The organism is Nitrospira sp. T9, assembly GCF_052156535.1.
GTDB lineage: Bacteria > Nitrospirota > Nitrospiria > Nitrospirales > UBA8639 > Nitrospira_E.
This window is the reverse complement of record NZ_JBQKUP010000042.1, coordinates 1-57,671: the sequence shown is the minus strand read 5'-3', so window position 1 is coordinate 57,671 and position 57,671 is coordinate 1. Positions and strand designations below refer to the sequence as shown.

The following is a 57,671-nucleotide window of genomic DNA, read 5'->3' as shown; positions in this document are numbered from 1 at the left end:
GAAAGCCCCGTGCCCAGAATATTCCCCATTGGCGCGTCAAGGTCAGATAGGGAATCACCCCCACCAGCGGAATGATAATGCCCACAGGCCCCTTGACCAACATGCCAAATCCCATAGCCAGATAAAAGATGGCGAAAAGCCAGCGCTTGGTCTGTTCATGGTGGAGCGCGTGCCAAAAGCTATAGCCGGCCAATGTGGTGAACACGACCAGTTCCGGATCGGTCAGCACCATGCGATTGATACCCAAAAACTCCAAATTCAGCAGCAACATGCAGGAAGCGAACAGGGCCACCATGGGGCCGGCCCACCTTCGAACAAACACATATTGAAGGAACAGGAGGCAGAGACCTGATAAAGCCGAAGGCAACCGCGCGGCAAATTCATTAATGCCAAACAGGGAATACGACCCGCTGATGAGCCAATACACAAAAGCCGGTTTGGCATAGCGTGGTTCATAGTTAAGAGTGGGAGAAATCCAATCACCGGTCTCCAGCATTTCCCGGGCCGCTTCCGCATTGCTCCCCTCATCCCGATCCGTCAACCCCAGTGCGCCGAGATCCGGGCCAAAGAGCCATCCACCCTCTACGCCCAAGAGCCAGGCAGCCAGGAGCAGCACACACACCAACAGAAAAAGAGGCGATTGCGTTATTGAAGAGCGGAAAGATGACGGAAAGAGTGCTTGAGGGGGAGGGCTATCCACTCATGACTCGCTTATTGGCCTGATGGAGCAGCATAATATTGCGGACATACACCACGGTTCCGACGCTTTGGCCGGCCATGAATACCAGATCGGCGATGTGAATGGCATAGGTAAGCACAATTACACTCCCAACCAGGCTCATGTACCAGAACGACATGGGAATTTGGCTTTCCTCGTTGCGTTCCGACACCACCCATTGCACCAACCAGCGTGAGAAAAAAATGCCTTGCCCCAAAAAACCAAAGCCGATCCAGAGGAGTTCCTCAGACGACATGGCCAGGAAAGAGTGCGTGAGGGATTCGAACATCGTTAGTAACAGGGAATGAATCGTTAAAAGGGGTCCATCGATTCAGATCCCAGCCGGTGCATAAAAGAGTTGTTGTACGTTAATTGTTTCCAGCAGGTGGTCAATTCAAGAATGCTACAGTTCGGATTTTTCGGGATGGCTACCCTTCATGGTGTAGTTCAAACAGCGTTTTTGCATCCATCTGACGGCGAAGAGATCATACAGACCGGCAAAAAGCCTGTTGCCAATTCCATATTTTGATGTCCCATGGGCTCTGGGAAAATGCTGGACGGGTATTTCAGTCACCGTAAACCCATACATTTGGGCCAGCGCCGGGAAAAACCGGTGCATGTTTTTAAATGGAGGAAGTCGTTTGACCACGGCCTGCTTAAAGACCTTCAAGGAACAGCCGGTATCCGAAATGCCGTCATGCACAGCCCAATTTCGAACCTGGTTGGCAATTTTTGACGACCATCGACGGACCAGATTGTCATGTCTGGCTTGCCGTCGCCCACACACTAAATCATACCGTTCCACGAATGGAAGAAGTTTAGCAAAGTCATTCGGATCATACTGCAGATCACCGTCCATGGTGGCAACGAGTTCTCCTCTGGCCTCCCGAAAGCCGGCATCGAATGCCGCCGTTTGCCCGTGATTCCGGTCTAAATGAATCACCCGTATCGCAGGAAACTGTTTGGATAACTCATCCAGCAACGGCCCACTCCCGTCCACACTCCCATCATCCACAAAGACAAGTTCAAATGCCGCAGAGCCACTTTCAGGCCTTGACTCAAAAAACTTGAGTAATTGGCTCGCTAATAGCGGGATGTTTTCCCGCTCATCTTTAATAGGAATGACAACGGAAATCCAATGGCGCGGCGGGTGGAGACTCATGGATTGCGCGGACTACGCTACAGATTTCAAAATAATGACAAAACACACGTTGCGGACCCTCCTACCCGGTCACCATTTTACTGAATAACTAAAAAATCGGTCAAACCGCCATATATCACGAAATGCTCTCCCCGAGTTTCCGTGACCATCATGCTACACTCCACACCGACGGTCACAATAAGTTGACCCTGGAAACAGCCTTTTGTAAGGTGGAGGACATTATGAAGGAGGAACATTCATGCAAGAAGACATTCTTCAAGCCTATTTGGAAATAGAGCAAGCGATGCAGCGCTATTCCATGTTATTACAGGAGCATGTGAGCCGGCTCGAAACACAGACCGATGCGGAATCAAAAAACCGATTCCATAGAATGAAAGCCGGCTCAAAGGCCATGAGAGATAGCAGCCAGATTTATCTCTCCTATGCGAAATATGTGGCGTATGGAATGCCCGAGGGTGAGGAGCTGGCTGAAGAGGAGGACTTACAAGCCTAGCGAGCCTTCGTACTGCCCAATCGACTCTCCCCTAACTGATCGAGGAGACGAAGAAAACCTTTCTGCTGAAAAGAAAATATGGTCGGGGCGAGAGGATTTGAACCTCCGACCTCTCGCACCCCAAGCGAGTGCGCTACCGGGCTGCGCTACGCCCCGACATTAACCTGACCAGTCGTATTCCCATCCGTCGTCATTGGTCGAAACCTATACCGTCGTTCGCCGCAAAATTTTCAGAATACCTTGCAGTTCCACCTTCGCTTTTTCCACTCGGTCTTTCGGGACTTGCACGGCTTTTTCTGACCGTTTTTTGCGATACCAATATCGCTTCAGGCCCGCAATCGTATACCCTTCATCATAGAGCATTCGTTTAATTTCAAAGACCGTTTCAATGTCGGCTTTCGAATAAACCCGGTGTTTGCCCTGACTTTTCTTGGGTTTGAGAAAAATGAACTCCGACTCCCAAAACCGCAGGACATACGCGGGGAGATTCGTCAAATCGGCGACTTCCCCTATTTTATAAAAGGCCTTATCCTCGTATTTGGTTCCACCTCCCATAGCTGCAATCACCCCACGGTGTATCTAGCAAGAGAGTGAAAGAGACCGATTGCGAGATTCTCGCCCGTCAAGAATTGACATATTTCTTAAAGAGTTGGCTTGGTCGGAAGGTCACCACGCGTCTGGGCGTAATGGCAATTTCTTCTCCGGTCCTAGGGTTCCTGCCTTTCCGCTCTCCCTTATTCCGAACAACAAAGTTCCCAAATCCGGCAATTTTAACGACTTCCCCTTGTTGAAGCATGGACTTGATCAAATCCAAGACATGCTCCACCATTTCCATGGAGTCGGTTTTTTGGATAGCTGCCGTCTCTGTGATGATTTCGGCAATGTCAGCCTTGCGCATAAATCAAAACCCCCTCACCAGTGATCTTGAAGACCGTACATACGGATTGTGAATTCACGCCTTTGACCCTTCTTGCTGGCAGCAACGTAACGGGCAACGCAGATGATGTCAAGAACCGGGCTCTTCAGAGGATTCGCCTTTGTCAGCCTATACGGAGGGACCGCTATCACTTTTACGGCTTCTCCTTCATGAGCTTATACTCAATACTGTCGGCCAGGGCCTGCCAACTGGCTTCAATGATGTTCTCCGATACCCCGACCGTGCCCCATTTTTCCTTGTGATCCCCCGACTCAATCAGGACTCGCACACGAGAACCCGTTCCATGTCGCCCGGTCAACACACGGACCTTATAATCCAGAAGTTTGACTTCCTTTAACTGCGGATAGAAATGCTCCAGTGCTTTCCGAAGGGCATGATCGAGCGCATTCACCGGCCCATCACCGACCGCCGCGGTATGTTCAATCACCTCCCCGACTTTGACCATAATCGTGGCTTCAGAAATAGGGTCTTCATTCGTTTTCCGTTTTTCCACAATGATCCGGCACCCCAGGAATTCGAAGGATGGGGTATAGGTCCCCATGGCTTTCCGCACTAACAATTCAAAAGACCCTTCTGCGCCTTCAAATTGGTAGCCTTCATATTCCAACGTTTTAAGGGAATCCAGCAATTCAAGGACCTTGGGATTATCCTGAGGAAGATCCAGTCCGAAGGTTTCCATCTTTCCAAACACGGCACTTCTTCCACTGCTATCGGAAATTAAGACGCGACGATGGTTGCCGACGATATCGGGATTCACATGTTCATAGGTGAGCGGGTTTTTTTGCACCGCATGAATATGCACCCCCCCCTTATGAGCAAACGCGGTATCTCCCACATACGGCTGCCGTTTGTTGGGAGTCAGATTGGCCATCTCGGCCACATAATGAGAAATGGTGCGAAGGTGTGCCAAACGTCCATCCCCCAGGGCTGTTCGCTCCATTTTTAATTCCAAATTGGCCATAACGGAACACAGGTTGGCGTTCCCGCACCGCTCTCCAATGCCATTGATCGTTCCCTGGACCTGGATCGCTCCCGCTTGCACGGCGATCAAGGAATTGGCAACCCCCATTTCCGCATCATTGTGTGCATGGATGCCTAACGGCACAGAACAGTTCTTGCGGATCTTTGCAAAAATCTCCCCAATATCCCATGGCATCGTTCCCCCATTCGTATCGCACAACACGATCCGTTCCGCTCCGGCTTCTGCCGCAACTTGAATGGTTTTCATGGCATAGGCGGGATCCGTCTTATAGCCATCAAAAAAATGTTCGGCATCGTAAAAAACCTGCCGTCCCCTCGACCGGAGATAGGAGATGGAATCGGCAATCAGTTCTAAATTGATGGCCAAGGTCGTTTCCAAGGCTTCCGTCACATGGAGGGTCCAACTTTTCCCAAAGATGGTCACAATATCCGTCTCAGCGGATAAAAGGGCTTCCAGCGTCGGATCGGCCTTTGCCGTATTTTTGGCTTTTCGCGTCGAACCAAATGCCACGATTTTGGCATGCTGCAATGGAGTCGATTTCATGACTTGGAAAAACGCAATGTCCTTCGGGTTGGCTCCCGGCCACCCTCCTTCTATAAAATGGACCCCTAGCTCATCTAATTTAAGAGCGATACGAACCTTATCCTCCACCGAAAAGCTGACATCTTCGGCCTGAGCTCCATCCCGGAGGGTCGTATCGTAGATTTCGATGACTGGAAATTGAGAATTCATATCACGCATTCGCACTACCGGTGGCGACACACAATCCCACGCTAAGCCTTTCTGCTCCCCGGAGGTACTTCTAATTCAAACTCCTGGTGCAAGGCCCGAACAGCTAACTCCATATATTTTTCTTCTACCACACAAGAGATTTTTATCTCCGAGGTACTGATCATCATGATATTAATACCTTCACGTGAGAGTGTCTGAAACATTCTGGCTGCGACACCGGAATGCGAACGCATTCCCACTCCCACTAACGAAACTTTGGCAATGGATTCGTTCACCTCGACCGTCCGCGCTTCCACTGATTTGGCAATATCTCTGATGAGACCCATGCCTCGAGGAAGGTCAGCTCTCGGCACGGTAAAGGAAATATCCGTCAGGGAATCCTGACTCACATTTTGTATAATCATATCCACATTGATGGCCGCATCGGCAATGGAGCAGAACAATGTGGCCGCAATTCCAGGGTGATCGGGGACCCCGACCACCGTGACTTTGGCTTGATTCCGGTCACCCGTGACCCCCGAGACTAAGACTTCTTCCATATCGACATCCTCTTTTACCACGCAGGTTCCAGGCCCGTCTTGAAAACTGGATCGCACTTCCACAGGGACCTGATATTTCGCCGCTAACTCCACCGAACGAGACTGTAGAACTTTCGCACCCAGACTCGCTAACTCTAACATTTCTTCATAGGAGATTTTATCCAATCTTCTCGCGCCCGGCACAATATTGGGATCGGCCGTGTACACCCCATCCACATCGGTATAAATAAAGCAGGTATCGGCCTTGAGCGCCGCCGCCAATACCACGGCCGTCAAATCCGAGCCGCCGCGCCCTAATGTGGTCACATCGGATGCGGCGTTGATACCTTGGAACCCGGCCACGATGGGAACAATCCCGTCACTCAAGGCTCCCAGCACCCGGTCCGTATCGACACGGGAGACTCGGGCTTTGGTATGTGTGCTATCGGTCACAATCCCAACCTGACGTCCCGTAAAGGATTGCGCCCTGATCCCAAGACTCTTGAGGGTCATCGCCATCAACGCAATTGTGACCCGTTCTCCAGAAGAAAGTAACACATCCAGCTCCCGATCATCTGGATCAACGCTCAAGGTTTTGGCCATTTTCATGAGGCGATCCGTTTCCCCGCTCATCGCGGACAACACGACCACCAGTTGATGCCCCTCACGGAAAGTGTGCTGAATAAGCCGGGCCACGTTTTGAATTCGTTCCAGGCTCCCCACTGATGTACCGCCGAATTTTTGAATATACAGGGCCATGGTTTTATTGAGTGGCCATAAATCGCTCAAACAGTTTGGTAGCATCACGGAGGGGTCGATTGGCTACCTCACGTTCATTCATTGGTCCCGCATGATTTTCAGATTTTTCCCCTGGCCCTTCAAACACCAGATAAGGCGATATGAAAGACCCTCCATCCTTCTGCCAATTCGGACATGACGTCACCATGACGACGATGCGGATGGAGTTGGTGCTTCCAACAGACGCATGAATGGCATTAATGACCTGTTCGTCCACTTGCCCAAGATATTCCACTAATTGTGCGGGTGGGACCGCCTGTCCATCCTTCAAGCCCCACTCGTAAAAGGGAATGTGCAGACAGACCAGGTCATGCCTGTCCAAGGCCGTCGAAGCCTGATTAGCTACCGCCTGCAACCATTCGATATCTCCCCCTCCCACATGTTCGACCTTGACCGTCTGAAGTCCAGCGGCCATTCCAACACCGATATACGGCCCATCGGACGAAATCACGAGACCGTTGACTGGCCACCGTTCATGTAAATGAGGCAATTCCACAGGCTTTCCTGACCCCCACAACCACAAACAATTGGCCGGTTTTAAGCCGGCACTCAGGCGCTCGTGATTCACAGGATGATGGCAGAGGATCACCCGGGAAGCCGCCATGAGTTCACGTAGGATGTGCGATCCATCTCCGGTCGGCAGATACGCCTCGATCGACTGTCCTAAAGCCTCATATGGGTTGCGACAAGCCACTTTCCCGCTTGCGCCCACCCAGACCATAAGATGCCGATGATGGCTGCCCATGTAGAATTGAATATTTTCAGAAATCAATTGTTCATTAACGGCATCAATGAGTTCTCGGGCCTCCTCAGTCCCGATTCCTCCGCCATAGGGATCGGCCATGAATAGGTGAGGACCAAATTTTTTCTCATCCCCCCATCCATCCTGACCCCGGAGAGTCACCAAATGACAAAGATAGGCCACATCATGGGCGTCCAGAACAACCTCTAATCCCTCTGCCTCAAAGGCACCAGGACCGGTATACCACTTATGGGGATCGTATCCCAATAAAGCCAGCAGGGCCATTTCCCCGCAAAAGGGACGAGTTTCCCGGGGAACCCCTAAGCGCCCCAATTCGCCATGCTCCGCTAATTCATCCAGGTGCGGTGTCCGAGCCGATTGTAAGACGGTTTGGTCTCCTAATTCTTGATACGACTGTCCTGTCAATCCATCGACGTGAATCACGATCGTTTTTCGCACGACCTGAGCCTCACTGTGTTGAGTTCATGAGTAGTTGAACGAACAATCCTGGTTTTCAGAGGACCATGAGGGATTATTGATTCGTTAATTGCGCTCTGACCGCTTCATGTGTTGCAGGAACCGTCACCGGTCGATAGGAGACCGAGATGGCCGTATCCGGATCCTTTAACCCGTGTCCGGTTAGGGTACACACAATTGCCCCCTCCTTCGGCAACAACCCAGCGCGATTCATTTTGTCAATCCCAGCCAGAGACGCAGCGGAAGCGGGCTCGCAAAAGACCCCTTCTTCACTCGCCACCATTTGATACGCTCGAAGAATTTCTTCGTCCGATACCATGTCCAGATATCCGTGTGATTCCTCCACCGCTTCCAGAGCCAAACACCAACTGGCCGGATTGCCAATCCGAATGGCCGAAGCAATGGTTTTCGGCTCCTCCACGACATGACCCCTGACCAAGGGCGCGGCTCCTTCCGCTTGAAACCCGAACATACGAGGCGATCCTTGCGTTTGTCCGGCCTTGTGGTACTCCCGATATCCTCGCCAATACGCAGTTATATTGCCGGCGTTTCCTACCGGGAGGGCATGAATGACCGGGGCATACCCTAACTGATCACAGATTTCCATGGCCGCCGTTTTCTGGCCCTCCAAACGAAACGGGTTAATGGAATTGACCAATTCAATAGCGGTTTCCTCGCACAAATCTTTTACGATCGTTAAGGCCTGATCAAAGTTTCCTTCAATCTGAATGACTCGAGCCCCATGCATGAGCGCCTGCGTCAATTTACCCAATGCGATATTCCCTGCCGGCACGACGACATAGACCGGCAACCCTGCCTTCGCCCCATAGGCCGCTGCCGAAGCGGAAGTATTGCCTGTCGAGGCGCACATGAGTCCCCTGGCTTTACTTTCTACGGCCTTGGAAACCGCCATGGTCATCCCCCGGTCCTTAAATGAACCGGTTGGGTTGGCCCCTTCTATTTTTAGATACAGCCCCAGACCAGGACAAATTTTCCCGGCTAAGCGCTTTGCTGGAATAAGTGGGGTATTCCCCTCCAGTAGTGACACGATCGGAGTCTGCTCTCCCACCGGAAGGAATTTTCGATATTCCTCGATAATGCCACGCCAAGGAATCATAATGGCTTGTCCCCCTTCGTGACGCGATTTGGCCTCATGTCTTATTCCACCCCTTCCATCCGAAGTAGCGTCGTTGGCTCTGATATCATGGGAAGCGCATTAATTTCCTGGAGTGCGTCTTGAACCGCTCGCTCCACCGAGCGATGTGTCAAGATGACCAACGGCACCGTTTGTCCTTCCTTTCGCCCTTTTTGCAGGACAGATGAGATACTGATCCCACGCTGTCCAAGAATTCCCGATATGGCCGATAGAACGCCGGTTTGATCTTTAACCATGCACCGTAAATAATACCGGCTTTCAATCTCGTCCATCGGCCGTATGGCAATAGGCTCGCGCGATTCCCATTGGAATGAGGTCACAGGAACCCGTCCGGCAACCCCGGCGATACGATTGCGTGCCAGATCGATAATGTCTCCCACTACGGCACTGGCTGTGGGAAGCGATCCAGCCCCTTTGCCGTAGAGCACAACATCTCCAACCGCGTCACCAATCAGATGAATGGCATTATAGACCCCATTGACCTGTGCAATGGGAGATCCGGCCGGCACCAGGGCGGGATGCACTCGTGCCTCAATGGCATGCTCTTGAAGTTTTGCGATTCCCAGCAATTTAATGGTAAACCCGAGTTCACGGGCAAACTCGATATCCACCGTCGAAATACGGGAAATTCCCTCAGTGAAGATGGCTCCCATGGGCACGGGAGTCCCATACGCCAGATTCACCATAATAGCCAGTTTGTGAGCCGCATCCACGCCATCAACATCCAGTGATGGATCCGCTTCAGCATACCCTTCCCGTTTCGCTTCCTGTAATATTTCCTCAAAATCACGGTGCTCATTGGTCATCCGGGTCAGAATATAATTTGACGTGCCATTCATGATTCCCGTAATCGACAAGATCCGGTTTGCAGCTAAGCCTTCGGTAAGCGAGCGAATGATGGGAATGCCTCCCCCCACACTCGCTTCAAACCCGAGATCAACGCCTGCCTTAAATGCCGCCTCAAATATCTCTTCCCCGTGGTCGGCCAACAACGCTTTATTCGCCGTGACCACACACTTTTTTCGTTCAAGTGCCTGAAGAATAAACCGTTTGGCGGGTTCATGCCCGCCAATTAACTCCACCACAATATCAATAGCCGAATCATCCAGAATGTCCCTGACATCCGTCGTGAGTACCCCTTGAGGCACCGAAACCCCACGATCGGTTCTCACATCCAAGTCCGCAATTCGCACGAGTGCCACCGGAACTCCAACACGTTTCGTAATGAGGCTGACATTTTCCTGGAGAATCTTCACCACTCCTGTTCCCACCGTCCCAAACCCGATCAGCCCAACCTGGATCGTCTTTCGCATTAGACGTCTCCATCCAGCTTTAAGGCCTGACGGATTCCTCTAACGGCCTGGAAAATCCGGTGCTCATTTTCGACCAATGCAAAGCGAACATAGTCATCGCCGCCTTCGCCAAATCCTATTCCCGGTGACACCGCCACTTTGGCATCTCGTAGCAATAACTTGGAAAACTCCAAAGACCCCATTCCAAGGTACTGTTGTGGGATTTTTGCCCAGGCAAACATGGTGGCGCGAGGATAGTCGATCGGCCAACCAATGCGGTTGAGTCCACGGACCAAAGCATTGCGCCGTCGCTCATATCGGCCCACAATTTCTTTTACGCAATCCTGCGGACCGTTCAGGGCAATAATACTGGCAATTTGAATAGGCTGGAACATGCCATAATCCAGATAACTTTTGATCTTGGTCAACGCACCAATGACTTCACGATTCCCGACACAAAATCCAACCCGCCACCCCGGCATGTTATAGCTCTTCGAGAGGGAGTAAAATTCCACGCCAATTTGTTTGGCCTCAGGAATTTGAAGAAGGCTGGGGGCTTTGTACCCATCGAACACGATATCGGCATAGGCCAAATCATGAATGACCCAGACTTGATGTTCCAGTGCAAATTCCACCACCTTTTTAAAAAACTCCAGATCCACCACGCGAGTGGTGGGATTATGAGGAAAACTGATGATCAACGCCCGAGGAGCCGGTTGCGTCTGCTTAAAGGCCTTTTTCAGATTTTCGAAAAAATCCGAATCCGGGCCTAATTCAACCCCGCGGATTTCGCCACCCGCGATGATCACACTGTACATATGAATCGGATACGTGGGAGTCGGTGCCAGAACCACGTCACCCGGTCCCACCATGGCCAGGGCCAGATGCGCCAATCCTTCCTTCACCCCAAGGGTCACAATCGCTTCCGTCTCCGGATCGAGACTGACCTCGTAATTTCGTTGATACCAATCGCAAATCGCATGACGCAATTTCGTAATACCGCGTGAAGCGGAATAGCGATGATTGCGCCCGAGTCGCGCGGTCTCAATCAATTTGTCTACAATATGACGGGGTGTGGGCTGGTCAGGATTGCCCATACCTAAATCAATGATGTCTTCTCCCCGCTTCCGGGCTTGGAGTTTTAACTCTTGAACCTGAGAGAAGACGTATCCTGGCAAACGTTGAATTCGGTAAAAAGGTTCCATTGTTTGTGTAAAATGACGAATCGTCCTTGATGGTTTGGGAAGGAAATGGATAGATAATCGTACGATTTAATAGAGTTTTTATTCTAGTTGAGGTAACGCGACCAGTCAATTTCAGAGTAGGGGAATTTTCAGTCGATTTTTCACGATTCACTCCCCTGAACTGAAAATCCCTTTATTGCAGGAAGATTTTCCCTTTTGCCATAATGAGATCTCGTTGATTCATCATTCGCCCGGACTTTAAAGGACTTCCATGGCACGACTCGGCGTGAATATCGACCATGTGGCAACTCTTCGCCAGGCTCGTGGAGGACATGAACCAGACCCTATTATTGCGGCTTCGTTGGCTCATCTTGCCGGGGCCGATGGCATTGTCGTGCACCTCCGGGAGGACCGGCGGCATATTCAGGATCGGGATCTGACCATTTTGCGTGAAACCGTGCAGACGCATCTCAACTTAGAAATGGCCGCTGACGATGCGGTGGCCAAAATTGCCTTAAACATTAAACCCGATCTGGTGACCCTCGTGCCCGAACGACGCCAGGAACTCACCACAGAGGGTGGGTTGGACGTGCTCGAGCATCGGGACCGTATCCAGGCCATGGTGCAATTACTCCATGAAGGCGGCATTCCCGTCAGTCTGTTCATTGATCCTGATGTCAATCAACTTCGCGCCGCCCACAAGGTCCAAGCAGACTGCATAGAAATCCATACCGGTCGCTACGCCAATACCCGCCGTCAGCAGGAAGAAGATGTTGAACTTGACGCGTTGGTTCAAACGGCCAAACTTGCGTCGAAATTAGGATTGCGTGTGAGTGCGGGGCATGGGCTGAATTACCGGAATATCAGGCGGCTGACCGGCATTTCGGAAATTGAAGAATTCAACATCGGTCATAGCATTATTGCTCATGCCCTGTTTGTCGGACTTGAACGGGCGGTCCGTGACATGAAACACCTCCTGGGATAACGTCTACAAGAAGAAGCAGGTTCCATCAGTGTGAACGGTGAATGATCCGATGACACCCACGAGTCAATTCAAAAACCATATAGAACCCGAATGTCGTCCTAACCCGTCTACGCATGACTTGCTGTTCCTCATGCTTTAACCAACCATTTCTCCTTGTTCCTATGATTTGCCTATGTGGGTCGTGACCGTTGAACAGATGCAAACACTTGATCGGCGCACGATTCAAGAAACCAAGGTTCCCGGCATCACCTTAATGGAGCGGGCGGGAACCGGTGCGATGAGGCACCTTATCGAAGTCTATGGTTCCCCTAAAGGCAAAAAGGTCGTCATTCTTTGTGGCAAGGGGAATAATGGTGGAGACGGTTTGGTTGTTGCCAGGCTCGTGGCAAAAAAAGGTGCAAAGCTGAAGGTCGTCTTGATGGCTCCACTCAAGGCACTCAGTCCCGATGCGAAGATTATGTATCGACGACTTAGCAAAAGCATCAGACCATCTCTGGTAACCGTCAATCCCTCGGAGGAATCCCTGCATTCCCTCACCCAAGACGCGGATATTCTTGTCGATGCGCTCCTTGGTACGGGCCTCTCTTCCGCAGTTCGCCCACCCTACTCCTCCGCCATCGGAGCCATGAATGCCTCGCAGGGCTTTACCGTAGCCATAGATATTCCGTCCGGCTTGGATAGCAACACCGGGGCCATACTGGGAGCCGCTGTTCAGGCCGATCTCACCGTGACGTTCGGATGCCCGAAACTCGGCCTGTATCTTGGTTCAGCCATCGACAAAGTTGGAGCCATCCAAGTCGTCGATATTGGGATTCCCCAGGAATTTGTGGTGGATCTGAACCCCCAGGTTCATCTTCTGTCACAAAAGATGGTTCGCTCCCTTATTCCTCTTCGCCCCCTGTCCTCACATAAGGGGACCTTTGGACATGCAGGAATTGTTGGTGGTTCACAGGGAAAAACAGGGGCTCCGGCTATGGCTGGACTAGGGGCACTTCGTATTGGAGCCGGCCTGGCAACCGTGGCTACGCCTCACAGCATTTCCCCCATTTTGGAGTCAAAACTCCTGGAGGTGATGACTGAGTCCATGCCGGAATCGTCCCAACACCTCCTGGGAATGGAAGCCTATCCATGCCTTCTTGCTTTCGCCGCTAAAAAATCGGCTCTGGCTTTCGGACCCGGTCTGGGGACCTCTCCTGAAACAACCGAGGTCTTGCGTCATCTCCTTCCTCAACTGGAGGCACCCTGCGTTCTCGATGCCGATGCCCTCAACGGATTAGCTCAACATCACCAAATATTTTCACTCTTCAAGCGACCGCCAATCCTGACCCCACATCCAGGAGAGATGGCCAGGCTTCTTGGAGTCTCCTCCAAACAAGTCAATGAGGATCGCATCGGCGTCAGCAGACGGTTTGCCATGCAACATCAGGTCGTCCTGGTACTGAAAGGCGCTCGAACTATCATCAGCGAACCCCAGGGACAAGTGGCCATCTGCCCGACAGGGAATCCTGGAATGGCTTCCGCCGGAATGGGAGATGTTCTAACCGGAATCATTACGGGTTTATTGGCTCAGGGCTTGAGCAGTTGGGATGCGGCCCGGGCTGGCGTCTATCTGCATGGATTGGCAGGCGATCTGGCTGCCGCCAACATTGGTGAACCAGGACTGATCGCGGGGGATGTGTTGACCACTATCCCTCATGCATTGACCCATACCCTCTCTTATTCGTAGGCTCATGAATCTGAATCCCTCTCACCCCACACCTCATCAGACCTCAAACGGGAATGCTCTTCAACTACGGATGGCATCCGCCCAGGAAACCATCCGATTCGGTGAACGGTTAGGGCAACAGTTAACAGGTGGAGACGTGCTCGCTCTTACGGGTGACTTGGGAGCAGGGAAAACCGTTCTTACCTGTGGTATCGCCTGTGGGCTAGGAATTCCCATTGAACACGTCAGCAGTCCCACGTTTACCCTTATTCAGGAATATCCAGGGACTATTCCGCTTATTCATGTGGATTTATATCGTCTTGAGGGGGCATCCGATTTATCCACATTAGGATTAGAGGAATATTTCACTCCAAACACCATTGTCCTCATTGAATGGGCGGACCGGTTCCCACAGATATTACCCTCCGACCACATGGCCATTTGCTTGGAATACGGAGAGGAAGAAAACATCCGCCTCATCACCCTGTCTGGAACCGGACCAAAAACCATCCGCCAAGTGGCCAACATACAAGGAAATTTGTCAAACCCACATTGACTCAAATTATCAATACCACATACAACTGAACCGACATATTCGTGCGACCATCTCATCCGGATTCAAAAAAGAAGGATCGGCATGGATCCACAAATGACATGACCTGCACACTCATTTCAGGCGATTCTTACCACATCCAACAATTATAAAAACGAAACAGCTCACCTGATGAAAGACCAAGAACTCTCCCCGCTCATGCGCCAATTTCAGGATGTAAAGGCTCAACATCCTGATGCCATTGTATTTTTTCGTGTTGGGGATTTTTATGAAATGTTTTTTGAGGACGCCGAAGAAGCCTCGAAACTCCTTGGCATCGTATTAACAGCACGAGGCAAGGCCAAAGGGGAAGCCATCCCTCTTTGCGGAGTCCCCTATCACACCTCAACCGGGTATATCGCAAAGCTCTTAAAGGCTGGAAAAATAGTGGCCTTATGCGAACAGGTCGAAGACCCCAAGCTTGCCAAAGGGCTCGTCCGTCGTGAAGTCGTGCGGGTCTATACCCCTGGAACCTTATACGATCATGAGTTGCTTCCGGCAGGAGAGGCAAATTTCCTGTCAGCGCTGTGTTACACCCCGTTATCCATATCGGGGAATACCACTCTAGCTAATCGCTTCGGACTGGCCTCCCTAGACCTTTCAACCGGGGAATTTTGGATCTCGGAGTCCTGGATGAAGCATTCGCTACAAAGTGTCGTCGATGAACTGGTCCGCCTTGAACCCAAAGAAGTCATCTTTCCTGCTGGAATACAGGAGGCAATGACCTCCGCATTCCAATCTTTGCCTATCGCCCGCATCGTGCCTCGTGACGCCACGACCTTTGGCCTTAAGGAAAGCCAGACCATCCTCACAAAAATTTTCCAAGTCAATCATATCGAAGACCTCCAGCTACATGGCCTTCATTCCGGACTTCAGGCTGCGGGCGGCCTTTTACACTACCTGGCTGACACTCAGCCCACACTCGTGCACGCCCATATACGGCGGCCATGGATTCGACTCCTCGAACATGAAATGCAATTGGATCAGACTACCCTGCGAAATTTAGAAGTTCTCAAGCCCGTATCCGAACTACGACAAAGCCCTACCTTACTCACGACATTGGACAAGACTAAAACTCCAATGGGCACAAGACTCTTGCGGGAGTGGATCGTCCGCCCCCTGACCCAGGTCACGGCCATACAACTACGCCAGGAAGCGGTGAAAGAATTGGCCCTTCACCTTGGGATTCGCATGACGATTCGTGAGCATCTGAAAACGGTACAAGACCTTGAACGACTGAATAGTCGGATTGTCCTGGAAGTGGCCAACCCTCGTGACCTCATGAATCTCCATCGCTCCCTTGAAAATTTGCTCGGACTTCAACAACTCTTATCGTCTCTCACGTCTCCCATGCTACAAACCATCCATGAGGCGTGGGATCCCCTCCAGGATGTCTCATCCTGGATTGGCGACACCATTATTCCCAATCCACCCCTTTCGGCCAAGGAAGGAGGCATCATTCAAGCAGGGGTGAATGCAGAACTCGATGAGTTGCGAATTCTGGCAAAAGAAGGCACCAGGTTACTGGCCGAAATGGAAACTCGTGAACGTCACCGGACCGGCATCGACTCTCTCAAGGTGAAATTCAATCAGGTCTTTGGCTATTACATTGAAGTAACGAAAGCGAATTTATCGCGAGTCCCTGCCGATTACCACCGGAAACAAACCCTGGTCAATGCCGAACGGTTTACTACCGGTGAGCTGCAGGACCTCGAAGGTCGACTCTCGAGCGCAGACCAAAAGATGAAAAATCTGGAAGGGCAGTTATTTGGTGAAATACGTCTCCGCGTCGCATCCGCCACCATCAGAATCCAGGGAATGGCGCAGCAACTGGCCAGGCTGGACGTCCTGACGGGTTTGGCAGAGGCAGCTGCCGTCAATCGGTATCATCAACCGACGGTCCATGAAGGCGGAACAATCCAGATCACGGAAGGTCGACATCCTGTCATTGAGCACCTCCAACAGACTGAAGGATTTATCCCCAACGATACAATACTAGACCTGGACACCAACAGACTTTTATTAATAACCGGTCCAAATATGGCAGGAAAAAGCACCTATTTGCGGCAGGTTGCCCTTATTGTCCTGATGGCTCAAATGGGAAGCTTTGTACCGGCTGAATCCGCCAGAATAGGAATTGTGGACCGGATTTTTACCAGAGTAGGTGCAGCAGATGACCTCAGTGCCGGCCAAAGCACATTCATGGTGGAAATGAGTGAAACAGCAAGAATTTTGGACACCGCGACTTCGCGAAGCTTATTGCTGCTGGATGAAGTGGGCAGAGGAACCAGTACCTATGACGGACTGAGTATCGCATGGGCATTGGCCGAATATATCATAGATCGCGGACATCTGGGAGCACGAACCCTTTTTGCCACCCACTACCATGAAATGACTCAATTAGAGTCGCTCCGCGAAGGAATCAAGAACTATACGGTTCTCGTCCAGGAGAAAGGGCAGGACGTTCTATTCTTGAGAAAAATCGTCCAGGGAAAGGCCGATCGAAGCTATGGAATTCAAGTCGCCAAACTTGCAGGGATACCAAAACCGGTACTGGATCGTGCAAAAAATATTCTGTCTCAGCTTGAACAGGATGCATCCTCCACCACTGTACCACTCTCCGATGAAACGATGACTATCCCAAACGAACAAGACTCCCCCAAACCCCATGTCATTTTAGATGAAGTCAAACAAATGGATCTTTTTTCGATGACTCCACTTGAAGCCCTCAATATGCTTGCTGACTTTAAAGCCAGATTGAATGCGGGCAATACATAAAAAAAGGGCCTGTGGTTTCCCACAGGCCCTTTAAAAAAACATTTAAATCTTTTTGAGATAAAGATTATTTGGCTGCCTCGAATTCCCCTTTGGTTGGGTCATAAACTTTCCCTAGCCCTTGATCAGAGTTGGGAATGACCCCCGCAATGGCCTGCCCGTCTGGGATCAAAACATCATAAAGCATTTTGCGATTATTGGGCCAACTATCAGCCCTCATGGCTTCCAATACAGGCAATGTCCGGAGGCTATGAATACTTCGTGGTTTTTCAGGAGTTCCTGCTACCTCTGGAACTGCCTTGGCTGATGAAACCACCCGGTGGTTTTGCTCGGTCTCTTGAACAACAATCTCCACCAACCCATAATTTGATGGCTTCGTGTCTGTCATCACAGCCTGGCTGGATGAATCCTTTCCTGCCTGGACAAGTGTTTTCCACACCTCATCACTCCCTGGATACACCTTGATGTTTTTTCCAGGGTAATACTTTTGCCAATAATATCCACTCTCCGCATTTCCACCAAATACGGCCACATTGATCCACACGGCCTTATCGTAAGGATCTACCACAGCCACGCGCCCCTGAAGGGTCGTTGGCTTGCTTAAATCACCCCACTCAAACCGCTCCTGAAAAGCTTCGATTGCCATTGCACTCGAGGCCATAGCCCCAACTAGCGCCACGGCTCCAACAAGGGCCAACCCTTTCTTCTTAGCACTTTTCATAATGGCTTCCCTCCTCGACTAAAATTTTAATTCTAATCATGAATTATCAGAAATTATCAGACAATTTTTTATTCTTCTTGTAACAATTTAAATCCCGTGACCGTACGACCATCTACTTGCACTTCCATGGCCACGAAATCTTGGGCCGCTTTCGTGATTTGGTCCATTAACGCTTTATCCTTGACTGCTAAACGAACTGTCGTTTGAGGGGTATACCAACCTGAATATGGATTGTTCTTTTCGTTCCCACCCTGATAACCCCAGGCACAACAGGAATACAATGAGTCAGGAAGCGTTTGAATCCGATCATCGGAAGCTCTGCCTGGAGGATTGCCTGTTTCTGCCGGTCCAGAGGTGTTCCAATACTGAATTCCGAATAAAATTTCTCCCTCAGGGTTGTCCGCCCAATGGCCAAAAACCCGCCCCTTTAAACTGGTAGCTGGTACACCTTTGAAAGAAATATCACCCTGGTGAGTGATATCCGCTGGGTCACCCTTTGACTTGTCAGGACCAGGACCAGCTGCATACCCAACGCTTACTAATCCAAGACTCAACAGGCCAAAGGCACAGAGAGCTACCAATTCCTGACGTAGAGATGACTTCTTCATCTGCTCCCTCCTTACAGTGTTAGAATGACAAAAAATTAAAAAACGACTTACCCTTTGTTTATCTTTAAAACCACTTTTCCCCAGTTCTGCATACCCCTAATCCGAAAAGGAAAACAAGGTATTCGAGAGGGTCCAATGCTACTCATCCAGGGCATGGTTGTCAAGCGAAAAAATAAGCGGTTTTGATGATCATCCCCACCTCGGAATTCCCCTTTTTGGGATGGGTCCCAATGCCGTGACCACAAACTGCTGTAGATCAAATAATTTCTGGCTTAAATGACGAATTTGTTCAGGGGAAATCCGATCAATCGCCTTCACCATCTCCTGGAGGGTGACATGACGCCCTTGGTACATTTCGTCTTTTGCCAATTTATTCATCCGCCCGTATGTACCTTCCAAGCCCAACATCAAACTTCCTTTTAATTGAGTTTTGGTTCGCTCTAATTCATTGCTCGCCACTTCCCGACGACATAATTTCTTGGTCTCTTGACAAATTCGATCAATGACGGCTGCCATTTCATTAGGGCGGGTGGCGGCATAAACGGTAAGCGTCCCGCCATCCAAAAAACCAGAAAGATGCGAATAAATGGTATAGGCCAATCCGCGTTTTTCGCGGATTTCCTGAAATAATCGCGAACTGACTCCGCCTCCAAGAATTGTGCTTAAGACATGCGCCGCATACCGATCAGGATGCCCCACAGGCAATCCCTTAAACCCAACACACACATGAACCTGCTCCAAGGGCTTGACGTGAAGACTTTGGCGTTCCTGCGGCTGATCGGGCCATGGTGTTTTCTGGACGGATGAGGAAAGCTTGCCGTATCCACCATGCTTCCACTTGCCGAAATACGTGTTGACGGTATCAATGATTTCTGGAAAAGAAAAGTTGCCGGCCACTGCGACAATCGTATGTTCAGGGCGATAATGCTGTTGCCTATACTGCATCAGCGCTTGACGGCTGAGTCTTTTCATCACCCCAGGCTCTCCCAGGATCGGACGCCCCAACGGGTGGGAGCCGAAGATATCCTTGGCATGCAATTCATGAATATAGTCCTCTGGGTCGTCCTGGGCCGTACGGATCTCCTCAAGGACGATTTGTTTTTCCTTTGCAATGTCTTTGGCCGAAAACCTTGAATGGTGAAACAGATCGGCAATGAGGTCAAAAGCCAGCCTCATCTGCTGATCCAGCACCTTGACATAAAAAGCCGTGGCCTCATGAGTGGTAAAGGCATTCATTTCACCACCCAAGGCATCGATCTCATTGGAAATTTGGGATGCAGTCCGTTTTGGCGTGCCCTTGAACATCATATGTTCAATGAAATGAGAGAGGCCACCCTCACCTTTTCCTTCGTCACGACTTCCGACCGTGGCCCATACCCCTAAGGCCACGGACTTCAAAGATGACATCCGCTCCAGGACAACCCGGACTCCATTATCCAATATGACTTTTTTATACACGCGTTGCGACTCAGGCAGGCTTAAGAGGTGGGCTGATCCTTGTCCGTCTGTTCGGCCATGGCGTCTTTTCGGCTAAGACGGATCTTCCCTTGTCGATCGATTTCCAGAACTTTCACCAGAATCTGTTCACCTTCAGAAATTTCGTCCGTGACCGATGCCACACGGTGAGGGGCCAATTGCGAAATGTGCACAAGCCCATCCATACCGGGGAGAATCTCCACAAAGGCGCCAAAATCTACAATCTTTCGCACCGTTCCGAGATAGATTTTCCCAACCTCCGCTTCTTCAACGATCCGCTGAACCATATCCATTGCCTTTTGAGCCGACTCCCCGTCTACGGCTGCAATCGTCACCACTCCTGAGTCATCGACATTCACTTTCACTCCACAATCGGCAATGATGCTACGAATCATTTTGCCCCCAGGCCCAATGAGATCCCGGATTTTATCTTGTTTGATCTGGATGGTGGTGATACGTGGCGCATAGGCTGCCAGCCCGGTACGAGGGACAGCCAGGCATTCATCCATTTTCCCAAGGATGTGCAAGCGCCCTTCACGGGCCTGCGCCAACGCCTGCCGCATCAGGTCGGGGGTTATTCCGGCAATCTTAATATCCATCTGCAGGGCTGTGACTCCATCTCGCGTTCCGGCAACTTTGAAATCCATATCGCCCAGATGATCTTCCATTCCTAAAATATCTGAAAGAATCGCGACGCCACCCTGCTCTAAAATTAAGCCCATCGCGATTCCGGCCACCGGCGTTTTAATGGGTACTCCCGCATCCATCATGGCCAATGCCCCACCACAAATCGTGGCCATTGAAGAGGACCCGTTTGATTCCAGAATATCCGAGACAAGTCGAATGGTATAGGGGAACTCTTCCTTGCTGGGAAGCACTGCTGCTAACGCACGTTCGGCTAATTTGCCATGGCCGACTTCCCGCCGACCCGGACCTCGAAGCATTTTCGCCTCACCAACACTAAATGGCGGGAAATTGTAATGCAACATAAATGACCGGAAATACTCCCCTTCCAACGCATCAATCCGTTGCTCATCATCTGAAGTGCCCAGGGTCACGACAGCCAATGCCTGGGTTTCCCCCCTGGTAAATAATGCCGAACCATGAGTCCGGGGAAGAATCCCTGCCTCAGAAGATATGGGACGAATGTCGGATAGACCCCGTCCATCTGCTCTCTTCTTCTTTTCCAGGATCATTCTCCGGACCTCGGAATATTCCAAATCGGCAAACACTTTTTTAACCTTGGCTTTTCGATCGGCATCGTCTCCGGCCACGGTCTCAATCGCTTCTTGGAGAATTTGGGCAAACCTATCCTGGCGTTCGGCTTTGGCTGCAATATACATGGCCTCACAAATGGGAGCCGCCGCGACTTGGCGTACGGCTTGCTCAAGTTCCGCGTCGATGGCCTCCACCTGCAATACCCGCTTGGCTTTGCCAGCCTTCGCTTGTAATTCTTCAATTTTGGCAACAATATTCTTGATTTCACGATGAGCCAATTCGATCGCATCAATCATCGTGTCTTCCGAAAGCCCATCCGCACCAGCCTCGACCATCATCACAGCGTCCTTCGTTCCGGCCACCACGAGATTTAACTCGCTTTCCTCCTGTGCCTTCTTATCTGGATTGACCACAAATTGGCCGTTCACTCTTCCAACTCGTACCGCTGCTAATAACCCGGACCCGGGAATATCGGATACGGCGAGTGCTGCTGACGCGGCCACAATGCCGATGACGTCCGAGGACATGGTCTGATCAATAGAAAGCACTGATACAATGATCTGGGTTTCATAAAAGTAACCTTCCGGCATTAATGGCCGAATCGGGCGGTCAATGAGTCGGCTGGTTAACACCTCTTTTTCGCTGGGCGCCCCTTCCCGCTTGAAAAACCCGCCAGGTATTTTCCCGGCTGAGTAGGCTTTTTCTTGATAGTTCACGGTCAGAGGCAGGAAGTCAGCGTCAGCCTTCAAGGTCTTTGAGGCTACTGCCGTGGCCAGCACCACGGTATCGGCATAGGTTGCCAACACGGCACCATCCGCCTGCTTTGCCATGCGACCAGTTTCCAAACGAAGCGGGCGACCACCAACTTCCATTTCAACGAAATGAATCATGTTTCAACCTTTCTGATCCTTGAGTGGATATATTGATATGGAGTGTGAGGCTTCGCTTCGCATTGAGAACCGGGCATCTGTCTCCCATCTCATTGATTCTGCTCACCCTAAAACCTGCATTCTGTCTTATTTTCTTATGCCCAGTGCAGCAATCACCGCTTGGTATTTTCCCTCATCCCGACGCCGCAAATAATCTAATAATTTTCTTCGCTTGCTCACCATTCGCAAAAGGCCCCGTCGGGAATGATGGTCTTTTTTGTGTGTCTTGAAATGTTCGGTCAAACCGGTAATTCTATTTGTCAACAAGGAAATCTGCACTTCAGACGAACCCGTATCCTTGTCGTGAATCCGATGCGATTCTATTGCCGCGGTTTTTGCTTCTTTCGTTAAACCCATAACTCCTCCTCCAGTTCCTCAAGGTTACATGAATTCAGTAAGAAATTTCTTCTACGAATTTCGGTTTATCCTCACTAAAACAAACCCGTATTTTTTTGACTAGGCAAACACCGTTTCAATCGCTAATACGGGACCTCCCTTGGCTGACTGAAACACCGGGCCTCTCCCCAAAGCAAGTAATTGCCCATCTTTCTGTTTCACCCTCACCAGATTGTCCCCCATGAGTGAAACTTTTTGTTCCAAATACGAGTTGACCACACGATCCCAGGAGATCGCATTTCCATGGAGCACCTTTCGAGCGTCATCCCCATCAACCTCAACTGCGGGAAACCCTTCTAAAGCCTGGTCTAAACCCCAAAATGCACCATCCAGACGGGAGAATTCAAGTCCCCCAAGCAGGGATTCTATCTCAACAGCCTGATCAACATGAATAGGCCCGACCCGTCGCCGTTGAAGCCATTTCAAATGTCCACCCACCTGCAATATGTTTCCAATATCCTCGCAGAGAGTTCGAACATAGGTTCCCTTGGAACAGACAACCCGAAATGCAACCTCAGGGATATTCAGTCTTTGGATTTCTATATCATGGATCACTACGGTTTTTGCCGGTCGGTCAACCGTTTCCCCTCTTCTGGCTTTTTTATACAAGGGCTGCCCCCCGATTTTCACCGCCGAATACATAGGTGGCACTTGCTGGACAGACCCTTGAAAGGTCGAAAAGACGGATCGAATACGGTCCTCCGTCAGAGATTCCACCGGGGATTCTTCTAATACTGTGCCCCAGGCATCCTGCGTATCAGTCCGTTGGCCCAATTGAAGGACGGCGCCATATTCTTTATCCCATCCCAACAGATACTGGGCAATTTTGGTTCCTTTTCCAATTAAAATCGGCAATACACCTGTCGCATGGGGATCCAAGGTGCCAGCGTGTCCGACTTTCTGAATACCCAAACCTGACCTGAGGCGTTGCACCACATCATGCGACGTCCATCCATCAGGCTTATTTACATTCAGAACTCCATGTAAAGCCATCCCCTTCACTGCCTTCCCCGAGTTATGGTCGATGCAAGACGCCACTGGTGCCATTACCCCTCTATACTTTCACTCTTATTGGGGAAAGAGGAGGATGCCTCAGTTTCCCCGGAATCCCCAGATTCTTGGTGAAGGCCATCCAATAACTTTTCAATTCTATTCCCATACTCTGCACTCGTATCACGATAAAAGACTAATTCCGGCGTATAGCGCAAATTCAATCGTCGTCCCAATTCGGTTCGAACAAACCCCACTGCGCTTTTTAGACCGGGACCCGTCACCTGATCAAAATGGGCTTGATCCAAAGTGGTCACATATATCCGAGCAATTTTGAGATCAGCCGTCATCTTCACACCTGTCACGGTCACGAATTGGATACGTGGATCTTTCGTTTTTCTGGAAAGAATCTCTGCCACTTCCATCCGGATCTGATCGGCAACCCGCGTTGCCCGACTACTATTAATTTTTGCCATGACGTGAAAAAATAATTGGAGCTTACAAGACTTCAATCTGGGATCGTAAAATCTCGAGGGAGGGATTTGATCGTATAAAGTTGAGGACTTGGTCTAAAACTTGATTGACCCTTCCCGTGTCATTCGCCACACACACCACCCCCAAAATGGCTTTTTGCCAAATGTCTTGTTCATCAATTTCAGCAACGGAAACATTAAATCGATTTCGCAATCGGGAAATTAAGCTTGAGAGGACCTGACGCTTCCCTTTTAACGATTGGACATCAGGGATATGGAGTTCGAGCGTGCACAACCCCACGATCATCCCCATTCAGCATCACCTTATCCATACAGCATTATAATTTTGTGGCCTCCTCTTCCAAAACGTAGGCCTCTAACACATCACCGATTTTTAAATCATTAAAATTCTCAACTCCAATTCCGCATTCATAGCCCTGCTGAACTTCCCGTGCATCATCCTTAAACCGCCTTAATGATCCAATTTTTCCTTCATAGACCATCACCTGATCACGAACAACTCTCACTTTGGTATTCGAACGGGATATCAACCCATCATTCACATAACAGCCGGCAATGGTGCCCATTTTCGGAACGTTAAATAGTTGCCGAACCTCCGCATGCCCCATCACTCGCTCCTTGATTGTTGGAGCCAGAAGCCCCTCTGCAGCCGAACGAATATCATCAAGTATATTATAAATGATGGTATACAACCGAATTTCCACACCTTCCCGTTCTGCAATAGCAGCCGCCTTCGAATCCGGACGAACATGGAATCCAATGATAATCGCTTTTGAAGCAGCCGCTAATAACACATCTGTTTCGTTGATACCACCTACTCCACTATGAATGATCTTAAGCTTTACCGCGTCGGTAGAAATCTTCAGAAGTGCATCGCCTAACGCCCCCACCGATCCTTGCACATCAGCCTTGATCAGTAATGGCAATTCCTTAATTTCCCCATCTTTAGATTCTGCATAAAGCTCCTCTAGGGTTCTTCTGGACGTGGATGCGAGCCCTAAATCTTTTTGCTTTTGCTGCCTGGCCTGGGCAATTTCCCTCGCAGCCCGCTCATCCTTCACCACGACCAGCTGATCCCCGGCTTCAGGAACCCCCAATAAGCCAATGACTTCAATTGGTATCGATGGCCCAGCTTCCTTCAAGCGCTCACCTTTGTCCGATGTTAATCCTCGCACCCGGCCGCTCACTGACCCCACGACAAACGAATCCCCGATTCGTAAGGTTCCGGCTTGAATTAACACCGTGGCAACAGGCCCACGCCCCTTATCCAATTTCGCCTCCAAGACAATCCCTCGAGCGGAACAGGTAGAATCGCCTTTCAATTCCATAATTTCTGCTTGAAGCAACAACATATCAAGCAACTGGTCTAATCCCTTGTTTTGCTTTGCCGATACTTCAACAAAAATGGTTTGGCCTCCCCATGCTTCAGGTTGCAAGCCATGCTCGGCTAAACTTTGCTTGACCCGATCAGGATTAGCCCCCGGTTTATCCATTTTATTCACGGCCACAATAATCGGCACATTGGCCGCTTGCGCATGATTGATAGCTTCAATGGTCTGAGGCATCGGCCCATCGTCTGCAGCCACAACCAAGACTACAATATCCGTAACCTGAGCCCCACGAGCCCGCATGGCCGTAAAGGCTTCATGGCCTGGGGTATCTAAGAACGTCACGCCACGTTCACCAGCCTTCACAAATGACGCCCCGATGTGCTGAGTAATCCCTCCCGCCTCTTGATCGGTCACCTGGGTCTGCCGAATGGCATCCAACAACGAGGTTTTTCCATGATCGACATGTCCCATGACCGTCACCACAGGCGCACGAGGTTCTAACTTTCCTTGCTCCCCTCCCTCAAGCACCTCATCCAAAAGGGCTTCACCTCCCTTTGCAGCCACCGCTTCAACTACAAGGCCATAGCCCTCCGCGATGAGCACTCCAGCTTCTAAATCCATGGGTTGATTGAGGGTTTTTGCAATATTTAAATCCATTAATTTCCGAATAATTTCCGTGGGTTTTTGTCCGATCACTTCGGCAAAATCTTTCACGGATATCCCAGCAGTGACCTTCATAACTTTTTTCCGGGGTTTGGTGACTTCACCCACCGAAGGCTGTTGAACCTGACGGGTACGTTCCTCACGTCGCAACGTTGGTAATGGTCGAAGATCTTGCCAGACCGCAGCATCCTCAAACCGTGCGGCGAAGAGATCTTCGTCTTTGACACGCGCAACTTTTTTAATTTTTTTGCCTTTTTCCTCTATTGGAACCTCTCGCGAAATAACCGCAGCTTTCTTGTCGGGCTTTCCTTCGCCTTTCCTCTCTTTTTCAGGAGACTTAATAGAGGGAGGGGTTGCGACACTTTTCTCATCAAGAACAGGTGGTGGGGCCACAACATCATGAAGCCCTCCCGATTCAGTGGGCGATACGTCGGGGACCTCCTGATGAGATTCTATAGGGGATACCCCGGAACTTTGAGTCAATACAGGACCCATCTCCAATGGAGCCTCTGACTCCTCCTGGACGACCGGTAACTCTTCTACTTCACCTTCGCCGACTTGAGACAATTCGCCCATCTCTTCCAGGATTTCTTCTTCCGTTTTTTTCTTCTTAATCAGTATATGCTTTTTTTCGGCTTTCTTAGGTTCTTCGGCCATTGCCTCAGACCGATGTCTTCCGGAAGTCGACGATTCTTTTTTCAGTAGGCGCCCCCCCTCAGAGCTTTTTACACCAACAGGCCCTGAAACGGATGATTCCCCAGGTTTGGGCGTTGTTTCAGGAATTTTACCAAGAATAATATTCATCGCCCATTTGGCCATATTGTCTTCCACGGTATTACTATGGGAACTAACCTGAATGCCAAGTCGCACCAATTCAGGAATAAGCAAACGGCTCTCCATCCCAATTTTTTTGGCTATCTCATGAACTCTCATGCACGTCCTTTACTGTGAAGCCGTATCCTTACGATCCCGAGCTCTGCCCTGACTCTGTTGGTGCCACCGCTGGATTCTCCACGATTTCCTCTTGTGAGGATCTTTCAATTTCCTTGGCGTTGTCCGCCGCCGGCTCTTCCGTAATTTGAGCAGCCTCTTCAGCCAAAGCTGCTTTAATCTCCTGGTCTCGTTCAAGCTTTTGCTTTTCGTATTCTGTGGAGCTAATGATATCAATCTTCCAACCTGTCAATTTTGCTGCTAATCGGACGTTTTGCCCATTTTTCCCGATGGCCAAAGAGAGCTGAGAATCGGCCACCACCACCAAGGCTGATTTTTTTTGTTCGTCAATCCCTACTTTTTCAATGGAGGCAGGGTTCAGGGCTTCCCCGATAAAAACCCGAGGATCATTTGTCCATGGAATGATATCTATTTTTTCGCCATGCAGTTCCCGAACAATCGCCTGGACCCGTGAACCTTTGACGCCAACGCATGCGCCAACCGGATCGACTGCCTTATCCCGCGAAGCCACTGAAATCTTCGTCCGGTCACCAGGCTCACGTACCACCCCTTTGATTTCAACGATTTTCTCGGTAATTTCAGGCACTTCCAGACCAAACAATTTCACCACGAATTGAGGATGCGCTCGGGAAAGGATCACTTGCACGTCCTTTGGAGTTCGTCGAACTTCTAGCAGCAAAGCCCGCACTCGATCTCCCCGTCTATGAGCTTCCCGTGGGATTTGCTCCTGAATGGGGAGAAGGGCCTCTGTTTTTCCAATGTCGACCAGGTAATTTCGACGCTCCTGGCCCAAAATTACCCCATGAACTAACTCCCCTTCTTTTTTGGAATATTCCCGTTCAATCGATTCCCATTCAGCCTCTCGAACTTTTTGGCAGATGACCTGCTTCGCGGCCTGTGCAGCTATTCGCCCAAATTCTTCCAAATCAATGAGTGAGCCAATTTCGTCTCCCATTTCGGCTTCATCATCAATTTTTCTGGCATCTTCCAATGAAATCTCTGTTTTAGAATCCAGCACGTTCTCAGCAATCGTCTTTTTCTTCACGATAGAAATTTCGCCGGTTTCCGTATCAATGTCGACTTGAATATTTTCACCATGCCCAAATCGTTTCTTCGCGGCCGTGAGAAGCGCTGACTCCAAGGCCAAAATGACTTTGGCCTTATCAATTCCTTTCTCCCGACCGATTTGATCAATGACCAACATGAGTTCACTTTTCATATGTATCCCTCGCAAGGCACGATAAGCGGTTCAAACGGACATGGGCGGTTAGTGCGCATCCAGTAAAACTATTAGAACGAAACCTCTAATCTCGCTTTGGCAATATCTTCCCAGGGCACAATCACTTCCTGAGAATTCTTGCTTTTGTGATCCATCAAATGAATCCCCATGTCTGTAACAGTAATCAATTGCCCCAGGACAACTGATTGTTTGTTGATCGAGGTTTTCAGAGTGACTCGAAGTCGTTCGCCCACCACTCGTTCATAATCTTTTAGATCTCGGAGCGGTCGATCTAGACCAGGCGAAGAAACTTCAAACCGATACGCGGCTTGCTCTGGATGAAGAACCTCCCAGGTTCGACGCAGGGATTGATGGAATTGTTCACAATCTTCAATTCCAACTCCCCCCTTTTTATCAAGAGTCAATCGAACCAAAAGGTTGGCGGGTCTCCCGGTGCACTGAACCTCGAAGATATCCACTCCTAAGGCTCGAGCAATAGGCTCGCCCACTTGGCGAATCACTTGCTCAAGATTGTCAGCCGAAAAGGCCACCACAATTCCTCACTACGAGCGGCCACAAACCAAGACCAAAAAAAAGTGGGCTCACGCCCACTCTACTCGAAAATAACCTAGCACTTTCCATTTTTAAAGGCAAGAGCTTACCCGATTCACTACATCTCCCTAAATCCCTGAACACTCCCATCACCCGTGGAGTCGCGGTCCATGGGCATAAGACAGACCCTATGATAGGCTATTTCTGAGTAGGGTTGTACTCACTTTCAAGTGAAATCAATCAGAGAGGATTAAAACCGATGCCTTGTATAGTTTCAGTGGCCTCAGGTAAGGGCGGAGTTGGGAAAAGCATGGTCGTTAGCAACCTTGGACTCCTCCTCGCCAAAAAGGGACTTCGCGTTACTTTGGTCGACATGGACATTGGGGGAGCTAATCTCCACATCTTGTTCGGGATGTTCCATCCCCCATCCACTCTCACAGATTTTTTGACAAACACTCGCACTAATTTAAATGAGATCGCCCACCCTATTCCCAGCCTCTCTTCCCTGAAGCTCATTTCGGGTACCGGGGAAACCCTGATTACCGCAAACGTGCAACATGCCAAAAAAAAACGCCTTATCCGGCACTTACAGAAGCTGGATGCAGATATCATTCTGGTTGACGTCGGCGCGGGCACCAGTTATCACGCACTGGACTTCTTTCTCCTCGCGGACTATTACCTGGCTGTGGCCACTCCTGACCCGACTTCGGTCTTAGATCTGTATCGTTTCATTAAACTTGCCGCCATTCGAAAGGTCCTTACGGCTTTCTTAGCCCGCGACCCAGTGGCTGATGCCCTTCTGGACAATGACTTCCATAGTGTCACAGCAGTCCTGGAAGCCGTTGGAAAAACGAACGAATCAGGTGTGGGGATTGCTCAAGAAGCCCTAAAAAGGTTTCAACCGGCCCTCATCTTAAATCGCATGACTCCCAAATCCAGGGTCAATACTCTCCACTTACAACATCTTCTTAAACAATATGTTGGAACCGAACTCTCTATCTTAGGGAATATCCCGGAAGACATGCACGTGCAACAATCCATTTTAAAATATCTTCCAGTAGTAGAACTGGCCCCCACATCCCCAGCGACCATCGCGCTGAACCAAATTGCCGACAATGTCCTTGAGATGGTGGGGCGAACAGCTGGATCAATTGGCCGGATGGAAGAGCCCAGAAAGATCCGAGCATAAATGAATGATTGACTAACGTCCTGCCCTATTTTTTTTTGGAAAAAATCCGTCGGCTCTTCCCATATGAAAAGGATCGGAAGACTGCCCTCACGCTCACTAATCTTGGTCTAGACTTAAAAAGTCACATTTCGCACGAGACCTGCCGCAAATCACCCGACCTAGTTTGATGTCTTTGAGAGTTCTGCCAATGAATCTTGCAATTGTTTGACTTTTTTCTCTAACACCCTGCAATTCTTTTGAGCCGCCTCAGCTTCCTCCTTTAAAACACCCAATTTCTTCGTGAGGGTATCAACCATACCTTCGGCTGATTGCAGGCTCCTCAACGCATCAAGTCGATCTTCCTCTCCTTCCAGGCATTGTGAATTAAGGCGTTCAACCACACCTACCCATTCTCGAGCAACACCGCCGAGCGAACCAGGAACTGGAGGGAGGGTGGCCTCCTTACCTAAAAGTCCAACGGCTTTCTGTACCCAATCGATAAAGAGGATGGCTTCCCAAAAATTCAAATCACCTGCACCCCCGGATTCCTCCGCATGGGGTGCTTCGGCCCGTCCCCGCAGATCGGAAGGAGGAGCCGGGTCTTTATGATTTTCCTTGGCACCCGGCTTGAGTGGTGAACCGTTATGGAATTGATGCAGTAACACCGCCACACAATGGCGACAAAAAGGTTGCTCAGTCGATGGACAGGAACATTTGGTCGACAAGGTCCCCGCTCGCAACTTAATAGTTTGCGTATACACGCCATAGACGCCATGGACCTCGGCCGTGATTTGGGTCTGGTCCGCATCAAGGATTTTGACTCGTTGGGTGGAAAAATATTGATGGCCTTCTTCGAAGACCGTTCCCCCAACCACGGATTGAATCATGTCAGCATCTAATTGGCTCAGCTCCTGAGCCGAACAGGAAATTCTATTTCTCATACAGATAACACCCAATAAAAAAATGAGCCCGGCCGCCCATCCCAAAAGGTGAGGACGGTTTAATGTTTCGGAAAATATTACCGAGAATTAACCTTAGAGCCAATTACCAAGTTCCATCCATGACCTAAAACTACCACGTCCTTGAATTACCGCCTGGCACTCTACCCTGCCGGACGTGCCATCATGAAACCCGCCACCTTCACCGGCCACACGCCCCCTGCTTCCTTTCTGGAAAGTCTGCTCGCCGAAGCCCCGGAAACATTGCCTATCCTCAGGCAAAGTTGCATCCAAGTCCTAAATCTTACTCAGGATAAACGCTCAAATGCCAGCGATATTGGAGAAATCATCATGCGTGATCAAGCCATGATGGCCAATGTCATTAAAATCGCAAATAGCCCTGCCTATCATACCCGCACACCAGTCAAAACCCCAACCTATGCGGTGGCCCTTATCGGTTTTGACGTCATTCGGGTCATGGTGGTCTCGGCCCAATTAATTGAACAGGCCGATACCTTTGGGTCCGATACCACCAATCTGAAACACCTACTGGCACGCGCTCTGGTCGCCGGGACCCAGGCACAGGAACTAGGAAAAGCCATCAATTACAGGGAGACGGGATCGTTATTTACCAATGCCATGCTCTATTCACTGGGAGACCTCATCCTCGCCCTCTGTCGCCCCGACGTCGCCGAACAACTAGAAGTCATACGCCGGGAGGATCCAGCCAGTATCCCAAAAGCCGAACTCACTCTTTTAGGAAGACCGCTGCATGTCATCGCTGCCGCCATGGCCAAGCATTGGAATCTGCCAGACACCCTGGTTCAGCTATTGGAGAAAAAGCCCGTCTGGCCTAAATCCCATCCAGAAGCAGATCAACAGATCATGGAAGGTATTGTTCGAGCCGCTAACGAATTGAGTTATTGCCTCCTGAACCCATTGGTTATCGGACAGGGAGAGGTCCTTCAAGCCCTGATCGAACAGTTTCTTCCCCCTTTTGGCCTCTCCATGATCCAATTGGAACATACCGTGTCCAAAGCCTTTAGCCAAGCATCAGAAATCGCCTCGGCCATCAACATTGACCGACAGCACTTTCTTCCCGCATCCGAGGCCAATGGCCTATGTCTTCACAATCAACATTTACATCGACTCACTCAAACGATCCATCAGGTTCTAGACCCCGAAGGGATTCTTTCCAAAGAATCAGCAACATCGGCTCAGCAAGCATCCTCTTCTCTCCAGCCCTCTCCGGCCTCCGATAAGCCGTTGCTGGATTTCACTATTCAGTCCATGAAAATTTCCGAACCCTCTTCGCTGCTTACATTTGTCACCCGAAGTCTCCATGCTTCCTATGGATTTGAACGGGTCTGGCTCGCATTGGTCATACCAGGAAAAGATATGCTCCAGGCCAAAATCGGTTATGGTCCGCATGTGGAAACCATCCAACCAGCGTTTCATTGCCCTCTTTCCCATGGAAACTTCTGGGATCGACTCCTCCATAGGTTTCACCCTATTCAATATTCTTCCTTGGCCAAAGAAGGAGAATCCGGAGGTATGCCAACCGCCTTTTTAAAATACTGGGGCGACCAACCCGGGTTTGCCGGAACCTTATATGCGCCCAACAGGCCTATCGGGGTCATCCTGGTGGATAGGTATTCTACAGGGCATCCCTTGACCGACACGGATTTTGCCGCCTTTGCCTTAGTGTTGTCCCAAACCAACGCTAACCTGGCTCGATTAACTCAACACCACTAAGTACTAGACGTCACAATCTGATGTTCTGAGGCACAAAAGCTCCTCAGCGTCGTTCTTGGGTCTGTTGAAAAAAGCCGCCAGCGGCGTTCTCGCCATTTTTCCGTGCTCACTGACTCAGCGTACGCTCCGCGCGTAAAAACGGCTGCGGCCTTGCTGGACGGACTTTTTTGAACCGACCCGGAGCATTTGATGAGAAATCTAATCCTGGGCAAATTTTCCCTTGAAAATCTTTATTATTCAACACTCCCTTCTTGCATAGCACGCAATAAAAAACCACAAGAATTGTACCTTCACCATTCCACCCTGAACTGATGAGAGCCAGAAAGCTGTTCATGCCGGGAGACAAGGAGAAGATCAGGACCAAAGGCTATGGTCTAATGACTCACAATGGAGAACGAATCTGTTTAAGATGGGGCAGACGGTAGAGGGCATACAGAAGCATGGCGATGGCAATCAACATTTCTTTGTGTTCATTCAGACCCCACAAAAATTCTTCATAAAAACGATCTCGGTAGCCCAACGGCGTTAGCCAAAAATACATACCCTTGAGTTCCCGATAGAGGGTGGCAAACGCAATGGTGAAAATGACCGGCCCTTCCGGGATAGCCGGTTTTAAATTTTCCGGCAACCGAAGAGGGTGTTGAAACTTCCAGACAAGGGGTAACAAAAAAAATATCACAAACAGAAATATCGCTGCCAATGTGCGAACAGGAAACCGGCTGCTATGGAGGTCAGTTGATCCACCAAAACGCGTACTCCACCAGAGGGGAGTTTCCCACCCAAAATGGATCTGCCCCCAACCAATTTCTTCTCCGGCAAAAAGAATTGAAGCGCCGGAAACCGCTCCGATCACACCAGCCGCCAGCTGATTTCCGCTTTTCCAGAATGTCCAGCTAGACGCCAACAACATGCCTCCGCCTATGAGTGCGGACCAGAATGTCACAATCTCCACTGCGCCTTGTTCGCGGTGAACTTCTTCCAGGATGTAGGACAAATAGAATTCTGGTGCCATTACGTAAATCAGTAGAAGCCCAAGAACAATGACAAGGGGCGTAGCATACCCCATGCTATGTATGACTTTTGTCATGGAATTTCATTTCATGGAGCCTGGCATACAAAAAAATAAACATGTGAAGGGAGCGATCCCACAAGAATAGGTAACCGGCAGGAAGACTTGAAATTGATCATGTCTTCACCACATCCTCTAAGTGCTGGAAATTTGAGAATGTTACGTCTTATAACTTCAATCGTGTAAGGTAAAAAGTGGCCCCACAGACGCCATATGAAAGGCCATGTCTTCCCCTCCGACAAATCTCTCACTTTTCACTACCCAAATCGAGCACAAATGATATTCGTTTACCAATTGTATGTATGACACTAAGGGAATGGGCTCATTCGTCTCAAAATATTATTCAGTCCAGGGGGTAGAAAAGCAAATCAAGAGGAGAAACCCAAAATTCTTTAAGATGAGCCAAAGAGGAGGTCACCTGAGCGCAACCCCGCGAAGGATTTTTTGGAAAATCTAACACCCTCTGGGGAAACATTTTGAAGGGAAGCGTGAAAACAAACCCTGTCTCTCTCACAGGAAGGAAACAAGCAAGAGGAATAACCTCTTGTTATATGGTGAGCCGCGTGCGGCTCGAACGCACGACCCTCGCCTTAAAAGGGCGATGCTCTACCAACTGAGCTAGCGGCTCACCGGGTCGCGATGCTAACAATGGATTCTGTTGTTGTCAAACTTACAGCAGAGAAAGACATAAAGATGCGTTTTCCTCATGAGCCTTTACGGGAACGATTCATTGGATTTCTCACGACAATGGTATCTTCCCGCTTGGAACCGGTCGAGATCATATCAATGCGACACCCGGTTAGTTCCTCAATTCTGGCCAAATACCGTTTAGCAGCAGGCGGTAGACTTCGATGCGACTTTAAACCCGACGTGTCGACTGTCCACCCTTTCCATCGTTCATACACCGGTTCACACCCGGCCAAAACTTGTAAATCACCGGGCATTTCCTTGTGGAGTTTCCCCTGATATCGGTATCCGGTACAAATTTTCAATTCTTTGCAGCCATCCAGCACATCCAACTTAGTAATGGCCAATGAAGTCAGTCCGTTAATTCGAACGGCATAACGCAATAACACCATATCCAACCAGCCACACCGGCGGGCTCGACCTGTTGTTGAGCCATATTCGTTCCCACGCTGCATGAGTTGCTGACCCATTTCATCAGTCAATTCTGTCGGAAACGGACCTCCGCCCACTCGAGTCGTATAGGCTTTCGTGACACCTAAGACTCCCGTTATGGTAGTGGGACCGACCCCACTGCCGGTGCACGCCCCACCCGAGCAGGAACTTGAAGAGGTGACGTAGGGATACGTCCCAAAATCGACATCCAAATGGGTCCCTTGTGCCCCTTCAAACAAAACACGTTTCCCTCGCTCAAAGGCCCGGTCTAGGACCAACGCAACATCGGTAATATGCGGACGAAGTCGCTCACCATAGGCTTGATAATCTTTAAAAACCTTCTCAACCGTAAAACCATCTACTTTATAAATGCGCTCTAAGAATGCATTAATTTCTACCAGATTCTCCCGGATCTTTTGTTGCAACACATCCGGATTCAGCAAATCTCCCATGCGAATGCCGACTCGCGCCATTTTATCGACATACGCCGGCCCAATGCCTCGGCCCGTCGTCCCGATTCGGCGAGCCCCTTTCGCCTGCTCTTCCGCCTTATCAATAGCCTTATGATAGGGCATGATGACATGGGCCCGATTACTAATAAGAAATCGTTTTCCAACCGGAATCCCCTTGGAAGTCAAACGATCCAACTCCTCGATCAATCCAGCCGGATCAATGGCGACTCCGTTCCCCAGCGCGCATACCTTCCCCCGATAGAGAATACCCGAAGGAATCAAATGAAAAATAAAGGTGCCTTTATTGGTAATAACCGTATGGCCGGCATTGGAACCTCCCTGATAGCGGACAATGACATCCGCATCCTTGGCCAGAAGGTCCACAATTTTTCCTTTTCCTTCATCTCCCCATTGGGAGCCGACAACAACCAATGCGGCCATAGCTTCCTCCACACGCACAAGACAAGAGCACGGGACAAAAAAAAACTCGGCCAGCGGGTTAGCCAGAGCTCCAAGGATGAATCGTAGGTCTCAACGCATAATTTGTCAACGAGGGAGCCAGACCCTTATGACCTCTGATTTTCTTGACCGAACCGAGGTCGCGTGATAGCATCATTTTCGTTGTGGGGCTGTAGCGCAGTTGGGAGCGCGCGTGAATGGCATTCACGAGGTCGCCGGTTCAATCCCGGCCAGCTCCACCAATTTCATCCCTCCTTTCCGTCTTTTTGACCATGACAAAGGGGTTTTGACTCGGTTTTCATCTCACAATTTGGATGGTGTTTCCGCATGCTGCATATTGAACAAATCTCAAAGAGCTACCCCACGAAGCCCCTGTTCATTAAGGCTTCGGCACACCTCAAACCCAACACCCGTGTGGGACTCGTTGGTCCGAATGGGTCAGGGAAAACCTCACTGATGCGCATGATCCTCAATGAGGAGGAGATAGAAAGCGGAAAGATTCGACAACGTCCTTTTCTTCGCCTTGGCTATTTGCCACAGGAACTGGAGTCTTTGACGGGAAATACTATTCTCGATGCCACACACCGGAATCAATTTCCCGATCACGAAGCCAAGCGGATTCTTGCCGGATTGGGATTTCAAGAGTCTGATTGGGACCGCAAGATTGACACCCTCTCCGGTGGGTATCGCATGCGGGTGGCCTTAGCCCACTTATTGCTGTCAGCCCCCGACGTCCTCATGCTGGACGAGCCGACCAACCATCTCGACAAACCCACGCAGCGTTGGCTGGAATCATTTTTACTCTCTTCGAATTTCACACTGTTGATTATCAGCCATGACATTGGCTTTTTAGACAACATGGTCACCCATATTTGGGAAGTCCGAAACCATACTTTGCAGGAATACCGGGGGAATTATACGCGGTTTCAAAAACTCCGGGCAGAGCGTGACGCCCAGGAAGAGGCGGCTGCCAATCGACAATTCAAAGAAATTGCACGTGTCCAAAACTTTGTCGACCGATTCCGATACCAGGCCAACAAAGCCAGTCAGGTGCAATCCCGGATCAAACAACTTGAAAAAGTGAAACGCATTGAATTGCAACGGGACACGAAACGGTTGCGATTTAAATTCCCGGACCCGCCGGCCAGTGGAAAAGACGTGTTTGAACTACGGGATATCGGGAAACGCTATGGCGAAAAAATCATCTATGATAGCTTGGATTTTTCGGTCGAACGGGGACAACGCGTGGCCTTGGTCGGGGAAAACGGGGCTGGAAAATCTACACTTCTTAAAATCCTGGCTGGAGCCTTGGAATTCGAAAAAGGGTCCAGAATCTTGGGTCACGGGGTCACTCTCCACTATTTTGCTCAGCACCAGGCAGAAATCCTCAAACCTGAACATTCCATATTGGATTCACTGGAAGAAGCCGCGCCCCTGACTGAACGAAATTTTTTAAGAGGATTGGCCGGCGCGTTTTTATTCTCCGGTGATGATCAGAAAAAACCCATCAAAGCCTTGAGCGGCGGGGAACGCAATCGAGTCGCTTTAGCCCGCATGTTAGTCGAGCCGGCCAACACCCTGCTCTTAGATGAGCCGACCAACCACTTGGATCCCACATCCGTGGATATGTTAACGGACGCACTGCTCCAATTTCCCGGAACCATGGTGTTTATCTCGCACGACCCCACATTCCTCATGCGGGTCGCCACGCGCGTTGTAGAAATCGACGATGGACAAGCCCGCGATTACATCGGCGACTATGAATACTATTGCTGGAAACGGGCCAAAGAATTGGAAGATCAGATTCCGCCGGAAGCCACACCCGACAAGAAAAAATCGAAGAAAAAAGAGAAACCCCACAAAGAAAAACCCACCACCGAGCACCTCACAAATGGGAAAGCCAAGACCGCCGTCGCCACTCCTGACGCTCCATCGCGACGAGACCTCTCAAAAAGCATCGCCCGCCTGGAAAAGCAGGTCGCCACGCTGGAAAAAGAAATTGGTCAGCTCGAAGAACAGATCAAAGCTCGGGACGTGGAACTCGCCGACCCGACCACCTATCAAGACTACTCCCGCTGGAATGCCCTCCACCACGAACGCGAACAATGGGGACACGACCTGGACCGCCTCACGCACAAATGGGGCGATCTCAGCGCCCAACTCGAAAAACAACAATCCCAAATCTCCTAATACCACACATTTCTGTTTTATCCCGCACAAAAAACCACTCCACCCGAAAAAGAGCCCAAGGCTTCAGACTCGCTGCATGCTATAATCCATAAGGATAAAAACTATAGAAACGATGATTACTTTCCCTTCAATTCCATTAAAATTAGGTGAATTTAAAATGACGCATATAACACTATAGGGTGTTTCGTTACATTTTTAAACCTTCCCTTCACCAATATTAAAGGTCTCTTATGTTAAGAACCACTTTCCTTAAACGAATTTTTGAGATAATCCATTATGGTGGTATATGCCCAATGTCGTAGCATCAAAATCTCTAGACCAGCTAATTTGACGACTCCATCAGCTATAAACGGTTTCAACGCTAAAGAACCCGTCCTCAAATCTTTAGGTAAGCGTTCAGCTAAGGTTTTCAGTCTAACTTTGCTCTTCTCTGATAATATGCCTGCACTATGAACTATTGCGTGTCCTATTTCTCTCATTTCATAATAGCGATCAAAGACCATATCCAGAGTAGACCGCCGGCCTTTAGGTGATTTAAGGCCAGCATCATTAACAAGGAAATTGAAAATATTTACATGTTCGTTTTTATCTTGGCACCAAGATGCCCTTACTTTTTTAGCGATATCAGCTTCACTCAAATCTGGAAAGACTAAAGGAAGCGTTTTTTCATATATATCTTCTAGTACATCGTCCATTACAGCCACCATTCGAATCATGAAGTCTTCAGCTAATTTTTTAAGTGCCTCGCCTCTGTAAGCGCCTGGCAAGTCATTTCGATTAATACAACCTCTACTTTCCTCTCCACCTCAACTGGTAGCCGTAGAGAATCAGGTATATTCATTGTTGTGCTTAATTGAAAATTATCTTTACGAGCTTCATACCCTTTTGCTGCAACATCACAGGCATTCAGTAACAGAGCAGTATATGTATACAAATTTATGATTTTCTGAGTTCCTTCTTCCAGACAACCGATCGCAGCATTTTGTACTTCTGGCGTCATATACAATCCTTTTACCTAGTCAAGGACTTTCGTTCGCATTTCCACCTTTTCCACGTTATAGCTAATTTTGATGGAAAAGATTTACCTATTCGTTTTGTTTTTTTCGGTGTTTTGTGTCAACTCATTCTTGAATCCGTTTAAACCTGTTCCTTCCATGTTTCCGCCCTCTCTCCTGGCCTTGTGGTGTGGCCGAGCAGTGCAGGCGACTCCGGAGAAAAGGCGCGCACTGTTTGAGCCCTTCGAGAAGACTCAGGCCAAGCTCCGCGAGTTTGCGCGCCGCCGGAGTCGGCGAACCGCGAAGGGAACCCGAAGGGCCACACCACGGCCACCATGGTTTTGGCCACTTTTGCCGAAACAAAAGTGGCTCGGCTGCCGGTCCGAAAACCGGCTCTTTTTCAGAACTCCATAATTAACTGGGCGAGCTAAGATCTTCTTCCGCCTGCAGATTAGACGAGGGAGTGGGAGAGCTCTTGGGGTGATAATATTTTCGACCTTCCAATTCTTTAGGAAGATGGGTTTGGGCTTTGGCACCGCTTGGATCGTCATGGGCATAGCGATAGTTTTTGCCATAATCCAGATCCTTCATCAGAGACGTCACCGCATTACGCAAATGCAGCGGTACCGGGAGATTGCCCTTTTCCTTGGCGTCTTTCTTCGCTGCCAGTAGCCCCATATACGATGCGTTGCTTTTTGGAGCAGTGGCTAAATAGGTCACACCATGCGCCAGGTTTATTTGTGCCTCGGGTAATCCGATGACCTCCACCGCATGAAAAACGGCTGAGCCAATCAAGAGCCCCTGCGGATCTGCCATCCCGATATCTTCCGACGCAAAAATCATCATGCGCCTGGCGATGAACTTGGGATCTTCTCCACCTTCCAACATTCTCGCCAGCCAATACAACGCCCCATCCGGATCGGAATCACGCATACTTTTAATAAAGGCCGAAATCAGATTGTAGTGCTCTTCTCCATCCCGGTCGTATCGCAAGGCCTTCTGCTTCAAGGCTTGCTTGACGTGCGGTTGATCGATGGTGATCGGTTTGCCTGGCTTCGCAAATTGGCCAACGACAAATTCCAGGCCCGTTAGCATCGACCGGGCATCGCCATTCCCATATCCAATCAAGAGACGCTGCGCATCGGGAGTAAGGGTCACGCGTGAGGAACCGAGCCCACGTTTCGTATCCGAAAGGGCACGATTCAAGATATGCTTCAACGCCTCCTCGTTTAAGGATTGAAGCACCACCACCATAGACCGGGACAACAAGGGAGCAATCACTTCGAAGGAAGGATTCTGTGTGGTGGCTCCAATGAGTATAATATCTCCCCGTTCAACATAGGGGAGGAAGGCGTCCTGTTGCGCTTTATTGAATCGATGGATTTCATCTACAAAAAGAAGGGTACGCTGTCCTGACACCTTCCGGCGTTGTTGGGCCGTTTTCAGCAATCCGCGCAACTCCGGCACGCCACTGAGCACCGCTGAAAACGGGACGAATGTCGCCCGGGTTTTCTTGGCGATTAAACTTGCTAGGGTCGTCTTCCCCGTCCCAGGCGGGCCCCAGAGAATAAGTGAGGGCGCACGATCCTGTTCAATGGCCACACGCAGGGGCTGACCTTCGGCCAGGACGTCTTCCTGTCCAACAAACTCCTCAAAGTCCAGCGGCCGCATTCTTTCTGCTAACGGAGCGTCGCGTTTATCGGAAGGTTCCTGAACGGGGAAAAGATCTTCTTGCGACTGTGGCTCAAAGGATTCCATAAAAATGCACGTACCCCTAAGTATTTCTGGCAGGCGATTCTGTGATTACCTCTCTATTTTCAGTATGCTATAACCACCGGTCATGCACCCGCAAATGAAACCAGCATATGGCTCCTTGATGACATCTCTCGAGAAAATTCGAGGTGGCTCCCATCGACAAAAAAGGAGAGATCGGTGAAAGCGCTGATTCATGGAGTTACCGTCGGGTATTCCGATCAAGGGGACGGCACGCCGCTAATCTTCATCCATGCCTTTCCACTTTCTAAAACCATGTGGCAACCTCAAGTCGATGGACTGAAGGACACCTATCGAGTGATCACTATTGACCTGGGAGGACATGGAGAATCCGACATCGTGCCATGGAATGATACGCTGGACGCTTATGCCAAAGATGTCATCCACCTGCTCGATCATTTGGGAATTGCCCAGGCAGTGTTTGTGGGCTTGTCAATGGGCGGATATACCCTCTTTGCAATCTATCGACATTATGCTGATCGGGTAAAAGGCATGGTTTTGGCAGATACAAGAGCTCAAGCGGATAGTGAAGAAGGGAAAGCTGGACGTGGGTCGATGGCTCAAGTCGCTTTTACCGATGGAGCACCAGCCATTGCCGACCTCATGCTTCCCAAACTTCTGGCCCCTTCCACCATTGAGCGTAATTCTGAAATTGTGGAGCAGGTTCGACAGATGATTCTTCAAACCTCAACGGGGGGAATTGTCGTCGATTTGGTGGCTATGGCCGCTAGACCTGATTCAACCGACCTTTTATCCACAATCACCTGCCCGACTTTGATCATTGTGGGCGAGGATGATGTCGCTACGCCGGTCTCAGAATCTCAGTACATGGCCAACCGGATACCCGGCTCAACCTTGGTCACCATCCCTGAAGCCGGCCATCTCTCGAACTTCGAACGACCAGCCGCCTTCAATGAAGCACTTCGGAGCTTCCTCACGACAAACCGGTTATAAGTATCGCCGCAACGCCAAACCGATCAGAAAAACATCTGATGCAGGAGTTTTATTGGAACTACAGAAATAGAGCAACAACGGGACTAACGGAAAGGAAATTTGGAGGAAATCAAAAAGAGGTTCTCTTGTCACAGACCACACACAAAACCAGAAAGAAAAATAAGGATGAGACCGGCGCCTCCTGCGCGACATGCCCTTCCATGGGAATACCTATGAAAACTCAATAATGTCGCATTTAACCTGATTCCACCATAAGAATCAACTATCTAGAAAATTCCAGCCATCAACTATTTTTGAACGTGAAAATGAAATGGATGGAAACATCTAATCGCCGTCACATCCGCGCTGGCGAATGAGCTTAAGAAATTCGTTACGGGTTTGTTCTTGTTTGCGAAACACACCCAGCATTTCACTGGTGACCGCCACGGTATTCTGCCTTTCTACTCCACGCATACTCATACACAGATGGCGGGCTTCCATGACAACAGCCACGCCACGCGGCTTGAGCTTCGTGTGAAGGGTGTCAGCAATCTGGACCGTCAACCGCTCCTGGACTTGCAGACGACGACTAAAGGCATCGACAATCCGAGGGATTTTGCTCAAGCCCACCACATGCTTATTGGGAATATACCCGATATGACATTTCCCAAAAAACGGCAGAAGGTGATGCTCACAGAGGCTAAAAAAATCAATATCACGCACGATGACCATCTCATCATATACGATAGGGAACAGAGCCCCATTCAATAATTCATCGATATCCTGTTGATAGCCTTTGGTAAGGAAGGCCATGGATTTGGCTACCCGCTTGGGCGTATCAGTTAAACCATGTCGTTGGGGATTTTCACCCAAATTTTCCAGTAGTTGCTTTACAATGATTTCCAGATTCGGGAGATTGGGAATTCGGACCGGCTGGCTGTTGTCTGGAATGACCGCCCGTGGCTTGATGGATGAAGGCCGCTTCGGCTTGGTCGGCATTAGTTCTCCTTTATCCCGTTTCTGTTGGAAGAATCGCTGGGCACTCTTGGAGCACCGATATATTCAAAGAAGTTATCTCTGGTTTCAATCACCCCAATTTTTTCCAATTGCCCGGAAGGAATTTGATCAACCAGTAGATCCCAAATTAAACGCGCTAAATTTTCACCAGTTGTCGTGACTTGGGCAAATGCGGGATCAAAATTGAGATGTTGATGATCAAAGCGATCGATTATCTTGTCTTTCACAATTTGGTCCAAGACGTCCACGTTTGTGATCAACCCTGTGCGCATATCCAGTTCTCCGGCCACCGTCACCAGAATCGTATAATTATGCCCATGCCCGTTCAGATTATTACATTTTCCAAAAATCTTTTTATTGGTTTCCTCTGGCAATTGATCGGTATGCAGACGATGGGCGGCGCAAAACCGATAGGTTCTGGTGATGGAGGATGCAGTCGGCATAGCAGTCGGTCTCAGCATTCTTTTACATTGCCGTGCATATTTGGAAATGTACGGCTGTGGCGGGTATCCTCACTTACCCTTGAAAAGAGGGCAAAGTTACGCAGATCGTTCAACTTCGGCCTCACCCCATTTTTCTTCGGGGACTTGCACAATCACATCCCCTAACACGCGAGCCTGACAGCCTAACCGATGGTAAGGCTCAGTCAGTGCTTCCCGATCGAGCAAATCCTGCTCATCAAAATCGATATCAGAAAGATTCCCTTCACCCGCAATTACATCCACCCGGCAGGTCGTGCAAGAGGCGTTGCCCCCACAATCATGATTCAATGGGAACCCGAGTTTCTCCGCAACTTCTAAGAGGGAAAGACCTTCAGAAACTTCGCCAGACTTCCCTTCCGGATGAAGAAATGTTACGCGAGGCATACAATCTCCTCCTTACTCAGCGCCAACTGGAACCGGCTTGAACGGACATCGCCCCAGGCGAATATGGTCTTCGAACTCGTGACGAAACAGGCGTAGGCTATTTTGTACCAACACCGCAGCTCCCGTCACCAGAGTACAAAATCCGGTGCCTTTGACAAACCCACAAATTTGCAACAGTTTGGCCAGATCCCGCTCTTCTCCTGATCCATCTTCGATTTTCCGCATTAAGATCGCTAATTCCTGCGTACCAATCCGGCAAGGTGGACATTGCCCACAACTTTCCCGTTCAAAAAATCCGGAAAACTTGAGCGTTTGCTCCACCATACACGTCGCATCATCGACAACAATGACGCCGGCAGACCCCAATCCAGTGCCAGCTTTCTTAAGCGAATCAAAATCCATGGGTAAATCCAATTGATCCGCCCCTACCATGGAAAAGGACGGCCCACCGGGGAACACGGCTTTGACAGCATGTCCGTTCGGCACGCCCTGCCCACAGACCTCAATCAGATGTCGGATGGACGTTCCCAACGGCAGTTCATACACACCGGGCCGATTCACGGCTCCACTGAGCGAAAACAACATCGTCCCTGGAGTAGTACTGGTTCCGACCTGACGAAACCATTCTGGTCCGTTTCGCAAGAGTTGGGGAATATTCGACAGCGTTTCAACATTATTGACTAAGGTCGGCTTGCCATGCAGTCCAAACTCCGTGGGATAGAAGGGGGGCTTTTGCTTAGGCTGGGCTGGACGACCCTGCATCGATTCCAACATCGCAGTTTCTTCACCCGCCACGTAACTGCCATATCCATCAAAAATTTCAATATCCAGGGTAAGACCTGTGCCAAGAAAATTCTTTCCCAATAAGCCCTGCTCTGTGGCCTGCTCTTTAGCTCGCTCAAAGATGGCTCGCTCTTCGGAAAATTCATGATTTAAATAGATATAGGCCGCCTTCGCTCCAACGGTATACGCCGCAATCAGGCATCCTTCGAGAAGTTGGTGAGGATGATGTCGAAGCAAATACCGATCTTTGCACGTCCCAGGTTCATGCTCCCCGGCATTACAGACAAAATATCGCTCTTTGACGCGATGATTGACCACCTTGTCCCATTTCAGTCCGGTAGGAAATCCAGCGCCCCCTCGTCCTCGCAGATGGGCCTCTTTCAATTGTGCGATTATGGCTTGCGGATCATTCTTCGTGACACATTGAACCCAAGCTTCATACCCCCCTTGTTGGCGGTACGCCTCTATGTCCCCTGGTTCACCCTTTACCTCCCGCAACACTCGAGGTGCGAATGCGTTATCCACCGAAGCCCCCTTGATCAATGGTTTGGACCCACATGTGTTTTCCCAATATGTTCACCACTTGGACGATGGTCTTTTTTTTACAAATCCCTTCCTTGAAAAACCAAATTTCCTTCCATATTCCTAAGGAAAATCAGGCATCAAGGCGGGGTCAGCGTACGAGCACTACCCACTATACGAATGGGTCGCTAAAGTCGTCAAGGTAACAAGAGGACCAGAAGGCACGTCTATTTAGTGAAGAAAAAAGATGGGCATGTTCGTCATGTCATCTATCACGTTAAAGGGTCTTTTTCATCATCTGATCGACATGGCTGCACAATTCCTTAACGGCTTCGGCTGAAACCTCCAGAGCTGCGTGTTCCTCGGGGGTGAGCGCATACTCAACAATCTCTTCCGCTCCGCCTGCCCCTAGTTTTACCGGCACACCCAGAAAGAGGTCGTGAAAACCATATTCCCCGGCGCATAACGCCGCACAGGGAAGGATTTTCTTTTGATCTTTAGAGATTGCTTCAACCATTTCTACGACTGAGGCAGCCGGGGCATAATAGGCACTCCCTGTCTTGAGTAGATTGACAATTTCGATTCCTCCCTCGCGGGTCCGTTTGATCAGGGCCTCTAATGCCTCCGGCGACAACCATTCGGTCACCGGCCTCCCTGCCACAGTCGTATAACGATTCAAGGGCACCATTGAATCGCCATGCCCCCCCAGAACCATTGCGTGAATATTTTCGACCGAGACCTGCAAGGCCTCCGCAATAAAGGACCGGAATCGTGCCGAATCCAACACCCCGGCCATTCCAATGACCCGGTTCCTGGGAAACCCACTGACCCGATGCGCGACGTGGGTCATTACATCAAGAGGGTTGGAGACAATAATGAGAATGGCATCAGGGGAACGTGTGGCCGTCTCACGGACTACGGCGGACACGATTTTGGTATTGGTTTCCAATAATTCATCACGGCTCATTCCTGGCCGGCGAGGTACGCCTGACGTAATCACCACAACGTCGGAATCTTTGGTCGCCTCATAATGATTCGTACCTGTGACGGCGGAATCGTAAGCACAAATTGGGCCGGCTTCGACCAGGTCCAAAGCTTTGCCCTGCGGCAAACCCTCGACGATATCGACCAGCACAATGTCGTACCAATTTTTTTCTGCCAACCGTTGCGCGATGGACCCTCCGACATTTCCAGCTCCCACCACAGTCACTTTGATACGGCTCATGAAACCACCCATCCCTTTGAAAGGGTTTCCAGCCATGCGGGTTTAATCATCGTCATGGCTCGTCCACCCTGCGACTTTAAAGTTGATCGTACACACAAAATTATCTCCATCATAAAAATTGACTTTGATTTTTTTCTTTCCGTATTTCCGACTCAAAAAATTTTCCGGATCGTCGATAAACTCCTGGTAGGTTCCCGCCTCATACCCTCCTAATTCCTTAAACGCGACAATCATCCCGACCTTGACCTCCTGTAGCATTTTGGTCGAACAGCGAGGAAAGATTTCCCAAAACTTTTCACGGATATCATCTTGGGTTGGCTCGAACCGTTCTCCGTCCTCCTGCCGATCTTTCCGGTCAAACTTCGCCTGCCGTCGGACATAGGGGTATTGATGGCCGGTAAACAACTTATAGAGCCAAGGTGGCACATCAGAGTGTGAAGGTAAACTCGTCATACATCTCCCATATCCGCTCATCTGGCTGTAAGCCGTTGATAAATTTTCGGCAACTTCATCGGAAGTGATTCGACTTCATCGACAACTACATACCCAATCTCCCCATACATCCGTTTCACATAATCGGTGGGCGCTTGGTCAATGGTAATGCAGAAGGGATGGACGCCTTGAAGACGAGCTTCACGAAGAGCCATTTTGGTGTCTTCCAGGGAATATTCATCCGCATAGTCATCATCTAATGGTTTCCCATCACTGATCAGAATGAGAAGCCGGACTTTCGCCGCTTGCTGTTTCAATCGCTGCATCGCATGTCGTATCGCCGCGCCATCACGGTTCTGCTGTTTGGAAGTTACGCCGCTGATTTTCAAACCGACACGCCCTCCGGGTCGTTGGTCAAAATCTTTCAACACGTGAATGTCCACCGATTGCCGGGATTGCCCGGAAAAGCCATATATCGCATATTGATCGCCAATCGCAGACAACGCTTCTGAGAGCAAGAGCAAGCCTTCCTTTTCAATGTCGATAACAGGACGCGCTCGAGTTCCAATCTGCCGTCCGGTCGACCCGCTCATATCCACCAGAAATGCCACCGCAACCTGTCGATCACGTTTTTGTCTGGTGGCATACACCTGATCAGAAGAATCGTTTCCTTGCCGTCGATCAACCATCCAATTCACCAAGGCATCCAAATCAATGTCCTCACCATGTGATTGGCGCCCCATTCGACGAAAGGCTTCCGGACGAATCGCTTCAAAATAACGACGGATGAGTCGCACCATCGGGCCATACACTTGAAACGTTTCATCGACAAAGTCTGGTGACCCTTCACGACCTGCCTGTTCGATTACACGGCACCATTGGGGTCGATAGTCACGTACCGTCCCATCCCACTCTTCATACAGATACTCTCCCTCACGGAGACGAGCCCCCTGTTGTCCATCGCTAGGACGAAACGCAGGTTGAAACCACTGCTGCATAGGTGATTCACCAAAGGTTGGCTTCTTAGGATCTTGCGAAGGATCGGGTTGGTGAGGAGATCGACGCTCAAATTGGCTGGGTGTGTCCCCCCCGGCATTTTCCCCCATTGTGGCAACTTGATCCTGTTGCCCTCCTGTCTGCCCTTTCGACACCTGTTCTCCCTCTTCCCCTCCTTTGACGTGGTCTGGATTAAGAATGCCCCGATATCCCCAGTTACTCAAAGGCTGATACGCCTCTTCTAAGTGTTCAGCCGCTTCAGGTTGGCCGCCTGAGTCAGAAACCCCGGAAGTATTGGAAAAGGGTTCAAGTTCTTGTTCTTGGTTGTGCTTTTCAAGGGTTCCAATCCGGCGCTCCAATTCCTGGTAGAGACGGTCGGCAAGTTCAACAGATTCATCGACGGTCGCGGTGGGGTGTAAGATCGTTCGGGCAATCTGCCAGATTTCATCAATCACCTCTTGAAGTCCCGGACGAGTGAATTCCTCCTTGGTGAATCCTGCAAACAGCAACAACAATGCGTCCAGCACAATCTCACGAGCCGTCATCCCATGGGAAAGCGGGCGAAGCTCCATGGCTTCCTTTGTCAAAGACGTCAAATCCTCTTGTAAGCCTGGGTATTCATGACGGAGCAAAAAGTCAATTCGAGCATCCTCCACAATTTCCCACAAATCCCGGATAATCTCTGGTTGAGGGTAGCGTTGAAAGAGATTTCCCAATGTGTAAATGGCTCTATTGGGACTAAGAAATTTTTCGTGGTATCGGGTCTGCACCCGTGCAGCCACACGGTGCAACACTTCAGTCGAGAGCGCATACGTGCCAAATTCCACATGCCCAACTTCATGGGCGACCATGACCGTATACCATCGTCGGTTTCCTTCACGGGTCTCCGATCGCCTCATGACCAGAGGAAGATATACCGTTTTTCCGTCAGCGCTCACCTGAGCTTTCCCGGAGACAGGACTCGTTGACATGTGGCTGCCATCGATCGGACCTCCTCCCTCGGGGAGCCCCTCTATGGCCACATCCTCTCCACACAACGCTCTGGCAAACATTTTCAACGATCTGGCGACTTGACGAAGCGACACTCCACTCATTGCCTGCTCTACGGCTGAGCAGGCCTGCCGCGTCTCCAGACCAAAAAAGGCTCGTCCAGCCTCAACACTATATTCAAGGGCCTCCATACCCTGGCCAAACCACGCATCAAACACACCGGAATCGTCTTCCTTGCCGGCCAAGACGACCACCTCGGGAACCTGAGTAAAATACGCGAGAGTAGCCTCGGCATCCCGATCCGCCACAAGAAGGCCGAATTTCAAGATTCGAATCTTCCACTCGACCGTCGAGACCCTAGTCAAAACTTCTGGCGCCTTCGACAAAAAAACTACCGCCTGTTCGGGAGAATGATCTGCGAGGTTCGTACCTAGATCAATGACCCCTTGCTTGACATTCTCATTGTGGATCTCAAGAAACAAACTTGGACTGGCTCGAAAAAACTCCAAGGTTCCAATGTAATCAGGCTTTCCAAGGCTGTTTTGAACCATAAGCTTCATGCCAAATCCAATCCAGGACTTTGCCGATTTCAATGGAATAGCTTTAGCAATGGAGGGACACTCCCGGAAAAATTCATTTCCTAATACATAATTCCATTCGGCCAGCTCCATCCCTAGTCGAGCCCATTCCCGAATCTCAGGAAGGGCAATCTCCCCGCACAATTGGGGAAGTACCTTGAACCATTCATAGGCACATTGTGGAGCGGTCTCATTTGACCCATCGGCCAACTCCAAGACATGGGCCAACAATTCGGCCCGATTCGACTCTTTTTCTAGAAATCCAAGAATCATAGGGCTTTCTTTGAAATACCGAAGACCGAGTGCGCCAGAGGCCTGAGCGAATGTTATCCCTAAATCCAACCACGGGATGGCACTGTCTAAACATTTTTTTCGATACACCTCACCCAGAGCCCATACGGCTTCACCCTGTATTTTTGACGAAATCTCTTTTAATTCAATGAGCAACTCTAGAACAGGCATCCGGAGACGAGGGTCTGCGAGTTGTTCATCGAGACCATGCGCCGTGGTCGCATCAAGTCGGTCGACCAATAACTCATGAAGTTCATCTTTTGGGGTAAAGGAAGACATGTAATTGATTAATAACCGAGGGAGTTACATGGGTACAAGACGGGTTCTTCCCCAGCACAATCCCATACCGCATTGTAACCACAACTACGGCTGGGCATTATAAAAGTGGCTTCAAGGGTTGTAAACTCACCCAACTATCTTGAAGATTCTTCCCTTTATCCTCCGTAACTCATGAATGTTCAGAATTTTTCGAGGATAGGCTTTCCGTCAGGGCTGCGGCTAGGTCAGATAAGGTTTTCCCTTCAATAAAGACTCGCTTCTGTCTTGAACTAACTCCGGATTTCAGCTGCACATATTGGCGGGGAACATCAACATGTCGGGCCAAAAATCGACATAATTCTGCATTGGCCTGACCATCTACCGGCGGAGATGCTACGCGAATCTTCAAGGCTTCCCCATGGAGCCCAACAATCTCGGTTTTTGACGCTCGTGGCTGAATATAAATTCGAATTTCTATACCTTCTGACTTTTCTATGACGCATCTGGCCCATTCCATGTAAAAATGTCCTATAACTGATACAAATAATTGAACTTATTTTGTCAGAGAAAAAGATTGATTTGATAAAGATAAACGAAAAACAATATCACATAAATAGCAATAACATATTAATTTTCAATGCCTTATGCCATACACCCAGATCTTGACATGAACCCTGATGGTGAGTAAAATATTTTTAGATTGATAACAGTTATCATTTTCGAAAGGAAGTTCATTCAGTAACGGATTTTTTATGTTCATCTGTATCTGCAAAGGTATCAAAGAATCCGATGTCCGTGAACTTGGACAAGCAGGTGTCACTTGTCCCTTAGAGCTTGCGGACGCCCTCGAACTTAATGACAAACGGCAGTGCTGTGGCCGTTGCATCAAAAAAATATCAAAATTTGTCGCACTCGCTAAAGAAGAAACCTCCTGCCAACGCATCCCCATGGTAAGTTAGGGGTTTCCGTTCCTACCATTTCACACCCGATTCCCTGTAATTCCTTCTCAGGCCTATCACTTGGCCTCTCCTGGAGAAAAGCATTGTCCCTAAAGGTTTTGGGGGAACCAATCTTTCTAGAATCAACCTTATTCAGCCAACGCTTGCCCCAGCTCAAAATGGATGAGAGGACTCGTTTTGTTGTCCTTGTCTATGGAAAGAGCAGGTGGGTACGCCCGGCGAAATGATGCAGACTTCGAATTCTTAAAATCTTACATCAAGCGTTCCAATGCCCTGCCATCGCAACCAAATTCCTACCAAGACCAAAATCAGCATCACACTCATAACCGCATAGTCTTGGATACCCAATTTCCCCGTAGAGTAAAAATGCCGTGTCGCTAAGGGATGGAACCCTTTGGATTCTAAAGACATGGCCAGAAGATTTGTTTGACGAAGGGCATGCCCAATCAATGGGATCACCAAAGGCACATATTTACGAATGCGTTGCAGAATTCCGCCCGTCGACACATCTAATCCGCGTGAGCGCTGCGCTTGAACCACGCCTGCCCCTGCTCCCAACAACATTCCCACCCAACGGAATGCGAGCGAAAAGACAAACCCTGCCCGTGAAGGAAGTCCTAATTGCTGAGAGGCCTGCGCGAGCTCTTCAACCGAGATCGTCGATAGTAGCCAAATCCCAGCCCAGAGCATAATTAACAATCGCAAGCCCATGCCTAAGCCAACCATGACACCTTCCCAGGTCACTCCAAGCCCATGCAAGAGGGGCACAGGTGTCACACCTTCGACAAAGAAAGGCCAGAGCGCCACGCTATAGACAAAGAGGAGAAGCGTCAGCATCCACATTTTCCTCACATTGGCCCACACGCCTGACAAGGCTAACCCACTCATTACGAATCCAAAGAGTACCAGCAAGTAAAACGGATCAGAAAAACAGAGTGCTAGCCCAAACACTCCAAGCACCGTCAGAACTTTGGTGCGTCCATCTAACCGGTGAATCCAGGAATTCCGGGAGAGATACAAGGAAACAATCATTGGTAGTTATCAGGCCCTACGAATCTCACGCACCCCAAACACGCTCTCCATTATCTGAAACGTATCGACCACAAGTTTTATGGAAAACCTGGTCTGCAGGAAGCCTTCACTTCTTCCACCGTTAGCAGGGTCTGTCCCCATCGTTGACTAAAGCGAGAAATGGCCGGAATCTCTAATGATGCCGATTGGATCAAGCCCGGATCAGCAAAAACTTCGCGGGGGGTTCCATCAGCAAGAATTCTCCCGCTGTGAATTAACAAACAGCGCCGGGCATAGGCGGCAACAAGTTCCATCGAATGGGTGATCATCACAATCGTATGCCCCTGTTGGTTCAATCGACGAATCATCGCCATCATCCGGTCAGTTTCATCAGCATCAAGCCCTGTCGTCGGCTCATCAACAATCAACAGAGCCGGTCTGGTAGCCAACACGGATGCCACCGCAATCCGCTGTCGCTCTCCTTTTCTTAGGGAAAACGGATCTAAGTCTCGGCTCCCCTCAAATGGCAATCCCACAGCAACCAGCGATTCTTGGACCCGATCGACAATCTCATCGCTTGAGCAACCCATATTTTTCGCACTGAAGGCAACTTCTTCCCAGACGGTATCCGCAAAAATTTGGTGATCAGGATTCTGAAAGACTAATCCGACGCGCCTCGCCAATTCATTCATCGATGTGGTGCGGGTATCCATACCGTCCACAACAATGGTGCCGTGTGTCGGTATCAAGAGGCCATTGAGCAATCGTGCAAGCGTACTTTTCCCGGATCCATTCTGACCCAGCAAAGCCAGAAAGTCTCCTGGACGGATGGAAAATGACACCTCATCCAGGACCGGCTGCTCTTCATACCGGAAAAAAACATTGTCAACCTGAATCAAGGGCAAAGCCATGGTTGATTTTCTCTCCGGCAGGTGACCCAAACGAAGCGAGTCATCCAGGACCGCCGCCGGGGGAGACAGACAAAGATTCAATACCTCAGCCTGGGTCCAGGCTTCCTCGACAGAAATAGGCAAGTGTTCCACGCCCCATTCTTCAAAACATTCTGTCAGGGCGAAGGGTCGAAGACCATAATCCCGCATCAACCGAGGCTGTCGCAACAAGGCTTCAGGTTTTCCCTCCCAGACGATTTGCTCCTGATCTAAAACCAGAACACGATCCGCTAGCAAAAGATAGCCATCATCATGCTCCGTCATAAGCACAGTAATCCCGTCTTGTCGAAGATTACGTAAAACCTCCCGCAATTGTGCTCGCCCTGCCGGATCATAATCTGAACCGGGTTCATCTAAGACCAACAGCGCCGGTTCCTGCACGAGCACAGAAGCCATCACCAGACGCTGTCTCTGGCCACCGGACATCCTCATGGGATCACGGTGGGCACAATCGCCCAATCCCATTTGACTGAGGGCATGAACGACCCGCCGTCGGACCTCGTCCGAAGAAAGCAGGGGGTCACGGTATTCCAATGGATGCAGCAGTTCCCCCTCAACGGTCGTCGCTACAAGTTGCGTATCAAAATCTTGAAACACCAGGCCGACCCGTTCGGCCTGTTTCCATACGGGATCATCCACAGTTCCACGTCCCTTCACCCGGAATGTTCCGGAGAAAAACCCAGGGATCATGTGAGGAATGAGACCATTACAGGCATAACATATTGTGGATTTGCCACTCCCACTCCTGCCTAACAGAACGACGAGTTCCCCAGAAGCCAGAGAAAAGGAAACATTCCGGAGAACGGGCACTATACCCGAGGCATATTGGAAGGAAAGTCCACGACAGTCCACAATAGCGTCGTCGAGATGGTCATTCGCCTTCTCGCTCTCCATCGATTCAGATGACCGCAGAGTTTTGGAAGGATGAATACGGGCAGAATCTAATTCTCGAATATCTTCATACCGTAATCGCCACCGTTGCACCCTGGGATAGAGAAAACCCAATAATGGAGGACCGAGGAACAAGCCCATTACCACATTATTAAAAAAGATCGCTGGAGCGAGAATAACGAAGGGTAACAATCCCAACCACTCCACTCCCCACGCAATCATTCCGGCACAAGCAGCTGAAGCAATCACACACACCACGCCATATTCCATCATCTGACGCCAAGATTTCCCCAAAGGCGGCTGCCCAGAGGAAAACCACCCCAAATGCCCCCACAATACGTACGGAAGATACCCAAAAATAAAGTTGCCTAATAATCCAAAGAAACTTGCAGGCCCCAGGGTGCCGAAACAATCTCCGATGATATTGCCAATACCTGCACCCCAGGCCGCAGCGGGACCAAACAACAGCGATGCAACAATGGGAATAGCATTCGCCGGGCGTAATTCCACAAAACCAGGAACAATCGGAATGCCGGCTTTAAAGGGAATAAGAATCGCCGCATAAATTGCGGCAATCTGAGCCGTCAGAACAATCTGCCTGGTATCCCGCCAGACAGCCAGCAAGTCAGCCCACCATCTTCGTGAATCGCGAGCATCTTGAGGAATAGACATGAATATATGAAAAGCCCCTAAGACGGGAGGTATGCAGATGACTGATGAATCATGAATATTTTGATTGTCGATCCAAATATGGCTTCCGAAGCGACATGTAAAAAGAACAAGAATGAGGCAACGCCTCAATCATGTAGACAGTAGGAGAGTAAACGGGGAATTTGAGACCGCCCAATGAGCTGTGCTCTTACACGGCGAAGCGATTAAGCGTGCAGACATGAAGCCGCTCAGTGAAGACAAGAAACGTCATTGACGTCATTTTTCTTCGTTCCCAACCATGAACACTATACGATGATCAGCCTCCGCATAGAGAGGACCTTCGGCTAAGGCATTCAGCAACAGATCCCTCAGGGGGATTTGATGATCCGTTCGGTGTGTGACATGTGTCAACATGTCATAGCCATCCCCGCCGTCAGCCACAAATGCGTCCGTCGCCACGGTATAGGTTTTGGAAATATCCAACGGCACACCTCCAACCATAATACTGCTCACACGAGACCCGGCAGGAGCCTTTCCTTGATACCTGACCTGGAGACCGGAAATCTGGAAGAACCGGCCAGAATGATTCGGCCATTGGCTCACACTATGCTCTAAAACCTCACGAAGCATCGCTCCCGTCACATGTAGGGTCACAAGAGCGGAATCAAAGGGCAGTACTGACAGCACATCGCCAAGTGTTACCGGACCCGGTTCCAGACTTCGGCGAATCTGTCCGGCATTAATCAAGGCGATATCCGTGCCCAACGTGTTTCGCATACGATCGGCCAACAAATTGCCTAGATTGGCTTCTTGGGTCCTGATAACCGGTCGATCGCCCTGAAGCCGCACCGACGCCTCCCCCAACACCTGGGTGGCATGCCTGGCAAACCGCTGTCGATATTCATTTAAAAGTTGTTGGACCTTCGGCTCTACTGGAACCGCCACCGTCACTGGAATATTATAGGAACGCGCCTGGACCACCGATCCGTCTGAAATCGTCAGATCTAATCGCCCGAGTGTTCGTCCTTGACGATGCGTCTTCACATACACCGATCGGGGTCGGGTAATGGTTTCAACAGGCTCCATCAATCCGGGAGCATATAATCCGTCAAACCCTTCGGTATGTCCACCGATGAGCACATCCACCTCCTCAACGGTCTCCAGAATTTTTAAGTCTTCTTCACTATCTTGATGCGTGAGTGCAATGATCAGATCAACATTGCCTTCCATTCGTAACCGCAGGGCCTCCGCTTGAAGAGAGACAATCGGATCCACCAACGATAATTCCTTTGCCACCTCCCGGTTAAAAGTGCCAGGAAAATTACTTTCTCCGACAAGACCTAAGACCCCGACGACCACATTCCCCAGGCGGGTGACAAACGAGCGCCGGCAAGGCAGAAGGGATCGCTCAGACTGAAGATTCGTGCATAAAATTGGGAAATCGGCCAATTCGACCAATGTGCGAAGATGGTCTATTCCATAATCAAAATCATGATTTCCAGCCACCATCGCGTCATAGCGGATCAGATTCATGGCCCGAATATCCGGTTCACCGCGAAACCAGGAAGACAAAGCCGTTCCAATAAGGATATCCCCGGAATCCACCAACAAAACCGGCCCGCCTTCTCGCCGAACTTCTTCGACAATTGTACCTCGCCTGGCCAACCCCCCAATTTTAGTCCCTCCGGCTTGATCAAGCGGAAGCGCAACCCCATGATGTTCACTCGAATGTAAAATCACCAACCTGTCAGTCGCGTGGGCTGAATTCACCCAGAGAATCAAGATAAGGAGGAAATGCCTGCAATACCCTGGGCTTTGTAGTATCTGTCGCATGAAAGGGTTCAATTCAAAACGCAACACGGTGGGAGTTCCGCGTCATACATTAAGATTGCACACAACGAAACCCGATATGCGCATAGGGGTAACTTTGTCGAAACCAATTTCGAAATGACCGGCGCAAGAGCCGGCTCGGGGTATGAGGACCACCACCTTTCACGACATAATGATCCTGGTCAAAAAATCTGGCCGAATAGCCAGGGTAAGTGGGGAGGGGTGAAAAACCGTGAAAAGGATAAAAAAGGGTCGATGTCCATTCCCAGCCATTCCCCACCATCTGAGCCACTCCAAAACCATTGCGCTCATAAGACTGGCTGGTAACCGGAACGGAATCCCAGGATTGAGAATCAACATTTACCTGCAGAAGCATTGATGCTTTATCACCCCAGGGGAAGGGCCGTTCAATACCAGCCGGAGTGCCAAAGGCTGCGCGATGAAATTGCGCCTCGGTTGGGAGTGTCATCCCGACCCAATTTGCATACGCTTGCGCCTGTCGATGAGTCACATACACCGGCCAGGATTTGGGTAAAGGGATCTCTTGGAACATTGTTCGCACATACCAGGCATCCCCTCGTCTGACCCAAAAGGCCGAAGGCTCCCCACCATCCTGGACAAATCGCAAATATTGTTGGTTCGTCACTTTATACCGGCTGATTAAAAACCCAGGAACAGCCACTTCATGTTGGGCAAATTCGTTGTCCCAGCCAAAACCCTCGTCCGGTGTCATCCCCAAGGTCGCAATCCCTTCCGGGACTTCTATCATCTCATCCTTGGCCGTTTCATCTGAGATTGAAAAAGAGGAGACGGGAGAAAAATCGGATGGGGGGTTCTTGTGCTTCGAATCCAAATGGTGCAGTAAATATGCGTTGGTCTCAGCATGCATCAGACGATGTTCAACCACCATATGAACAATCCATTCTGGAACAGATGTCAACAGCCGATCCACTTCCTCACGAGCACGCGCATTGTATCGGTACACCTCATTGACCGTTGGCCAATCGGATGGTTGGTCAACGGGAAAGCTTCCAAGAGAAGGATCAATACCGGCTTCAAATAATTGATCAAATGATTCATGAAATGAGGGCATGCCCAAGGTCCACCGACCAATCTGATTCCAGTCAAAAGCCTCAAGATGTCCCAAATAAAAAATTAAGCGGTTTCGCTCAGGAATGGGACGCTCATACATTGCCTCGGCACGCATAAACGAAAATAATTTATCAGTGCGTGACCTGGCCGACTCCAATTCTCTTTGCAATTGTGGCAATTGCGACATTGCGCCTCCTCAACCGAGATACAGCTAATAATGTCCCAGCAAACTAATTTCACAAGATACTTTGACCAACAAAACTAACTATACCAAGTCGTCTCCCCCTAGAAAAGTTCAATAAACGGGAATCAGATTCCAACAAAAAGGGGAAAAATCCTGTCATTAATAGAATAGCGGCCAAGTTTATCTCAAATTAAAGGATGATGTTTTCACCATCTAATGGCTGTTCTGTGCAAGGGAAAAGGCACACCATAGCCGTCAGGATGATCATAAACAATAACCTTCCTTTCTCCCAAAAACCTTTTTAACGCGAAACACGCAAAAAAAGAGCAGGGGGCGACATTCGTCGCCCCCTGCTCCTCGGGTTCCCCTCTGGGCTCCCTGCTTACAGCCAGTTCACCCGCTCCGCCGGGCGGATGTAAATCGGCTCTTCCACTTGCTGCCGCACCGCTTCCTTGCCCGATTTGTTGAACCCCAACACCGTGTCGTTGTACATCTCAA

General features: G+C 49.8%; 49 protein-coding genes and 3 tRNA genes (1 of these 52 running past the window's edge). 10 read left to right on the top strand and 42 right to left on the bottom strand.

The window, feature by feature from the left end; all coding sequences use genetic code 11:
• The 3 genes from ACTRXD_RS19700 to ACTRXD_RS19690 form a co-directional block, all read right to left on the bottom strand.
• Window positions 1-700, bottom strand: the beginning of a protein-coding gene (locus ACTRXD_RS19700; RefSeq protein WP_442433489.1) for an ArnT family glycosyltransferase. It extends 1,040 nt beyond the left edge of the window; only the first 700 of its 1,740 coding nucleotides appear in the window; it begins with the start codon at window positions 698-700; its stop codon lies beyond the left edge, outside the window.
• Entirely contained in the window at window positions 693-1,007 is a 315-nt protein-coding gene (locus ACTRXD_RS19695) for a lipid-A-disaccharide synthase N-terminal domain-containing protein (protein WP_442433488.1), read from the bottom strand. The genes ACTRXD_RS19700 and ACTRXD_RS19695 overlap by 8 nt, the downstream gene beginning before the upstream one ends.
• A 114-nt stretch (window positions 1,008-1,121) precedes the next feature.
• On the bottom strand, window positions 1,122-1,880 hold the full coding sequence (locus ACTRXD_RS19690) for a glycosyltransferase family 2 protein (RefSeq protein ID WP_442433487.1): 759 nt from the start codon (window positions 1,878-1,880) through the stop codon (window positions 1,122-1,124).
• A gap of 238 nt (window positions 1,881-2,118) precedes the next feature.
• On the opposite strand from ACTRXD_RS19690, the gene ACTRXD_RS19685 reads away from it, so the two are divergent.
• Window positions 2,119-2,373 carry a hypothetical protein gene (locus tag ACTRXD_RS19685; protein ID WP_312741462.1) on the top strand — a complete coding sequence of 85 codons (255 nt, stop codon included), beginning with the start codon at window positions 2,119-2,121 and terminating at the stop codon, window positions 2,371-2,373.
• Window positions 2,374-2,452: 79 nt separating this feature from the next.
• On the opposite strand, the gene ACTRXD_RS19680 is transcribed toward ACTRXD_RS19685, so the two are convergent.
• The 9 genes from ACTRXD_RS19680 to ACTRXD_RS19640 all read right to left on the bottom strand — a co-directional run bounded on the left by ACTRXD_RS19680 (window position 2,453) and on the right by ACTRXD_RS19640 (window position 11,212).
• Window positions 2,453-2,529: transfer RNA gene (locus tag ACTRXD_RS19680), tRNA-Pro, on the bottom strand.
• A 48-nt stretch (window positions 2,530-2,577) separates the two neighbouring features.
• Entirely contained in the window at window positions 2,578-2,928 is a 351-nt protein-coding gene (locus tag ACTRXD_RS19675; RefSeq protein ID WP_442433486.1) for a MerR family transcriptional regulator, read from the bottom strand.
• Between the two features lie 67 nt (window positions 2,929-2,995).
• A complete protein-coding gene (locus ACTRXD_RS19670) occupies window positions 2,996-3,271 on the bottom strand; it encodes an integration host factor subunit alpha (RefSeq protein WP_312644181.1) in 276 nt (91 codons plus the stop codon).
• Between the two features lie 172 nt (window positions 3,272-3,443).
• On the bottom strand, window positions 3,444-5,024 hold the full coding sequence (gene cimA, locus ACTRXD_RS19665; RefSeq protein WP_442433485.1) for a citramalate synthase: 1,581 nt from the start codon (window positions 5,022-5,024) through the stop codon (window positions 3,444-3,446).
• A gap of 41 nt (window positions 5,025-5,065) precedes the next feature.
• A complete protein-coding gene (locus tag ACTRXD_RS19660) occupies window positions 5,066-6,301 on the bottom strand; it encodes an aspartate kinase (RefSeq protein ID WP_442433484.1) in 1,236 nt (411 codons plus the stop codon).
• A 4-nt stretch (window positions 6,302-6,305) separates the two neighbouring features.
• Window positions 6,306-7,541 (bottom strand): hypothetical protein, encoded by a 1,236-nt coding sequence (locus ACTRXD_RS19655; protein ID WP_442433483.1) that lies wholly within the window; start codon window positions 7,539-7,541, stop codon window positions 6,306-6,308.
• A 73-nt stretch (window positions 7,542-7,614) separates the two neighbouring features.
• Entirely contained in the window at window positions 7,615-8,676 is a 1,062-nt protein-coding gene (thrC, locus tag ACTRXD_RS19650) for a threonine synthase (protein WP_442433482.1), read from the bottom strand.
• A 41-nt stretch (window positions 8,677-8,717) separates the two neighbouring features.
• Window positions 8,718-10,028, bottom strand: coding sequence for a homoserine dehydrogenase (locus tag ACTRXD_RS19645; protein WP_442433481.1), 1,311 nt, complete (start codon window positions 10,026-10,028; stop codon window positions 8,718-8,720).
• A complete protein-coding gene (locus tag ACTRXD_RS19640) occupies window positions 10,028-11,212 on the bottom strand; it encodes an aminotransferase class I/II-fold pyridoxal phosphate-dependent enzyme (RefSeq protein ID WP_442433480.1) in 1,185 nt (394 codons plus the stop codon). The genes ACTRXD_RS19645 and ACTRXD_RS19640 overlap by 1 nt, the downstream gene beginning before the upstream one ends.
• A gap of 250 nt (window positions 11,213-11,462) precedes the next feature.
• On the opposite strand from ACTRXD_RS19640, the gene ACTRXD_RS19635 reads away from it, so the two are divergent.
• From ACTRXD_RS19635 to mutS, 4 genes are all read left to right on the top strand, one after another.
• Window positions 11,463-12,176, top strand: a complete 714-nt coding sequence (locus tag ACTRXD_RS19635) for a pyridoxine 5'-phosphate synthase (RefSeq protein WP_442433479.1) — start codon at window positions 11,463-11,465, stop codon at window positions 12,174-12,176.
• A 172-nt stretch (window positions 12,177-12,348) separates the two neighbouring features.
• Window positions 12,349-13,902 (top strand): NAD(P)H-hydrate dehydratase, encoded by a 1,554-nt coding sequence (locus ACTRXD_RS19630; RefSeq protein WP_442433478.1) that lies wholly within the window; start codon window positions 12,349-12,351, stop codon window positions 13,900-13,902.
• A 4-nt stretch (window positions 13,903-13,906) separates the two neighbouring features.
• Entirely contained in the window at window positions 13,907-14,437 is a 531-nt protein-coding gene (tsaE, locus tag ACTRXD_RS19625) for a tRNA (adenosine(37)-N6)-threonylcarbamoyltransferase complex ATPase subunit type 1 TsaE (RefSeq protein ID WP_442433477.1), read from the top strand.
• A 168-nt stretch (window positions 14,438-14,605) separates the two neighbouring features.
• Window positions 14,606-17,251, top strand: coding sequence for a DNA mismatch repair protein MutS (gene mutS / locus ACTRXD_RS19620; protein ID WP_442433476.1), 2,646 nt, complete (start codon window positions 14,606-14,608; stop codon window positions 17,249-17,251).
• A 64-nt stretch (window positions 17,252-17,315) separates the two neighbouring features.
• On the opposite strand, the gene ACTRXD_RS19615 is transcribed toward mutS, so the two are convergent.
• The 11 genes from ACTRXD_RS19615 to rimP form a co-directional block, all read right to left on the bottom strand.
• Window positions 17,316-17,969 carry a hypothetical protein gene (locus tag ACTRXD_RS19615; protein ID WP_442433475.1) on the bottom strand — a complete coding sequence of 218 codons (654 nt, stop codon included), beginning with the start codon at window positions 17,967-17,969 and terminating at the stop codon, window positions 17,316-17,318.
• A 68-nt stretch (window positions 17,970-18,037) separates the two neighbouring features.
• On the bottom strand, window positions 18,038-18,577 hold the full coding sequence (locus ACTRXD_RS19610; RefSeq protein WP_442433474.1) for a hypothetical protein: 540 nt from the start codon (window positions 18,575-18,577) through the stop codon (window positions 18,038-18,040).
• A 189-nt stretch (window positions 18,578-18,766) separates the two neighbouring features.
• Window positions 18,767-20,035, bottom strand: a complete 1,269-nt coding sequence (locus ACTRXD_RS19605) for a M16 family metallopeptidase (RefSeq protein WP_442433473.1) — start codon at window positions 20,033-20,035, stop codon at window positions 18,767-18,769.
• 20 nt (window positions 20,036-20,055) lie between these two features.
• Entirely contained in the window at window positions 20,056-22,161 is a 2,106-nt protein-coding gene (pnp, locus tag ACTRXD_RS19600; RefSeq protein WP_442433472.1) for a polyribonucleotide nucleotidyltransferase, read from the bottom strand.
• A 126-nt stretch (window positions 22,162-22,287) separates the two neighbouring features.
• Window positions 22,288-22,557 (bottom strand): 30S ribosomal protein S15, encoded by a 270-nt coding sequence (rpsO, locus tag ACTRXD_RS19595; RefSeq protein ID WP_312741506.1) that lies wholly within the window; start codon window positions 22,555-22,557, stop codon window positions 22,288-22,290.
• Between the two features lie 99 nt (window positions 22,558-22,656).
• The gene (gene truB / locus ACTRXD_RS19590) at window positions 22,657-23,589 is read right to left on the bottom strand and encodes a tRNA pseudouridine(55) synthase TruB (RefSeq protein ID WP_442433471.1); all 933 of its coding nucleotides are present in this window, start codon (window positions 23,587-23,589) and stop codon (window positions 22,657-22,659) included.
• Between the two features lie 53 nt (window positions 23,590-23,642).
• Entirely contained in the window at window positions 23,643-24,062 is a 420-nt protein-coding gene (rbfA, locus tag ACTRXD_RS19585; RefSeq protein WP_442433470.1) for a 30S ribosome-binding factor RbfA, read from the bottom strand.
• A gap of 22 nt (window positions 24,063-24,084) precedes the next feature.
• The gene (locus ACTRXD_RS19580; protein ID WP_442433469.1) at window positions 24,085-24,372 is read right to left on the bottom strand and encodes a DUF503 domain-containing protein; all 288 of its coding nucleotides are present in this window, start codon (window positions 24,370-24,372) and stop codon (window positions 24,085-24,087) included.
• A 25-nt stretch (window positions 24,373-24,397) separates the two neighbouring features.
• Complete coding sequence (gene infB / locus ACTRXD_RS19575) at window positions 24,398-27,007, bottom strand: translation initiation factor IF-2 (RefSeq protein ID WP_442433468.1); 2,610 nt, start codon at window positions 27,005-27,007, stop codon at window positions 24,398-24,400.
• Between the two features lie 28 nt (window positions 27,008-27,035).
• Window positions 27,036-28,244: a transcription termination factor NusA gene (gene nusA / locus ACTRXD_RS19570; protein ID WP_442433467.1), complete on the bottom strand. Its 1,209-nt coding sequence runs from the start codon at window positions 28,242-28,244 to the stop codon at window positions 27,036-27,038.
• Window positions 28,245-28,315: 71 nt separating this feature from the next.
• Window positions 28,316-28,795 (bottom strand): ribosome maturation factor RimP, encoded by a 480-nt coding sequence (gene rimP, locus ACTRXD_RS19565; protein ID WP_442433466.1) that lies wholly within the window; start codon window positions 28,793-28,795, stop codon window positions 28,316-28,318.
• Between the two features lie 260 nt (window positions 28,796-29,055).
• Between rimP and ACTRXD_RS19560 the strand changes: the two genes are divergently transcribed.
• Complete coding sequence (locus ACTRXD_RS19560) at window positions 29,056-29,985, top strand: P-loop NTPase (protein ID WP_442433465.1); 930 nt, start codon at window positions 29,056-29,058, stop codon at window positions 29,983-29,985.
• Window positions 29,986-30,143: 158 nt separating this feature from the next.
• Here ACTRXD_RS19560 and ACTRXD_RS19555 read toward each other — a convergent pair whose 3' ends face one another.
• Window positions 30,144-30,905, bottom strand: coding sequence for an SWIM zinc finger family protein (locus tag ACTRXD_RS19555; RefSeq protein ID WP_442433464.1), 762 nt, complete (start codon window positions 30,903-30,905; stop codon window positions 30,144-30,146).
• Between the two features lie 183 nt (window positions 30,906-31,088).
• Between ACTRXD_RS19555 and ACTRXD_RS19550 the strand changes: the two genes are divergently transcribed.
• Complete coding sequence (locus ACTRXD_RS19550; RefSeq protein WP_442433463.1) at window positions 31,089-32,657, top strand: HDOD domain-containing protein; 1,569 nt, start codon at window positions 31,089-31,091, stop codon at window positions 32,655-32,657.
• A 382-nt stretch (window positions 32,658-33,039) separates the two neighbouring features.
• On the opposite strand, the gene ACTRXD_RS19545 is transcribed toward ACTRXD_RS19550, so the two are convergent.
• The 3 genes from ACTRXD_RS19545 to ACTRXD_RS19535 form a co-directional block, all read right to left on the bottom strand.
• The gene (locus tag ACTRXD_RS19545) at window positions 33,040-33,744 is read right to left on the bottom strand and encodes a hypothetical protein (RefSeq protein ID WP_442433462.1); all 705 of its coding nucleotides are present in this window, start codon (window positions 33,742-33,744) and stop codon (window positions 33,040-33,042) included.
• 534 nt (window positions 33,745-34,278) lie between these two features.
• A tRNA-Lys gene (locus ACTRXD_RS19540) sits at window positions 34,279-34,354 on the bottom strand.
• A gap of 76 nt (window positions 34,355-34,430) precedes the next feature.
• Complete coding sequence (locus ACTRXD_RS19535; RefSeq protein ID WP_442433461.1) at window positions 34,431-35,738, bottom strand: adenylosuccinate synthase; 1,308 nt, start codon at window positions 35,736-35,738, stop codon at window positions 34,431-34,433.
• Between the two features lie 184 nt (window positions 35,739-35,922).
• On the opposite strand from ACTRXD_RS19535, the gene ACTRXD_RS19530 reads away from it, so the two are divergent.
• Window positions 35,923-35,998: transfer RNA gene (locus ACTRXD_RS19530), tRNA-Ala, on the top strand.
• A gap of 85 nt (window positions 35,999-36,083) precedes the next feature.
• Window positions 36,084-37,946: an ABC-F family ATP-binding cassette domain-containing protein gene (locus ACTRXD_RS19525; protein WP_442433460.1), complete on the top strand. Its 1,863-nt coding sequence runs from the start codon at window positions 36,084-36,086 to the stop codon at window positions 37,944-37,946.
• Between the two features lie 233 nt (window positions 37,947-38,179).
• Here ACTRXD_RS19525 and ACTRXD_RS19520 read toward each other — a convergent pair whose 3' ends face one another.
• The 3 genes from ACTRXD_RS19520 to ACTRXD_RS19510 all read right to left on the bottom strand — a co-directional run bounded on the left by ACTRXD_RS19520 (window position 38,180) and on the right by ACTRXD_RS19510 (window position 40,699).
• Window positions 38,180-38,662 (bottom strand): hypothetical protein, encoded by a 483-nt coding sequence (locus tag ACTRXD_RS19520; RefSeq protein WP_442433459.1) that lies wholly within the window; start codon window positions 38,660-38,662, stop codon window positions 38,180-38,182.
• Between the two features lie 11 nt (window positions 38,663-38,673).
• The gene (locus ACTRXD_RS19515) at window positions 38,674-38,946 is read right to left on the bottom strand and encodes a hypothetical protein (protein ID WP_442433458.1); all 273 of its coding nucleotides are present in this window, start codon (window positions 38,944-38,946) and stop codon (window positions 38,674-38,676) included.
• A gap of 409 nt (window positions 38,947-39,355) precedes the next feature.
• Entirely contained in the window at window positions 39,356-40,699 is a 1,344-nt protein-coding gene (locus ACTRXD_RS19510; protein ID WP_442433457.1) for a replication-associated recombination protein A, read from the bottom strand.
• 174 nt (window positions 40,700-40,873) lie between these two features.
• Here ACTRXD_RS19510 and ACTRXD_RS19505 point away from each other — a divergent pair, with 174 nt between their 5' ends.
• Window positions 40,874-41,668 (top strand): alpha/beta fold hydrolase, encoded by a 795-nt coding sequence (locus ACTRXD_RS19505; RefSeq protein ID WP_442433456.1) that lies wholly within the window; start codon window positions 40,874-40,876, stop codon window positions 41,666-41,668.
• Window positions 41,669-41,992: 324 nt separating this feature from the next.
• On the opposite strand, the gene folE is transcribed toward ACTRXD_RS19505, so the two are convergent.
• The 12 genes from folE to ACTRXD_RS19445 all read right to left on the bottom strand — a co-directional run bounded on the left by folE (window position 41,993) and on the right by ACTRXD_RS19445 (window position 57,176).
• On the bottom strand, window positions 41,993-42,646 hold the full coding sequence (folE, locus tag ACTRXD_RS19500) for a GTP cyclohydrolase I FolE (RefSeq protein ID WP_442433455.1): 654 nt from the start codon (window positions 42,644-42,646) through the stop codon (window positions 41,993-41,995).
• A complete protein-coding gene (locus ACTRXD_RS19495) occupies window positions 42,646-43,125 on the bottom strand; it encodes a 6-carboxytetrahydropterin synthase (protein ID WP_442433454.1) in 480 nt (159 codons plus the stop codon). The genes folE and ACTRXD_RS19495 overlap by 1 nt, the downstream gene beginning before the upstream one ends.
• A gap of 78 nt (window positions 43,126-43,203) precedes the next feature.
• Entirely contained in the window at window positions 43,204-43,530 is a 327-nt protein-coding gene (locus ACTRXD_RS19490) for a 2Fe-2S iron-sulfur cluster-binding protein (RefSeq protein ID WP_442433453.1), read from the bottom strand.
• A 12-nt stretch (window positions 43,531-43,542) separates the two neighbouring features.
• Entirely contained in the window at window positions 43,543-44,838 is a 1,296-nt protein-coding gene (nuoF, locus tag ACTRXD_RS19485) for an NADH-quinone oxidoreductase subunit NuoF (RefSeq protein WP_442433452.1), read from the bottom strand.
• Between the two features lie 274 nt (window positions 44,839-45,112).
• Complete coding sequence (mdh, locus tag ACTRXD_RS19480) at window positions 45,113-46,060, bottom strand: malate dehydrogenase (protein WP_442433451.1); 948 nt, start codon at window positions 46,058-46,060, stop codon at window positions 45,113-45,115.
• Between the two features lie 42 nt (window positions 46,061-46,102).
• Window positions 46,103-46,513 carry a hypothetical protein gene (locus tag ACTRXD_RS19475; RefSeq protein WP_442433450.1) on the bottom strand — a complete coding sequence of 137 codons (411 nt, stop codon included), beginning with the start codon at window positions 46,511-46,513 and terminating at the stop codon, window positions 46,103-46,105.
• A 17-nt stretch (window positions 46,514-46,530) separates the two neighbouring features.
• A complete protein-coding gene (locus tag ACTRXD_RS19470) occupies window positions 46,531-49,626 on the bottom strand; it encodes a VWA domain-containing protein (RefSeq protein ID WP_442433449.1) in 3,096 nt (1,031 codons plus the stop codon).
• 169 nt (window positions 49,627-49,795) lie between these two features.
• Entirely contained in the window at window positions 49,796-50,122 is a 327-nt protein-coding gene (locus ACTRXD_RS19465) for a DUF167 domain-containing protein (protein WP_442433448.1), read from the bottom strand.
• 685 nt (window positions 50,123-50,807) lie between these two features.
• A complete protein-coding gene (locus tag ACTRXD_RS19460; protein ID WP_442433447.1) occupies window positions 50,808-51,596 on the bottom strand; it encodes an energy-coupling factor transporter transmembrane component T family protein in 789 nt (262 codons plus the stop codon).
• 77 nt (window positions 51,597-51,673) lie between these two features.
• Window positions 51,674-54,088, bottom strand: a complete 2,415-nt coding sequence (locus tag ACTRXD_RS19455) for an energy-coupling factor transporter ATPase (protein WP_442433446.1) — start codon at window positions 54,086-54,088, stop codon at window positions 51,674-51,676.
• 255 nt (window positions 54,089-54,343) lie between these two features.
• The gene (locus ACTRXD_RS19450) at window positions 54,344-55,837 is read right to left on the bottom strand and encodes a bifunctional metallophosphatase/5'-nucleotidase (RefSeq protein WP_442433445.1); all 1,494 of its coding nucleotides are present in this window, start codon (window positions 55,835-55,837) and stop codon (window positions 54,344-54,346) included.
• 112 nt (window positions 55,838-55,949) lie between these two features.
• The gene (locus ACTRXD_RS19445; protein ID WP_442433444.1) at window positions 55,950-57,176 is read right to left on the bottom strand and encodes an SUMF1/EgtB/PvdO family nonheme iron enzyme; all 1,227 of its coding nucleotides are present in this window, start codon (window positions 57,174-57,176) and stop codon (window positions 55,950-55,952) included.
• Window positions 57,177-57,671: the final 495 nt, after the last annotated feature.

Excerpts from the sequence above, each read along its gene's own strand:
- ACTRXD_RS19695 (WP_442433488.1), bottom strand. The coding sequence starts at position 1,007 with ATGTTCGAATCCCTCACGCACTCTTTCCTGGCCATGTCGTCTGAGGAA.
- ACTRXD_RS19690 (WP_442433487.1), bottom strand. The coding sequence starts at position 1,880 with ATGAGTCTCCACCCGCCGCGCCATTGGATTTCCGTTGTCATTCCTATT.
- ACTRXD_RS19685 (WP_312741462.1), top strand. The coding sequence starts at position 2,119 with ATGCAAGAAGACATTCTTCAAGCCTATTTGGAAATAGAGCAAGCGATG.
- ACTRXD_RS19675 (WP_442433486.1), bottom strand. The coding sequence starts at position 2,928 with ATGGGAGGTGGAACCAAATACGAGGATAAGGCCTTTTATAAAATAGGG.
- ACTRXD_RS19670 (WP_312644181.1), bottom strand. The coding sequence starts at position 3,271 with ATGCGCAAGGCTGACATTGCCGAAATCATCACAGAGACGGCAGCTATC.
- cimA (WP_442433485.1), bottom strand. The coding sequence starts at position 5,024 with ATGAATTCTCAATTTCCAGTCATCGAAATCTACGATACGACCCTCCGG.
- ACTRXD_RS19660 (WP_442433484.1), bottom strand. The coding sequence starts at position 6,301 with ATGGCCCTGTATATTCAAAAATTCGGCGGTACATCAGTGGGGAGCCTG.
- thrC (WP_442433482.1), bottom strand. The coding sequence starts at position 8,676 with ATGATTCCTTGGCGTGGCATTATCGAGGAATATCGAAAATTCCTTCCG.
- ACTRXD_RS19645 (WP_442433481.1), bottom strand. The coding sequence starts at position 10,028 with ATGCGAAAGACGATCCAGGTTGGGCTGATCGGGTTTGGGACGGTGGGA.
- ACTRXD_RS19640 (WP_442433480.1), bottom strand. The coding sequence starts at position 11,212 with ATGGAACCTTTTTACCGAATTCAACGTTTGCCAGGATACGTCTTCTCT.
- ACTRXD_RS19635 (WP_442433479.1), top strand. The coding sequence starts at position 11,463 with ATGGCACGACTCGGCGTGAATATCGACCATGTGGCAACTCTTCGCCAG.
- ACTRXD_RS19630 (WP_442433478.1), top strand. The coding sequence starts at position 12,349 with ATGTGGGTCGTGACCGTTGAACAGATGCAAACACTTGATCGGCGCACG.
- tsaE (WP_442433477.1), top strand. The coding sequence starts at position 13,907 with ATGAATCTGAATCCCTCTCACCCCACACCTCATCAGACCTCAAACGGG.
- mutS (WP_442433476.1), top strand. The coding sequence starts at position 14,606 with ATGAAAGACCAAGAACTCTCCCCGCTCATGCGCCAATTTCAGGATGTA.
- ACTRXD_RS19615 (WP_442433475.1), bottom strand. The coding sequence starts at position 17,969 with ATGAAAAGTGCTAAGAAGAAAGGGTTGGCCCTTGTTGGAGCCGTGGCG.
- ACTRXD_RS19610 (WP_442433474.1), bottom strand. The coding sequence starts at position 18,577 with ATGAAGAAGTCATCTCTACGTCAGGAATTGGTAGCTCTCTGTGCCTTT.
- pnp (WP_442433472.1), bottom strand. The coding sequence starts at position 22,161 with ATGATTCATTTCGTTGAAATGGAAGTTGGTGGTCGCCCGCTTCGTTTG.
- rpsO (WP_312741506.1), bottom strand. The coding sequence starts at position 22,557 with ATGGGTTTAACGAAAGAAGCAAAAACCGCGGCAATAGAATCGCATCGG.
- truB (WP_442433471.1), bottom strand. The coding sequence starts at position 23,589 with ATGGCTTTACATGGAGTTCTGAATGTAAATAAGCCTGATGGATGGACG.
- rbfA (WP_442433470.1), bottom strand. The coding sequence starts at position 24,062 with ATGGCAAAAATTAATAGTAGTCGGGCAACGCGGGTTGCCGATCAGATC.
- ACTRXD_RS19580 (WP_442433469.1), bottom strand. The coding sequence starts at position 24,372 with ATGGGGATGATCGTGGGGTTGTGCACGCTCGAACTCCATATCCCTGAT.
- infB (WP_442433468.1), bottom strand. The coding sequence starts at position 27,007 with ATGAGAGTTCATGAGATAGCCAAAAAAATTGGGATGGAGAGCCGTTTG.
- nusA (WP_442433467.1), bottom strand. The coding sequence starts at position 28,244 with ATGAAAAGTGAACTCATGTTGGTCATTGATCAAATCGGTCGGGAGAAA.
- ACTRXD_RS19560 (WP_442433465.1), top strand. The coding sequence starts at position 29,056 with ATGCCTTGTATAGTTTCAGTGGCCTCAGGTAAGGGCGGAGTTGGGAAA.
- ACTRXD_RS19555 (WP_442433464.1), bottom strand. The coding sequence starts at position 30,905 with ATGAGAAATAGAATTTCCTGTTCGGCTCAGGAGCTGAGCCAATTAGAT.
- ACTRXD_RS19550 (WP_442433463.1), top strand. The coding sequence starts at position 31,089 with ATGAAACCCGCCACCTTCACCGGCCACACGCCCCCTGCTTCCTTTCTG.
- ACTRXD_RS19545 (WP_442433462.1), bottom strand. The coding sequence starts at position 33,744 with ATGACAAAAGTCATACATAGCATGGGGTATGCTACGCCCCTTGTCATT.
- ACTRXD_RS19535 (WP_442433461.1), bottom strand. The coding sequence starts at position 35,738 with ATGGCCGCATTGGTTGTTGTCGGCTCCCAATGGGGAGATGAAGGAAAA.
- ACTRXD_RS19525 (WP_442433460.1), top strand. The coding sequence starts at position 36,084 with ATGCTGCATATTGAACAAATCTCAAAGAGCTACCCCACGAAGCCCCTG.
- ACTRXD_RS19520 (WP_442433459.1), bottom strand. The coding sequence starts at position 38,662 with ATGATTCGAATGGTGGCTGTAATGGACGATGTACTAGAAGATATATAT.
- ACTRXD_RS19515 (WP_442433458.1), bottom strand. The coding sequence starts at position 38,946 with ATGACGCCAGAAGTACAAAATGCTGCGATCGGTTGTCTGGAAGAAGGA.
- ACTRXD_RS19510 (WP_442433457.1), bottom strand. The coding sequence starts at position 40,699 with ATGGAATCCTTTGAGCCACAGTCGCAAGAAGATCTTTTCCCCGTTCAG.
- folE (WP_442433455.1), bottom strand. The coding sequence starts at position 42,646 with ATGCCGACCAAGCCGAAGCGGCCTTCATCCATCAAGCCACGGGCGGTC.
- ACTRXD_RS19495 (WP_442433454.1), bottom strand. The coding sequence starts at position 43,125 with ATGCTGAGACCGACTGCTATGCCGACTGCATCCTCCATCACCAGAACC.
- ACTRXD_RS19490 (WP_442433453.1), bottom strand. The coding sequence starts at position 43,530 with ATGCCTCGCGTAACATTTCTTCATCCGGAAGGGAAGTCTGGCGAAGTT.
- mdh (WP_442433451.1), bottom strand. The coding sequence starts at position 46,060 with ATGAGCCGTATCAAAGTGACTGTGGTGGGAGCTGGAAATGTCGGAGGG.
- ACTRXD_RS19475 (WP_442433450.1), bottom strand. The coding sequence starts at position 46,513 with ATGACGAGTTTACCTTCACACTCTGATGTGCCACCTTGGCTCTATAAG.
- ACTRXD_RS19470 (WP_442433449.1), bottom strand. The coding sequence starts at position 49,626 with ATGTCTTCCTTTACCCCAAAAGATGAACTTCATGAGTTATTGGTCGAC.
- ACTRXD_RS19465 (WP_442433448.1), bottom strand. The coding sequence starts at position 50,122 with ATGGAATGGGCCAGATGCGTCATAGAAAAGTCAGAAGGTATAGAAATT.
- ACTRXD_RS19460 (WP_442433447.1), bottom strand. The coding sequence starts at position 51,596 with ATGATTGTTTCCTTGTATCTCTCCCGGAATTCCTGGATTCACCGGTTA.
- ACTRXD_RS19455 (WP_442433446.1), bottom strand. The coding sequence starts at position 54,088 with ATGTCTATTCCTCAAGATGCTCGCGATTCACGAAGATGGTGGGCTGAC.
- ACTRXD_RS19445 (WP_442433444.1), bottom strand. The coding sequence starts at position 57,176 with ATGTCGCAATTGCCACAATTGCAAAGAGAATTGGAGTCGGCCAGGTCA.